Origin of the sequence: Pectobacterium carotovorum, from assembly GCA_016415585.1 — a bacterium.
GTDB lineage: Bacteria > Pseudomonadota > Gammaproteobacteria > Enterobacterales > Enterobacteriaceae > Pectobacterium > Pectobacterium carotovorum_K.
In genome coordinates this window covers 2,825,896-2,883,566 of the sequence record CP066552.1, presented here as the reverse complement: position 1 = coordinate 2,883,566, position 57,671 = coordinate 2,825,896, and the positions used below count along the sequence as shown (strand labels likewise).

At 50.4% G+C, this 57,671-nt stretch carries 58 protein-coding genes (2 of these 58 only partly in view); 34 read left to right on the top strand and 24 right to left on the bottom strand.

Going from position 1 to position 57,671, the window contains the following annotated elements:
* A protein-coding gene (locus JFY74_12715) for a (2Fe-2S)-binding protein (GenBank protein QQG26993.1) crosses the window boundary here: on the top strand, positions 1-179 show its final stretch. Its footprint begins 631 nt before the window's first position; 179 of the gene's 810 nt are visible here — the last part of the coding sequence; its start codon lies beyond the left edge, outside the window; it ends in the stop codon at positions 177-179.
* Here the strand turns inward: JFY74_12715 and JFY74_12710 are convergent.
* Positions 153-383 carry a hypothetical protein gene (locus JFY74_12710; protein ID QQG30539.1) on the bottom strand — a complete coding sequence of 77 codons (231 nt, stop codon included), beginning with the start codon at positions 381-383 and terminating at the stop codon, positions 153-155. The genes JFY74_12715 and JFY74_12710 overlap by 27 nt on opposite strands.
* Positions 384-692: 309 nt before the next feature.
* On the opposite strand from JFY74_12710, the gene rhlE reads away from it, so the two are divergent.
* Entirely contained in the window at positions 693-2,105 is a 1,413-nt protein-coding gene (rhlE, locus tag JFY74_12705) for an ATP-dependent RNA helicase RhlE (GenBank protein QQG26992.1), read from the top strand.
* 214 nt (positions 2,106-2,319) lie between these two features.
* On the opposite strand, the gene JFY74_12700 is transcribed toward rhlE, so the two are convergent.
* From JFY74_12700 to bioA, 6 genes are all read right to left on the bottom strand, one after another.
* Positions 2,320-4,017, bottom strand: a complete 1,698-nt coding sequence (locus JFY74_12700; GenBank protein QQG26991.1) for an NAD-dependent malic enzyme — start codon at positions 4,015-4,017, stop codon at positions 2,320-2,322.
* Positions 4,018-4,212: 195 nt separating this feature from the next.
* The gene (gene cdd, locus JFY74_12695; GenBank protein ID QQG26990.1) at positions 4,213-5,103 is read right to left on the bottom strand and encodes a cytidine deaminase; all 891 of its coding nucleotides are present in this window, start codon (positions 5,101-5,103) and stop codon (positions 4,213-4,215) included.
* Positions 5,104-5,346: 243 nt separating this feature from the next.
* The gene (locus JFY74_12690; GenBank protein QQG26989.1) at positions 5,347-6,666 is read right to left on the bottom strand and encodes a PD-(D/E)XK nuclease family protein; all 1,320 of its coding nucleotides are present in this window, start codon (positions 6,664-6,666) and stop codon (positions 5,347-5,349) included.
* Between the two features lie 32 nt (positions 6,667-6,698).
* Positions 6,699-7,397 carry a CidB/LrgB family autolysis modulator gene (locus JFY74_12685; GenBank protein ID QQG26988.1) on the bottom strand — a complete coding sequence of 233 codons (699 nt, stop codon included), beginning with the start codon at positions 7,395-7,397 and terminating at the stop codon, positions 6,699-6,701.
* Entirely contained in the window at positions 7,397-7,804 is a 408-nt protein-coding gene (locus JFY74_12680) for a CidA/LrgA family protein (protein ID QQG26987.1), read from the bottom strand. Before JFY74_12680 ends, JFY74_12685 begins: the two co-directional genes overlap by 1 nt.
* A gap of 186 nt (positions 7,805-7,990) precedes the next feature.
* Positions 7,991-9,295 carry an adenosylmethionine--8-amino-7-oxononanoate transaminase gene (gene bioA / locus JFY74_12675; protein QQG26986.1) on the bottom strand — a complete coding sequence of 435 codons (1,305 nt, stop codon included), beginning with the start codon at positions 9,293-9,295 and terminating at the stop codon, positions 7,991-7,993.
* A 95-nt stretch (positions 9,296-9,390) separates the two neighbouring features.
* Between bioA and bioB the strand changes: the two genes are divergently transcribed.
* Genes bioB through bioD form a run of 4 tightly spaced genes read left to right on the top strand, consistent with a single transcriptional unit; the run spans position 9,391 to position 13,037 of the window.
* Positions 9,391-10,428, top strand: a complete 1,038-nt coding sequence (gene bioB, locus JFY74_12670) for a biotin synthase BioB (protein QQG26985.1) — start codon at positions 9,391-9,393, stop codon at positions 10,426-10,428.
* 39 nt (positions 10,429-10,467) lie between these two features.
* Entirely contained in the window at positions 10,468-11,625 is a 1,158-nt protein-coding gene (bioF, locus tag JFY74_12665; GenBank protein QQG26984.1) for an 8-amino-7-oxononanoate synthase, read from the top strand.
* The gene (bioC, locus tag JFY74_12660; GenBank protein QQG26983.1) at positions 11,606-12,367 is read left to right on the top strand and encodes a malonyl-ACP O-methyltransferase BioC; all 762 of its coding nucleotides are present in this window, start codon (positions 11,606-11,608) and stop codon (positions 12,365-12,367) included. Before bioF ends, bioC begins: the two co-directional genes overlap by 20 nt.
* The gene (bioD, locus tag JFY74_12655) at positions 12,360-13,037 is read left to right on the top strand and encodes an ATP-dependent dethiobiotin synthetase BioD (GenBank protein QQG26982.1); all 678 of its coding nucleotides are present in this window, start codon (positions 12,360-12,362) and stop codon (positions 13,035-13,037) included. The genes bioC and bioD overlap by 8 nt, the downstream gene beginning before the upstream one ends.
* A gap of 277 nt (positions 13,038-13,314) precedes the next feature.
* Here the strand turns inward: bioD and JFY74_12650 are convergent, their stop codons facing one another.
* Positions 13,315-14,481: an MFS transporter gene (locus tag JFY74_12650; protein ID QQG26981.1), complete on the bottom strand. Its 1,167-nt coding sequence runs from the start codon at positions 14,479-14,481 to the stop codon at positions 13,315-13,317.
* An 18-nt stretch (positions 14,482-14,499) separates the two neighbouring features.
* Positions 14,500-15,384, bottom strand: coding sequence for a LysR family transcriptional regulator (locus tag JFY74_12645; protein ID QQG26980.1), 885 nt, complete (start codon positions 15,382-15,384; stop codon positions 14,500-14,502).
* Positions 15,385-15,635: 251 nt separating this feature from the next.
* Between JFY74_12645 and JFY74_12640 the strand changes: the two genes are divergently transcribed.
* Both JFY74_12640 and JFY74_12635 read left to right on the top strand, forming a co-directional pair.
* Positions 15,636-16,253, top strand: coding sequence for a LysE family translocator (locus JFY74_12640; protein QQG26979.1), 618 nt, complete (start codon positions 15,636-15,638; stop codon positions 16,251-16,253).
* Positions 16,254-16,376: 123 nt separating this feature from the next.
* On the top strand, positions 16,377-17,426 hold the full coding sequence (locus tag JFY74_12635; GenBank protein ID QQG26978.1) for an NAD(P)-dependent alcohol dehydrogenase: 1,050 nt from the start codon (positions 16,377-16,379) through the stop codon (positions 17,424-17,426).
* A gap of 853 nt (positions 17,427-18,279) precedes the next feature.
* On the opposite strand, the gene JFY74_12630 is transcribed toward JFY74_12635, so the two are convergent.
* Positions 18,280-18,534 (bottom strand): DNA-binding response regulator, encoded by a 255-nt coding sequence (locus tag JFY74_12630; GenBank protein ID QQG26977.1) that lies wholly within the window; start codon positions 18,532-18,534, stop codon positions 18,280-18,282.
* 503 nt (positions 18,535-19,037) lie between these two features.
* Here JFY74_12630 and JFY74_12625 point away from each other — a divergent pair.
* From JFY74_12625 to JFY74_12610, 4 genes are all read left to right on the top strand, one after another.
* Positions 19,038-19,460, top strand: coding sequence for an NUDIX hydrolase (locus JFY74_12625; GenBank protein ID QQG26976.1), 423 nt, complete (start codon positions 19,038-19,040; stop codon positions 19,458-19,460).
* Between the two features lie 87 nt (positions 19,461-19,547).
* Positions 19,548-20,072, top strand: coding sequence for an isochorismatase family protein (locus tag JFY74_12620; protein ID QQG30537.1), 525 nt, complete (start codon positions 19,548-19,550; stop codon positions 20,070-20,072).
* Positions 20,073-20,076: 4 nt separating this feature from the next.
* Positions 20,077-20,532 carry a GNAT family N-acetyltransferase gene (locus JFY74_12615; protein ID QQG26975.1) on the top strand — a complete coding sequence of 152 codons (456 nt, stop codon included), beginning with the start codon at positions 20,077-20,079 and terminating at the stop codon, positions 20,530-20,532.
* Positions 20,533-20,698: 166 nt separating this feature from the next.
* Entirely contained in the window at positions 20,699-21,127 is a 429-nt protein-coding gene (locus JFY74_12610) for a universal stress protein (protein ID QQG26974.1), read from the top strand.
* A 52-nt stretch (positions 21,128-21,179) separates the two neighbouring features.
* Here the strand turns inward: JFY74_12610 and JFY74_12605 are convergent, their stop codons facing one another.
* Entirely contained in the window at positions 21,180-21,686 is a 507-nt protein-coding gene (locus JFY74_12605; protein QQG26973.1) for a DUF523 domain-containing protein, read from the bottom strand.
* Positions 21,687-21,769: 83 nt separating this feature from the next.
* Positions 21,770-21,955: a GhoT/OrtT family toxin gene (locus JFY74_12600; GenBank protein ID QQG26972.1), complete on the bottom strand. Its 186-nt coding sequence runs from the start codon at positions 21,953-21,955 to the stop codon at positions 21,770-21,772.
* A gap of 152 nt (positions 21,956-22,107) precedes the next feature.
* Between JFY74_12600 and JFY74_12595 the strand changes: the two genes are divergently transcribed.
* The 3 genes from JFY74_12595 (at position 22,108) to JFY74_12585 (ending at position 25,351) form a co-directional block, all read left to right on the top strand.
* Positions 22,108-22,395: a hypothetical protein gene (locus JFY74_12595; protein ID QQG26971.1), complete on the top strand. Its 288-nt coding sequence runs from the start codon at positions 22,108-22,110 to the stop codon at positions 22,393-22,395.
* 157 nt (positions 22,396-22,552) lie between these two features.
* Positions 22,553-22,834, top strand: coding sequence for a hypothetical protein (locus tag JFY74_12590; GenBank protein ID QQG26970.1), 282 nt, complete (start codon positions 22,553-22,555; stop codon positions 22,832-22,834).
* An 852-nt stretch (positions 22,835-23,686) separates the two neighbouring features.
* Complete coding sequence (locus JFY74_12585) at positions 23,687-25,351, top strand: HAMP domain-containing protein (protein QQG26969.1); 1,665 nt, start codon at positions 23,687-23,689, stop codon at positions 25,349-25,351.
* A gap of 100 nt (positions 25,352-25,451) precedes the next feature.
* On the opposite strand, the gene JFY74_12580 is transcribed toward JFY74_12585, so the two are convergent.
* A complete protein-coding gene (locus JFY74_12580) occupies positions 25,452-26,975 on the bottom strand; it encodes a PepSY domain-containing protein (protein QQG26968.1) in 1,524 nt (507 codons plus the stop codon).
* Between the two features lie 101 nt (positions 26,976-27,076).
* Positions 27,077-27,526: a DUF2946 domain-containing protein gene (locus JFY74_12575; GenBank protein QQG26967.1), complete on the bottom strand. Its 450-nt coding sequence runs from the start codon at positions 27,524-27,526 to the stop codon at positions 27,077-27,079.
* A gap of 409 nt (positions 27,527-27,935) precedes the next feature.
* Here JFY74_12575 and JFY74_12570 point away from each other — a divergent pair, with 409 nt between their 5' ends.
* Both JFY74_12570 and mdoH read left to right on the top strand, forming a co-directional pair.
* Positions 27,936-29,471 carry a glucan biosynthesis protein G gene (locus tag JFY74_12570; GenBank protein QQG30536.1) on the top strand — a complete coding sequence of 512 codons (1,536 nt, stop codon included), beginning with the start codon at positions 27,936-27,938 and terminating at the stop codon, positions 29,469-29,471.
* Positions 29,464-32,028: a glucans biosynthesis glucosyltransferase MdoH gene (gene mdoH / locus JFY74_12565; GenBank protein QQG26966.1), complete on the top strand. Its 2,565-nt coding sequence runs from the start codon at positions 29,464-29,466 to the stop codon at positions 32,026-32,028. The genes JFY74_12570 and mdoH overlap by 8 nt, the downstream gene beginning before the upstream one ends.
* A gap of 137 nt (positions 32,029-32,165) precedes the next feature.
* On the opposite strand, the gene JFY74_12560 is transcribed toward mdoH, so the two are convergent.
* Both JFY74_12560 and JFY74_12555 read right to left on the bottom strand, forming a co-directional pair.
* Complete coding sequence (locus JFY74_12560) at positions 32,166-33,086, bottom strand: LpxL/LpxP family Kdo(2)-lipid IV(A) lauroyl/palmitoleoyl acyltransferasee (protein ID QQG26965.1); 921 nt, start codon at positions 33,084-33,086, stop codon at positions 32,166-32,168.
* A gap of 254 nt (positions 33,087-33,340) precedes the next feature.
* Positions 33,341-34,435 (bottom strand): NADH:flavin oxidoreductase/NADH oxidase, encoded by a 1,095-nt coding sequence (locus JFY74_12555; GenBank protein ID QQG26964.1) that lies wholly within the window; start codon positions 34,433-34,435, stop codon positions 33,341-33,343.
* A gap of 235 nt (positions 34,436-34,670) precedes the next feature.
* On the opposite strand from JFY74_12555, the gene JFY74_12550 reads away from it, so the two are divergent.
* Positions 34,671-35,738 (top strand): rhodanese-related sulfurtransferase, encoded by a 1,068-nt coding sequence (locus tag JFY74_12550; GenBank protein ID QQG26963.1) that lies wholly within the window; start codon positions 34,671-34,673, stop codon positions 35,736-35,738.
* A gap of 73 nt (positions 35,739-35,811) precedes the next feature.
* Here JFY74_12550 and JFY74_12545 read toward each other — a convergent pair whose 3' ends face one another.
* The 6 genes from JFY74_12545 to pyrC form a co-directional block, all read right to left on the bottom strand.
* Positions 35,812-36,387 carry a YceI family protein gene (locus tag JFY74_12545; GenBank protein QQG30535.1) on the bottom strand — a complete coding sequence of 192 codons (576 nt, stop codon included), beginning with the start codon at positions 36,385-36,387 and terminating at the stop codon, positions 35,812-35,814.
* A 29-nt stretch (positions 36,388-36,416) separates the two neighbouring features.
* The gene (locus tag JFY74_12540; GenBank protein ID QQG26962.1) at positions 36,417-36,971 is read right to left on the bottom strand and encodes a cytochrome b; all 555 of its coding nucleotides are present in this window, start codon (positions 36,969-36,971) and stop codon (positions 36,417-36,419) included.
* Between the two features lie 458 nt (positions 36,972-37,429).
* Complete coding sequence (bssS, locus tag JFY74_12535; GenBank protein ID QQG26961.1) at positions 37,430-37,684, bottom strand: biofilm formation regulator BssS; 255 nt, start codon at positions 37,682-37,684, stop codon at positions 37,430-37,432.
* A 241-nt stretch (positions 37,685-37,925) separates the two neighbouring features.
* Entirely contained in the window at positions 37,926-38,183 is a 258-nt protein-coding gene (locus tag JFY74_12530) for a hypothetical protein (protein QQG26960.1), read from the bottom strand.
* Between the two features lie 88 nt (positions 38,184-38,271).
* Positions 38,272-38,511 (bottom strand): DNA damage-inducible protein I, encoded by a 240-nt coding sequence (gene dinI, locus JFY74_12525; protein ID QQG26959.1) that lies wholly within the window; start codon positions 38,509-38,511, stop codon positions 38,272-38,274.
* A gap of 106 nt (positions 38,512-38,617) precedes the next feature.
* The gene (pyrC, locus tag JFY74_12520) at positions 38,618-39,661 is read right to left on the bottom strand and encodes a dihydroorotase (GenBank protein ID QQG26958.1); all 1,044 of its coding nucleotides are present in this window, start codon (positions 39,659-39,661) and stop codon (positions 38,618-38,620) included.
* Between the two features lie 184 nt (positions 39,662-39,845).
* Here pyrC and JFY74_12515 point away from each other — a divergent pair, with 184 nt between their 5' ends.
* Positions 39,846-40,133, top strand: a complete 288-nt coding sequence (locus JFY74_12515) for an antibiotic biosynthesis monooxygenase (protein QQG26957.1) — start codon at positions 39,846-39,848, stop codon at positions 40,131-40,133.
* A 62-nt stretch (positions 40,134-40,195) separates the two neighbouring features.
* Here JFY74_12515 and rne read toward each other — a convergent pair whose 3' ends face one another.
* Positions 40,196-43,525, bottom strand: coding sequence for a ribonuclease E (rne, locus tag JFY74_12510; protein QQG26956.1), 3,330 nt, complete (start codon positions 43,523-43,525; stop codon positions 40,196-40,198).
* Positions 43,526-44,116: 591 nt separating this feature from the next.
* Between rne and rluC the strand changes: the two genes are divergently transcribed.
* Positions 44,117-45,073 (top strand): 23S rRNA pseudouridine(955/2504/2580) synthase RluC, encoded by a 957-nt coding sequence (gene rluC / locus JFY74_12505; GenBank protein ID QQG26955.1) that lies wholly within the window; start codon positions 44,117-44,119, stop codon positions 45,071-45,073.
* A 79-nt stretch (positions 45,074-45,152) separates the two neighbouring features.
* Here rluC and maf read toward each other — a convergent pair whose 3' ends face one another.
* Complete coding sequence (gene maf, locus JFY74_12500; protein ID QQG26954.1) at positions 45,153-45,737, bottom strand: septum formation inhibitor Maf; 585 nt, start codon at positions 45,735-45,737, stop codon at positions 45,153-45,155.
* A gap of 140 nt (positions 45,738-45,877) precedes the next feature.
* Between maf and yceD the strand changes: the two genes are divergently transcribed.
* The 14 genes from yceD to ptsG form a co-directional block, all read left to right on the top strand.
* The gene (gene yceD / locus JFY74_12495; GenBank protein QQG26953.1) at positions 45,878-46,399 is read left to right on the top strand and encodes a 23S rRNA accumulation protein YceD; all 522 of its coding nucleotides are present in this window, start codon (positions 45,878-45,880) and stop codon (positions 46,397-46,399) included.
* A 16-nt stretch (positions 46,400-46,415) separates the two neighbouring features.
* A complete protein-coding gene (rpmF, locus tag JFY74_12490) occupies positions 46,416-46,586 on the top strand; it encodes a 50S ribosomal protein L32 (GenBank protein QQG26952.1) in 171 nt (56 codons plus the stop codon).
* A 29-nt stretch (positions 46,587-46,615) separates the two neighbouring features.
* A complete protein-coding gene (plsX, locus tag JFY74_12485) occupies positions 46,616-47,662 on the top strand; it encodes a phosphate acyltransferase PlsX (protein QQG26951.1) in 1,047 nt (348 codons plus the stop codon).
* A 6-nt stretch (positions 47,663-47,668) separates the two neighbouring features.
* Positions 47,669-48,622 (top strand): ketoacyl-ACP synthase III, encoded by a 954-nt coding sequence (locus tag JFY74_12480; protein QQG26950.1) that lies wholly within the window; start codon positions 47,669-47,671, stop codon positions 48,620-48,622.
* A gap of 17 nt (positions 48,623-48,639) precedes the next feature.
* Positions 48,640-49,569 (top strand): ACP S-malonyltransferase, encoded by a 930-nt coding sequence (gene fabD, locus JFY74_12475; GenBank protein ID QQG26949.1) that lies wholly within the window; start codon positions 48,640-48,642, stop codon positions 49,567-49,569.
* Positions 49,570-49,583: 14 nt separating this feature from the next.
* Positions 49,584-50,318 carry a 3-oxoacyl-ACP reductase FabG gene (fabG, locus tag JFY74_12470; protein QQG26948.1) on the top strand — a complete coding sequence of 245 codons (735 nt, stop codon included), beginning with the start codon at positions 49,584-49,586 and terminating at the stop codon, positions 50,316-50,318.
* Positions 50,319-50,472: 154 nt separating this feature from the next.
* Positions 50,473-50,709: an acyl carrier protein gene (acpP, locus tag JFY74_12465; protein ID QQG26947.1), complete on the top strand. Its 237-nt coding sequence runs from the start codon at positions 50,473-50,475 to the stop codon at positions 50,707-50,709.
* Between the two features lie 81 nt (positions 50,710-50,790).
* A complete protein-coding gene (fabF, locus tag JFY74_12460) occupies positions 50,791-52,032 on the top strand; it encodes a beta-ketoacyl-ACP synthase II (GenBank protein QQG26946.1) in 1,242 nt (413 codons plus the stop codon).
* Positions 52,033-52,160: 128 nt separating this feature from the next.
* Entirely contained in the window at positions 52,161-52,958 is a 798-nt protein-coding gene (gene pabC / locus JFY74_12455) for an aminodeoxychorismate lyase (protein ID QQG26945.1), read from the top strand.
* Between the two features lie 14 nt (positions 52,959-52,972).
* Positions 52,973-53,992, top strand: coding sequence for an endolytic transglycosylase MltG (mltG, locus tag JFY74_12450; GenBank protein QQG26944.1), 1,020 nt, complete (start codon positions 52,973-52,975; stop codon positions 53,990-53,992).
* A complete protein-coding gene (locus tag JFY74_12445) occupies positions 53,982-54,641 on the top strand; it encodes a dTMP kinase (protein QQG26943.1) in 660 nt (219 codons plus the stop codon). The genes mltG and JFY74_12445 overlap by 11 nt, the downstream gene beginning before the upstream one ends.
* On the top strand, positions 54,641-55,651 hold the full coding sequence (gene holB / locus JFY74_12440) for a DNA polymerase III subunit delta' (GenBank protein ID QQG26942.1): 1,011 nt from the start codon (positions 54,641-54,643) through the stop codon (positions 55,649-55,651). Before JFY74_12445 ends, holB begins: the two co-directional genes overlap by 1 nt.
* Before the next feature lie 19 nt (positions 55,652-55,670).
* Positions 55,671-56,468 carry a metal-dependent hydrolase gene (locus JFY74_12435; protein ID QQG26941.1) on the top strand — a complete coding sequence of 266 codons (798 nt, stop codon included), beginning with the start codon at positions 55,671-55,673 and terminating at the stop codon, positions 56,466-56,468.
* 313 nt (positions 56,469-56,781) lie between these two features.
* Positions 56,782-57,671: the 5' portion of a PTS glucose transporter subunit IIBC gene (gene ptsG / locus JFY74_12430; GenBank protein ID QQG26940.1), read on the top strand. The gene runs 544 nt beyond the window's last position; 890 of the gene's 1,434 nt are visible here — the first part of the coding sequence; its start codon is at positions 56,782-56,784; its stop codon lies beyond the right edge, outside the window.

Genomic DNA, 57,671 nt, shown 5'->3' with positions numbered 1-57,671 from the left:
GTGATGACAACCCGCTGAAACCGTTCTTTCGTGCGAAAACGCGGGTTTCCGTCGTGGGGCGTTCGGTGAGCTTTCGTGACGTGCGCTTTCGCCGTACCTGCTGTTTTTATTACAAGGCGTCGCAGCCGCAGGAATACTGCCAAAACTGCCCATTACTGCGCCCCACTAAAAAAACGTAGGGAACGTTTTTCAACGTCGCTTGCGACGGCCCATAGGGTGGCGGGCAGGAAGCTCGCCATAAAAAAACGTAGGGAACGTTTTTCAACGTCGCTCGCGACGGCCCACAGGGTGGCGGGCAGGAAGCTCGCCATAAAAAAACGTAGGGAACGTTTTTCAACGTCGCTTGCGACGGCCCATAGGGTGGCGGGCAGGAAGCTCGCCATAAAAAAACGTAGGGAACGTTTTTCAAAGTCGCTCGCGACGGCCCACAGGGTGGCGGGCAGGAAGCTCGCCATACAAAAACGGGCTGACGCAGATAAAAATCCCTTAGTGGTCAGAATCTCTGCTACAATCGTCGGCAGTCATGCACCGTAGTTGTGCTCGTTCACCGTGGTTGTGCGTATGTCATTGTTTTACGTAGATTGTTAAGTAAGTTGTTACGTTAATCGTGGCCCGCCAAACCCGTCTTATTGACCCTCTGAAAACTACACCGGCTGCTGTCCGGTCAGAGCGGATCTGGAGTTGTTCTTTTTATGTCATTTGATTCTCTCGGCCTGAGTGCCGATATTCTGCGCGCGATTGACGAGCAGGGTTATCGCGATCCTACTCCCGTTCAGCGTCAGGCGATTCCTGTCGTGCTGGAAGGGCGCGATTTAATGGCCAGCGCGCAAACTGGTACGGGCAAAACGGCGGGCTTTACGCTGCCGTTATTACAATTGCTGACCAGCCGTGAAGTGCAGCACAAAGGGAAAGGCCGCCGTCCGGTACGCGCGCTGATCCTGACACCAACCCGTGAACTGGCCGCGCAGATTGATGAAAATGTGAAGGCGTATAGCAAGTATCTGAACCTGCGTTCACTAGTCGTCTTCGGTGGGGTGAGCATTAACCCACAGATGATGAAACTGCGCGGTGGCGTAGATATTCTGGTGGCGACGCCGGGGCGTCTGCTCGATCTGGAGCATCAGCGTGCCGTTGACCTGTCACAGGTTGAAATTCTGGTGCTGGATGAAGCGGACCGTATGCTGGATATGGGCTTCATTCACGACATTCGCCGTGTGCTGGCGAAGCTGCCTGCTAAACGTCAAAACCTGCTGTTCTCCGCGACCTTCTCTGATGAGATCAAGGCGCTGGCGAACAAGCTGCTGACCAATCCAGCGTCGGTTGAAGTTGTGCGTCGTAATACGCCGTCTGAACTGGTTACGCAGCATGTGCATTTTGTTGATAAGCGCCGCAAACGTGAGCTGTTGTCGCAGTTGATTGGTGAAAATAACTGGCAGCAGGTGTTGGTCTTTACCCGCACCAAACACGGCGCTAACCACCTGGCCGAGCTGCTGGAAAAAGACGGCATTACTGCCGCCGCTATCCACGGTAACAAAAGTCAGGGGGCGCGTACTCGTGCGCTGGCGAACTTTAAAGACGGCAGCATTCGCGTGCTGGTCGCCACGGATATCGCCGCGCGTGGTCTGGATATCGACCAACTGCCGCACGTGGTGAACTATGAGCTGCCAAACGTGCCGGAAGATTACGTTCACCGTATTGGCCGTACCGGTCGTGCAGAAGCAACTGGCGAAGCGCTGTCGCTGGTCTGTGTGGATGAGCACAAACTGCTGCGTGACATCGAGCGTCTGTTGAAGCGTGAGATTCCACGTATCGCTATCGAAGGCTACGAGCCCGATCCGTCCATCAAGGCTGAGCCGATTGTGAATGGCCGTCAGGGCAACCGTGGCGGTGGCGGTGCGCGTAGCGGGGCACCTCGCGCGCAGTCTGGTACACCGCGTGGCCAGTCCGAGCGCAGCTCGGCTGATGGCAATCGTCAGCCGCGCAAAGCGGGCGGCAATAGCGATAGCCCGTGGGGTGGCAATAAAGGTAATAGTGGTAAGGGCAGTGGCGAAGGACAACGCCGCGCACCGCGACCGCAAAACCGCAGTAAGCCAGCGGACAAGTAAAATCGCCAGAGAGTCGATTGGCTCTCTCCCGGCGGTAGGCGTAGACAAAGTCCTGGTCGTTTGGTTGGGCTAAATAATGGGCTGAGCGCCATGCTCACAGAGCCACGCATAGCATCATGGATATCGCTATGCGTGGCTCTGTGAGGGAAATGTGAATGCGCTGCCTGTAACCATCTGAGCGCGACAAATGTCGCGCTTTTTAGTCGTGCAGCAGTTAGAACGAGGTACGTTTGTAGCTGCGGTACTGAGGCTGCCAGAAGTTATGGTCAATCGCCTTCTGCAGCGCATCGGCTGAGGTCACTACGGCTACGCCCTGCAGTTGTGCGGCTTTACCCACATCCAGTGCAATACGTTTGGACACCTGCTGGATATCAGACAGATCCGGTAGCAGAGCGCCTTCACCGTTATTCGCCAGCGGCGAGCAGTCAGCCAGAGCACGGCTGGCAGCCATCAACATACCATCAGTGATACGTTTGGCACCTGAGGCCAGTACACCTAACCCGATACCCGGGAAAATGTAGGAGTTGTTACACTGTGCGATAGGGAAGACTTTATCCTGATAGTTAACCGGAGAGAACGGGCTACCGGTTGCGACCAGCGCGGCGCCTTCTGTCCAGCGAATGATGTCTTCCGGACGTGCTTCTACGCGGGATGTCGGGTTAGACAGCGGCATTACGATCGGACGAGCGCAGTGCTTGTGCATTTCACGGATGATTTCTTCCGTGAACAGACCCGGCTGGCCGGATACACCGATCAGGATGGTCGGCTTGGCATTGCGTACCACTTCGAGTAGGGAAATCGCGTCACTGTTGCAATCCCAACCAGCCAGCAGCTCACTTTTCTGCACCAGTTTGCTCTGGAAATCAAGCAGATTTGGCAGTTTGTCCGTCAGCAGACCAAAGCGATCAACCATGAAGACGCGTGCACGTGCTTCTTCTTCGCTCAACCCTTCGGACTTCATCTGCGCGATGATTTGCTCAGCGATACCACAGCCTGCGGAGCCTGCGCCCAGGAAGGCAACAGTCTGATCGCGTAACTGCGTACCCGCAGCACGGCTGGCGGCAATCAGGCTGCCGATGGCAACGGCCGCGGTGCCTTGAATGTCATCGTTAAAGCTACAGATTTCATCACGATAGCGATTCAGCAGCGGGGTTGCGTTTTTCTGTGCGAAGTCTTCAAACTGCAACAGCACATTTGGCCAGCGGCGCTTAACGGCCTGGATGAATTCATCAACAAACTCATAGTATTCGTCATCAGTGATACGCGGATGACGCCAGCCCATGTACAGCGGGTCGTTTAGACGCTGTGGGTTGTTAGTGCCGACATCCAGAACCACTGGCAGGGTGTAGGCCGGGCTGATACCGCCACAGGCGGTGTACAGAGAAAGTTTACCGATTGGAATCCCCATACCGCCAATGCCCTGGTCGCCTAGACCCAGAATACGTTCACCATCAGTCACAACGATAACTTTCACGTTCTGCTTGGTGGCGTTTTGCAGCATATCGTCGATATGTGCGCGGTTAGGGTAGGAGATAAACAGGCCACGGGCGCGGCGATAGATATCAGAGAAGTGTTCGCAGGCTTCGCCAACGGTTGGGGTGTAGATAATTGGCATCATCTCACTGAGGTGACCATCCAACAGGCGGTAGAACAGTGTTTCGTTAGTATCTTGAATGTTGCGTAGGTAAACGTGTTTTTCAATATCGTGTTTGAATTCCTGATACTGGCGCCAAGCGCGTTCTGCCTGTTCTTCGATGGTTTCGACGGCTTCAGGCAACAGGCCATGCAGGTTAAAATTAGCGCGTTCTTCTTCGGTAAACGCACTGCCTTTATTCAGCAGGGGAAATTCAAGCAAGATTGGACCAGCGTAGGGAATATGGAGAGGACGTTTGCTTTCGTATTCTAATTCCATGGCTTTTTACTCTTCGGATAACAGAAAAAACTCAGGTGTTGTCGATAAAAACTGTTGCGGATCTTAAATTACCCAGAGAATATGTACAGAAATTGTTAATTAAAATACTTACAGATGGCTTGCATCTTAGTCAAAATGCAGGCTTTATCGATTCACCTCTCATTTTTCACGCTTCACTTTACTGAAATCCTGCGCTTATCCCTCAATAAAGTGGTGTTCAACGTCAGTGCAGCCCAGCTCGGCTAGCATAATTTGCGAGATTGCCCAGTGACTGATAACCGCATTGCGACGCTCAACGACAACGGCGTTCTTAATCGTGTCTGGCTCTTCGCCAGCAAGATTCATCATATTTAACGCGACTTGCAAGGGCGGCAGACTCGGGTTGAACGCCGCATTTTCGGCGTAACGTCCTGTATAGATGTTGCCATTTCGGGTTTCCAGTGCAATACCGCTGATGGCTTTGCTGTAGGGCGCATGGCTACGGTTGGCGGCATCCAGCGCCTGACGTGCAAGCGCGTTCACATTCTGCAATGTTGCACCGTGGTTGATGTCATCCATCAGCAAAGTATCAATTTGCAGATCGACGGGGCCGAAGGAATCCGGCAGATAGTGGCTAAGTACGGCAGGTTGACGACCCGGTAGCTGAATACGCAGCGATGCTGCATTGCGCAACTCGTTCATAAACTGGCGACAGTGGCCACATGGCGTGTAGTTCACGGTCACGGCATGTAACCCACGCTCATTACGCAGCCAGGCATGGCTGACGGCGCTTTGTTCGGCATGCACCGTTTGCTGAAGCTGAACGGCGCTGAACTCCATGTTGGCACCAAAGTAGACATTGCCGCTGAGTCCTTGCGCAATCGCGCCAACCTGAAAATTCGAGATAGGTGCTTGTGCGCAGGCGGCAGCCAAAGGCAATAGCGCAAAGGCCAGCGCATCAGCATCTAACTGGCTGGCTTCACAGACGGCATTCACGTCGTCAGCCGTTAGCATGGCGGCGAAGTCCGGTTTATCGATCAATGGGCCGAGTGCGGTTTGCAGACTGGCAGATAATTGCCGGAAGGCGTTTTCAAATCGTGGATGCATAGTGGCTTACTCTTTTTACCCGTCAATGACGTCATGTTAGGTAGCAGAGTAGCAATAAATTGTGATCAAAATCTCTTTGTTGAATGAAATGGCTGCAAATTAACTGCTAAATGCGAGATGTATCTCAATTTTTATTGCCTGATTTCTCTTTTCCCATAATTTAGATCAGGTAATAAAAAGGCGTACCACGAAGGTGTTGTTTGCCTTGCCGCATGCCTTTATGGTTGCCACCACAAGCTTAATTTAATTAAGAATGATCTTTTTTTCTCTCGCCTTCTCCAGCAGTTTTTCTGCATCCTGAAGCAGTTTTACCATGTCTTTGGCAATAGTTTGTATTGAGATACCTTCTTTCCTGGCCGCAATTTTCCAGCGTCGGCGTTGTTTCTTTGCCAGGTCGGGATAATGGGAAGTGGCTAGCTGCTGTAGCGCTGGAACGTTGCACAACTCCTTCGATATGCTGTCTTCGTAGTAAACTAGCAACATGGTAAACGATAACTTAGGCTCATTTTCCCAGACGATATTCACATAAAATGGCCAATAGCCATTATCTGGATGTCTCAGCGCGAGCATAGACGGCATCGTGATATTCAACCAGGTTCTGCCTATTTCCAGACAATCTTCCGTCAACAGCGGGAACGCTTTGCGCAGGGTAACCAGAATGCCGGAAATACCTTTAGCTTGAATAAGATGTTCACACAATTGATCGTTTTGCTGCATAAAGAGCAGGGTTTCACCATTTATTCCTTCCAAATGAGTAGGTTTCCAATCTGCCGGTTTTAATTTTTTGAGCTGAGATAGGCGATCGATCACCGATTCATGCTGTGCGGCTAGCTGAGCCGAGAGCTCAGAAATGTGTTCTTCATTTGGATCTTGCCACTGTGCCTGTTTCTGACAGTAGGCCATTAATAACTGTGCTGCGGCGTTGTTATTTTGTAATTGCAGACGAGCGCGTTGGGCGGCCTGTTCCAGCCATTGGTAGCTTAATAATGCCCACTTGTCTCCCAGCCCTGCCAGTTTTTTATTACTGTAGGTTTCCAGTTTTTTATCCATAACGATGTAGGCAAAATCATAGCCTTTAAACAAGGATTTACTCGAGAACACTTTATTTACAGCATCGTAATAATCGTCGAGTTGATGGCTGGATAGTGGTGCTCTCACTTTGTTTTCAATGGTAACGATGAGCTTATTTGTTGCATCAATTAAAAAAAGATCGAGCCGGCGTTTATCACCAAAGAAATCGTTAATACCAAACTCACGCGTTATAAACGCTGAACCGAAGCTCGTCGTCTGGATGCGACCTGGAGTCCACTTTCCAAAGAATTTCCTATTGGCGGATTGACCCGTCTCATTGCTTGCGTAATAGGCTGCGGTCAGAAAATCTTTGATCACGGCATCGCCTTGGCAGTGTCCTTCATTAGGATTAAGGCACCACGCGAGCATATCGGAATTTTGGTTTTCGTGCAGGTCGACAACATCGAGGATATTATCTGAAATACGCAATTTTTCTCGTAACTCTAGCAACTGCTCGTCCGTGAGAAAGTCGTAAAATTCCTGTGCATCCATATCTTATTTCTCCATTTTTATTTATTGAAAAATCAATAACCAACAACATTGAGTAATAGAGGGAAGACTAACGGCGCAATCAACGACGTGATGATCCCACAGATGACCAGCGCCAGTGAGCTGAATGCCCCTTCCTGATAATCGACTTCTGCGCAGCGTGCCGTACCGAGTGCGTGCGAGGCAGTCCCCATCGACAGCCCACGCGCGGCTTTGGTTTTGATGCCAACGCGGTTGAACAAACTGTGGCCTAAGACAGCACCGAGAATACCGACGAAAATCACGCAGACGGCGCTGATCGCCGGAATCCCGCCAATAGCGCTGGCAACGGCCATCGCTATTGGCGTGGTGACGGATTTAGGCAGCACCGAGGCGGCGATTTCCGGCGAAGCGCCCATCCACAGTGCCACCAGCGTGCCGGAGATAATGGCGGTCAGGCTACCGATGAAGCACACGCTGATAATGGACTTCCAGCGTGCGCGAATTTGGTGCAGCTGTTCATAAAGCGGAAATGCCAGCGCGACCACTGCGGGTTGCAGTAGATCGTTAAGGACTTTACTGCCTTGAAAATAGTGCTCGTAGGGGATCTTCAGCACTAACAGCAGCGGAATAATAATCGCCATTGACACCAGCAGCGGGTTCAATAGGGAGAGCTTGGTCAGCACAGCTAGTTTACGCGCGGCGAAAAAGACCATCAGGGTGAGAGGCAGCGACCACCACAAATAGCTGAGCATTATTCGTTATCCTTCGGCGACGTGCGGTCGCCAGCCATGGCTCGCTCACGTTGCATTATCTGGGTACTGAAACCTACAACCAACATCACAATAAAGGTACTGATTAGACAGGAAACCACGATGGGGCCAAACTGCTGGCTGACCAAATCGTAATAATTCATCACGCCGACGCCAATGGGGACGAACAGCAGCGCCATATGACGAATAAGGAGGTGGCAGCCTGGTTTCACCCACTGCGCAGGCAGGATTTGGGAGGTGAGAAGAGTGAACAGAACCAGCATACCGATGATACTGCCGGGGATAGTGAACGGAAGTAGCGCGGATACCGCATTGCCTGCCAGCAGGCAGAGATAAATCAATGCGAAAGCGCGTAAATACTGCCAGCAAACGATGAACGTATTACGCATGGGAATTTCCTGATTAGCAGAGGGGATTATCATAACGCTAAAGGAATTTACGTGCCACAGCTCACATTGCTAACGTTATACAGCAACACATGGCAGGGGGTATCAGGTGAATGGTTCAGATGCGATAGCGCACGTGTCGCACCCAAGCCTTTATTGATCCAAATACTTTATTGATCCGAATAGTAGTCAGTCAAATAGCTGTTCGTCACGAATCGCGGCACAGACGGCATCCGTCAACTGACGCAGTTCATCAGGCTGAATGACAAACGGCGGCATCAGATAAATGAGTCGGCCAAACGGTCGAATCCAGACGCCACGCTCGACGAAGAAACGCTGTAGCCGCGCCATATTGACCGGACGCTGCGTTTCTACCACGCCGATAGCACCCAGCACGCGAACGTTCGCCACCAGCGGAGAATCCGCACAGGGTTGCAGCGCGTCTCGCAACTGCCGCTCAATATTTTGCACTTGCTGCTGCCAGCGGTTCTCCGCCAACAGCGACAAACTGGCATTGGCCGCCGCGCAGGCGAGCGGATTGCCCATAAATGTGGGGCCGTGCATAAAACAACCTGCCGCACCGTTGCTGATGGTTTCAGCGACTATCCGAGTGGTCAGCGTGGCGGAGAGCGTCATATAGCCGCCGGTAAGCGCTTTCCCCAGACACATAATATCGGGTGAAATGCCTGCATGCTCGCAGGCAAACAGCTTGCCGGTGCGGCCAAATCCGGTGGCGATTTCATCGGCAATCAGCAAAATGCCCCATTGGTCACACAGTTCCCGTACCCGACGCAGGTAGGCCGGATGATAAAAGCGCATCCCGCCCGCGCCCTGCACGATGGGTTCCAGAATGACGGCCGCGATCTCATGAGCGTGCGCTGACAGCATCGCCTGTAGCGGCGCGATATCAGCTTCCTGCCAGTCGTCGGTAAAACCGCCTTCGTTGATCGCGGCGCATGGCGGCGCATCGACAAACAGGTGGGCAGGCAGGTAGCCCTGATACAGGCTATGCATCGAATTCTGCGGATCGCACACGGACATCGCACCGAAGGTGTCACCGTGATAGCCATGACGCAGGGTGAGAAAGCGCTGGCGGGCTTCACCCCGTGCTTGCCAATACTGCAGCGCCATTTTCATCGCCACTTCGACTGCCACCGAGCCGGAATCTGCCAGAAAAACGCATTCCAGCGTGTCCGGCGTGATGTCTACCAGTTGGCGACACAGTGCCACCGCTGCCGGATGGGTGATCCCGCCAAACATCACATGTGACATCTGGCTGAGCTGAGCCTGCACTGCCTGATTGATCGCCGGATGGTTGTAGCCGTGAATCGCCGCCCACCACGATGACATGCCGTCAATCAGGCGACGTCCGTCGTCCAACTGAAGCTCGACGCCGCTAGCTGCTATCACCGGATAGCAGGGCAGCGGTGCGGTCATTGAGGTGTAGGGATGCCAAATGTGGCGCTGGTCAAAAGCAATGTCTTCCGGGCTCATGATGATCTTTCGTAAACCAAAATGGATTCTATTTGGTTGACAGTATATCGGGTTAATTTACACTGGCGAAACGTTTTTAGTTTGGAGATGCCGAGATGGCTGACCGCATGTACTGGACGCTTGAGCAAGCGCAAGACTTATTTAATAAACCCTTTCTGGAACTGATGTTTGAAGCACAGCAGATCCACCGTCAGCATTTTGATCCCCGTCAGGTGCAGGTCAGTACGTTACTGTCGATAAAGACCGGTTCTTGCCCTGAGGACTGTAAATATTGCCCGCAGAGCTCCCGCTATCGTACTGGGATTGATACCGAGCGCCTGATGCAGGTTGAACAGGTGCTGGAATCGGCCCGTCAGGCGAAAGCCGCAGGATCGACGCGCTTTTGTATGGGCGCGGCGTGGAAAAACCCGCACGAGCGCGACATGCCGTATCTGGAACAGATGGTGCAAGGCGTTAAAGCGATGGGGATGGAAACCTGTATGACGCTGGGAACGCTGCACAACGATCAGGCCGAGCGTCTGGCCTCTGCTGGACTGGATTTCTATAACCATAACCTCGATACCTCGCCAGAATTTTACGGCAGCATCATTACTACCCGCACGTATCAAGAGCGTCTGGATACGCTGGATAAAGTGCGCGGCGCGGGCATTAAAGTCTGTTCCGGCGGTATCGTCGGGCTGGGGGAAACCGTGCGCGATCGCGCCGGGCTGCTGGTGCAACTGGCTAACCTGCCGACGCCGCCGGAAAGCGTGCCGATCAACATGCTGGTGAAGGTGAAAGGCACGCCGCTGGCGGATAACGATGATGTCGATCCGTTTGATTTCATTCGTACTATTGCCGTTGCGCGTATCATGATGCCGGCTTCCTATGTACGCCTGTCTGCCGGACGTGAGCAGATGAGCGAACAAACGCAAGCGATGTGCTTTATGGCGGGGGCTAACTCCATTTTCTACGGCTGCAAACTGCTCACGACGCCAAACCCGAAAGAAGACAAGGATCTGGCGCTGTTCCTCAAACTGGGTCTGAATCCACAGCAGACGGCGACCGAATACGGAGATAATCAACAGCAGCAGCGGTTGGCGGAACAGCTGGTTAATGCCGATAGCGAGCAGTTTTATAATGCCGCGGTATAACGTCCAGCCTGCAAACCGTCGGGCAAGGCGTGCTGAATCATGAGCTGGCAGCAACGTATTGACGCCGCGCTGGTACAGCGTCAGCGGGATGATGCCTACCGCGTACGGCGGGTGAATCAAGGCGGCAGCGGGCGCTGGCTGATGCAGGGCGATCACTGCTACCTGAATTTTTCCAGCAACGACTATCTGGGGTTGAGCCATCACCCTGAGATTGTACGCGCCTGGCAGCAGGGCGCTGAGCAATACGGTATTGGCAGCGGTGGTTCTGGGCATGTGACGGGCTATACCGATGCTCATGCCGCGCTGGAACGTCAGCTTGCCGACTGGTTGGGTTATCCGCGTGCGCTGCTGTTTATTTCAGGCTATGCCGCGAATCAGGCTGTGGTGGCCGCGTTGGCACAGTCAGAAGACCGTATCTTTGCCGATAAGCTCAGTCACGCTTCATTACTGGAAGCGGCTGCACAGTCACCCGCGACCCTGCGGCGCTTTAAACATAATCAGCCCGATAATCTGCAAACGCTGCTAGAGAAACCTGCGGACGGCCAGACGCTGGTGGTGACCGAAGGCGTTTTCAGCATGGATGGCGATACCGCGCCGTTATCAGCGCTACAGGCTCAGTGCCGAGCACACGATGCCTGGCTGATGGTAGACGATGCGCACGGGATTGGCGTGCTGGGTGATGAAGGTCGCGGGAGCTGTTGGCAGCAGGGCGTCAAACCCGAGTTGCTGATTGTCACGTTCGGCAAGGCATTTGGCGTGAGCGGCGCGGCGGTACTGTGCGCTGAACCGCTGGCAGAGTACTTCCTGCAATTCGCTCGTCATTTGATTTACAGCACCTCGATGCCAGCGGCACAGGCCTGTGCGCTGAGCGCGGCAGTCAACTGTGTCCGGCAGGGTGAGGCTCGGCGTGATGCGTTACAACGCAACATCGCCCAGTTCCGTGCGGGTTTTTCCAACTCCTCCTATCAACTGATGGATTCACAGAGCGCGATTCAGCCGCTAATTGTCGGTGAGAATGCGCGGGCAATGGCACTGATGAGCCATCTGCGTGAACAGGGCGTGTGGGTCAGTGCGATGCGTCCTCCGACCGTGCCTGTCGGTAGCGCGCGTCTGCGCATTACGCTGACGGCGGAACACCAGCCGGAAGATATCAATCGCTTGCTTACGGTATTACACCATGCTGACAGAAAACTATAACAAGCAGGCGATTGCGCAGGCGTTTGGGCGTGCAGCAGGGTGCTACGACCGCTTTGCCGAACTGCAACGCACCAGCGGAGAACGCCTGCTGGCGCTGATGCCATCTCGCTGCGGCCTACAGGTGCTGGATGCGGGGTGCGGAACCGGGCATTTTAGCCGTCACTGGCGTCAGGCTGGTAAGAATGTGACTGCGCTGGATTTGTCGGTGGACATGCTGGCGCATGCCCGTGAGCAGCATGTTGCCGATCGTTATCTGGAAGGCGATATCGAAAACCTGCCGCTGGCGGATTGCTGTGTGGATATCAGCTACAGCAATCTGGCGGTGCAGTGGTGCGATTCGTTACCGCGTGCACTGGCCGAGCTGTATCGGGTCACGCGGCCGGGGGGCGTTATTGCGTTTGCGACGCTGGCGGACGGTTCCTTAAGTGAATTGTCACAGGCGTGGCAGCGTCTGGACGGCACGCAGCGGACGAATCGCTTTCTGTCGTTCTCCGCTATCGAAGCAGCCTGTCAGCCTTATCGCCATCATGTGGTTCAAGAACGTGAGGTCTGCTTTTTCCCAGACGTATTGGCGTTGATGAAATCGCTGAAGGGGATTGGTGCGACCTGGTTGCACGACGGGCGTGCGCCGGGGTTATTGAGCCGGGCGCGTCTTGCGGCGCTGTCTGCCCATTATCCGAAAGAACAGGGCGGCTACCCGCTCAGCTATCAACTGGTTTATGGAGTGATTTATCGTGATTGAACGCTGGTTTGTGACGGGAACGGATACCGAAGTCGGGAAAACGGTCGCCAGTACGGCGCTACTTCAGGCTGCGAATCAGGCCGGATACCGCACCGCAGGCTATAAACCCGTGGCGTCCGGCTGTGAAATGACGGCTGATGGCATTCGCAACAGTGATGCGTTGGCACTTCAGGCCAATAGTAGCGTTCAACTTGATTATCAGGCGGTAAACCCGCTGGCGTTTATGGAACCGACCTCGCCACACATTATCAGTGCGGTGGAGCAGCGGCCTATTCATCTCTCTACGCTATCTACAGGTCTGCGAGCATTGGAAACGCAAGCGGATTGGCTGCTGGTCGAAGGCGCTGGCGGGTGGTTTACGCCGCTGTCGGAGCAGGAGACGTTTGCCGATTGGGTGGTTCAGGAACAGCTTCCTGTGATTTTGGTTGTTGGCATCAAACTGGGGTGTATTAACCACGCGATGCTTACCGCTCATGCCATTCAACACGCTGGCCTGCGGCTTGGCGGCTGGATTGCAAATGACATCATGCCAACGGGAAAATGGCATCAGCCGTATCTGCAAACGCTGCAACAGCGCCTGCCCGCGCCGATGCTGGGCGAAATTCCTTATGTAGCGGATATTCAGCAGCATCTGGGTCAATATATCAATATTAAATCATTAGTGAGATAATTAATTCCGCCATACCACTTTGCCTCAGTTTGCAGTTAGCTAGGAAGCGATGATGGGTTGTGACGCTAATGAGTAGAACATCTATTTTTTAATGAACGTACCGCTATGTTTTTTCTTCATCCTGTTTCAGGATACTCAACGCGACCCGATTGAACAGTATCATACAACTATGGAGGCATAGACCGATTCTTCCGTGTGTATGATTGACATAGCCATTCCTGCTTGAATGGCCTTCAATGTTCTGGGGTACTCAATAGGATGAGAAAGTGCCTGTTATTCACTCTTCACCCAGCGAACGCGATACGCGTTCTTTTCTTAATACGCCCTGTATACCGACAAACAGCACACCGGTTAGCAGCAAGGTGATGATGAGGCCGTCGTAACCGTAAAACGTGATGGCTGCACCAGAGAACAGCGGCCCGCTGATACTGCCCGCAGACCACACCAGCCCCAGAAGTGAATTCATCACAATTAGCCGCTGACCAGCAAATTTCTGACCCGCCCGCACCAGAGACAGCGTGTAAAGCCCGCCTGCCGCTGCGCCCAGTACGATACAGATGGGAACCAAAAGTGCAGGGGAGGAGAATGAGAAAGTGATCAATACCAGCATCACACAGAACAGGATGCCGCAGCTGATGTGGGTTTTGATGATGCCGCATTTGTCTGCCAGCCAGCCAATCGGCGTCTGAAATACGGCATCGCCCAGAAAAATGAGTGTGACCAGTAATATCGCGGATTTTTCGTCTAAGCCCTGTTCCATGCCGTAAAGCGGAAAGAGCGCAAGTATGCTGGCATCGAAGAAGGAGAAGCAGAGCACGCCAGAGGCGATTGCTGGGAGAAAAGGGATAAGATCTCGATAAGACGTCGAGGACTGTTCATCCGATCGAACCATACTGGCGCAGTTCCTCAACATGAATGCACACGCAGCGGATATGCCACAAATCAGCCATAGTGCATAGATTTGAATATGCTCCCCAGCAGCAATAAGCAACGGCCCTATCAACTGACATCCTGTGAAAACGGAAGCATACAGCCCTGTCAGTGTCGCTTTGTGTTTGTCTGAAGCCCGGCTGGTAACCCAGGTTTCTCCGAGCACCACCAAAATCCCCGAGGCCAGCCCAGTTAACAGACGGGGGAAAATGAGCGAGACAGGGTGTGACAGCAGGAGTGAGGCAACGGTTGAGGCCGCCAGAATAATCAGGCTGCCGGATAACAGATAGCTAGCGTGCAGGTGGCGGCTGAGCCACGGTGTAACGAATGAGGATAGCATCATCCCCGCCGCTGGAAGGGCCGCCAGAATACCGAGCGTCGCCGTGCTGTGTCCGTGCTCTGCCAGTTTCAGGCTGATCAGCGGTAGCGTGTACCCTGTCACCAACCCCACGAGTGAGGCGGCGATAATCATGTTCAGTGTCGTGAAATTGGATTCACGGGCATGTGCTGTCATTGTACTTCCTGTGCGGGTTTAACAAGCATTCTCGACCCCGGAAAGGCCGGTGGAAACTTCCTGCATTAGCCAGGTATGAAATCGTACATACTTTTCATTTTGCTCAAGGGGGATGGGCGATAACAGATAATACGCAGACCCATCCCGCGCAAATCCATACGGTGCATGCAGTTGCCCGTTTGCCATCTCGTCTTGCACCATCAGGAAAGACGCCATTGCTATGCCTAATCCCGAGACGGCGGCCTGAATACACAGATAAAAGTGCTCATAGTCCGCTCTGGTGCTGCCTTTGAGTGACACATGCATCTGCCGTTGCCAGGTTGCCCACGCTTTCGGTCGCGTTCCGGTATAGAGCAAATGCATCCCTTCCAGACTGTTTGTGCGCTCGGTTTTGTCACGGCTTACTGGCCCCATCCATTCGTCACACACCTTTACCGCATGCGTTTGCGGCTCCCAATGAAAATCGTCACGCCGTAGCGCGAGGTCAACGCCGCTACGCACAAAATCAATCGGCCCGCCCGCAGCCACCAGATGAAGTTTGATATCGGGATGCGCCTGATTAAAAGCCGGTAGCCGTGGAATCAGCCATTTCATGGCAATCGTAGGCTCGCATGACAGCGTCAGCACGTCATCCTGTGCACTTTGCTGTAGCCGATAAACTGCGCCTTCAAGCTGTTCAAAAACGGACTGCGTGACCGTATGCAAAGAACGGCCCGCAGCGTTTAAAAAGATCGCTCGGTTGCGTCGTTCAAATAGCTCAACCCCCAGCGCATCTTCCAGCAATCTGATCTGCCTGCTGACGGCACCATGCGTGACATGCAGGGACTCGGCGGCTTTAACAAAGCTGCCGGTTTGTGCGGCTGCTTCAAAGAAGCGAAAAGAGGCTAACGAAGGAATTTTCATATACACGATGAAATTTGACGGATTTATACCAAGATAAATCGCTTTTTTGCCACATGCAAACGCTGAATAATCACACTTTCCTCAGGTGGGAAAAAGCCTAATAGCCTAAATAATGAGGAAATATCGTGAGGAACGCACCTTTGCTAGTCGTATTGCGTCAGTAATTTTTGCATTCCTCTTTTAGTCTGTCTGTTACCCATCTGTGCAAAATCATCGTGAAAATGATGGCTTGCCGAACAAGGAAAACGTTAATGAATGAGTTAATTGCTGTCGCGACGATCACTATTTTGGCGGTGATCAGTCCGGGGCCTGATTTTGCTATGGTGACCCGCAACAGCTATGCCTTTGGTTCGCGCGCCGGTTTACTCAGCGCGTTTGGCATTGCCTGCGGCGTCCAGATCCATGTGATGTATACCGTTTTTGGCATCGCGGTATTCATTGTTAACTCTCCTATGATATTTATGGCGATGAAGATTCTGGGAGCGTCATATCTGATTTATCTGGGGTATAAGTCATTAACCAATAAGATAAAAATAAAATTAGAAGAGGCGTCCGGTAATGCGCCGTCATCGCTTGCCGCGTTTCGCATGGGCTTTCTCACCAATGCACTTAACCCAAAAACCATGCTGTTTGTCGTCGCTACCTATACTCAGGTCGTACAGCCCGGTAGCCCAATGAGCCATAATTTTGGCTATGGGTTATTCATGTCGGTGGCGCACTGGGTCTGGTTCAGTATTGTTGCGCTGTTTTTTGCTGCTCCGGCCATGCGTCGCCGACTGATCGATCGTCAACATTGGGTCGATAAAGGTATCGGTGTTGCCCTGATTGCGTTAGGCGCGTCTCTGGCATTGACCAAAATTACCCTCTGATGAGGTGAGACTCATTGGAACAGGCAAGAAAACCATCGGAATGCTATACCTATCTGCTGAGGGATTTAGGAAAATAGTCGATTTCTTAACATGATCGGTTTTTCAACAGAAAAGGAAATAGCCATGCTTGTAAATGCGTATGGGGCCCATGCGGGCGACAAACCTCTTGAGCCGTTGCAGATAGTTCGTCGTGCGCCGGGAGCCCACGATGTCCAAATTGAGATTGCGTACTGTGGTATCTGCCACTCGGACCTGCATCAGGTGCGTGCTGAATGGGTAGGAACGCAGTTTCCCTGCGTGCCCGGCCATGAAATCGTCGGGCGGGTATCCGCGGTAGGAGCACATGTCTCCGCCTTTAAGCCAGGCGATCTGGTGGGTATCGGCTGCATTGTGGACAGTTGTCGGCACTGTGAAGAGTGCGACGATGGTTTAGAGAACTACTGTGACGGTATGGTTCTCACCTATAACGGCCCGACGTCGGATGAGCCCGGCTGGACGCTTGGCGGCTACTCCCAGCAGATCGTCGTGCATGAGCGCTATGTGCTGCGCGTCCGTCATTCCGAGGCGGAACTGGCTGCGGTCGCACCTCTGCTGTGCGCGGGGATTACCACCTATTCACCGCTGCGCCATTGGAATGCTGGGCCGGGTAAGAAAGTCGGCGTTGTGGGTATCGGCGGGCTTGGTCACATGGGGATCAAACTGGCGCATGCCATGGGCGCTTATGTTGTGGCGTTCACCACGTCTGAATCCAAACGTGAAGATGCCAAGGCGCTGGGGGCAAACGACGTTGTGGTGTCTCGTAACGCAGAAGAAATGGCAGCGCACGCGGGCAGCTTCGATTTAATCCTGAATACCGTTGCTGCGCCGCACGATCTGGATGCATTTCTGGTTCTGCTGAAGCGCGATGGCGCGCTAACGCTGGTCGGTGCGCCTGCATCACCTCATCCTTCTCCCAACGTGTTTAACCTGATCATGAAACGCCGTACGGTGGCGGGATCGATGATTGGTGGCATTCCTGAAACGCAGGAAATGCTGGATTTCTGTGCCGAGCACGGAATTGTTTCCGATATTGAGCTTATCCGCGCCGATGAAATCAATAAGGCCTACGAGCGGATGCTCAAAGGCGATGTGAAATACCGCTTCGTCATTGATAACGCCACGCTGAACGCCTGATTGGCCTGTGTCCCACAGCACGGATTTCCCTGTGCTGTGGGGCTATCTATTTTGCGTTCACTTAATCCACGAGCGAAAATTGTGGTATCGCAGTTCGGTCAGGTTCCACATTGATAATGTACTAAATACCGGGTTATTTGATTTTGATCATGCGGCTTTTCCAGATGAAACCGTTGATGCTGAAATCTGGCTGTCATAGCAAAAGAAATGCACTGAAAACCTTGATACACCTGATGTGCTGGAAGCCATGATGCAGGTTACTGAATCATGGTCTTCCCGCGAAAAAAGGCTTTCCCTGACAGCCGTCTGGAACCGTATCACCCTTTGTGAGGAAGAAGCACTGAACAGAATCGTTTTAAGCCGGCAACCACGCCTTCATTACATTACTGTACTACTGTCGTTTGTGTGGTGAACCCAATCCCGAAAAGTGGAGGAAAACCCTTCCGGGCGTGACAATTTGCACGGAATGCCAAACCATACTTGATCGCCGTCCCGTTTTCGTTTTTGTTATCCAATCCGATGAGACGCTTTGTCTTGTGGTGCTGATGCGAGCGTTGTCGTTGTTCACGGCAGTATTTGCGCTGGGCATGTTTGAGCGAGAACCAAAGATATGCTCTGAATTTCCCCCATCCATATTCATTTAGAAATAAATACTAACGGTTGGTAAAAAAAATATATATTACGCAACGCGTTATTAATAAACCTATCGTCATTACTCGGAAGTAATAAACACCTACATTATTTATCGATGATATATTCATAGGCGGCTGCATATACGTTAAATAAAATATTCACGTGGGAGCGCGCGAACTTCACTTCACCGAAAGGATGTGGTTGATGTATTGACAGCATATTAAACTAGGAAGTCATCCTGTGTTTTATAAACAACCAGTTCCAGCAATGCACGGTATTTTTCCTGAAAAGCAGCATTGGCTCCGGTATCAATTTTGTGGATTAATTTAGCGATGATAGCCTTGTTGCTGACGGAATGACCGGATTGAATAATTTCGTCCACAATGTTGCCAAGTATTTCCATATTGCTGACCTGAGAATCAAGATAGAGACCATCAGATGTAGGGAACTCGTTTGGGGACACCTCTGGGCGCATTGCTTCTCCTCCCTTTCATGCTTTGGACATGGGCTTGCACGTATACTACCAGACAGCGCTAATACATTATCCGCCAGATATGAGAATCGGCTAGTTAACTTTAGCGCATCATACGCATAAAACCAGTCGATGAGATAAATAAACACCGCGTTACTCAACGGTTCATTAGGGGATGAAAGGATGACGGCGATCAATGGTCAGGTGAATAAATATGAATTTTTCGTTCCTCACCAATAATATGTCTGAAATAATTATACGACATGGAGTGACATCAATAAGTTAAACATGACGAAATGAAAGGAGGCAGGAAAACATCTTAACTTAACATAAAGACTATTAATGCATTTTGATTAAGCCCTATAGGATTTTGATCTGTACAAGATGGTGACATTTTTCTGGGGTACGTGACGCTTATCAACAAATGTCTTCTTATCAAAAATTCCTATTTATCAAAAATACCCTATTTATCAAAAATAGTGCCGTAGTTTACCTGGAGCGTTGGCATGCAAAAGATCAGAGCAAAAGCAGTTTGTCTTTTCCGCAACAATGGCAAGATTCTGTTAGCAGAAGGGTATGACCCTATAAAAGATGAACATTATGTACTGCCGCTCGGTGGTGGCATCGATTTTGGCGAATTGTCACAGGCGGCGGCAGAGAGGGAGGTCCTGGAAGAAATCAGCGTAGCGGCTAGGGACTTCTCGCTGTTGGGCGTTTCAGAGAATATTTTTTCCTACAACGGCAAACCGGGGCATGAGATTGTTTTTGTCTATGAAGCACGCTTTCAGGATGAGTCGCTTTATCAGCAAGATGTCATTCATGGTATGGAGACAAACGGTGTGCCAATTATTACCCGTTGGTTTGATATTGATTTGCTGCGCTCAGGGGAAATCAAGTTTTATCCTCATGGTATAGTGGACATGCTCTAATCAGGGTCAGTGTGGCTGGGTGATGACAGATTGTTATGTCCGTGGTGATAATGACTGCCGATCTTAAGTGTAAAAATGAGGAAAAAAATGCAGGTTTTGATGGTCATCGATATGCAAAATGCGGTGTTTACAACACCAAGAGCGCGACAAGCACAGACAGTTGCATTGGTAAACCAGCTTTCAGGCGCAGCAGATCGGACTATTTTCATTCAGCACGAAGAGGACGGCATGCTGTCAGGCAGCGAGGGATGGCAGTTATTACCTGAGCTGAACCGCCCAGAGGGCAGTTTGTCTATTACCAAAACGGCGTGCGATGCGTTTTACCGCACGCCGTTAGCTGATGTGTTGGCGGAACTGGGCGTTAACCACCTGACTATTTGCGGATGTGCGACAGATTATTGCGTTGATGCAACCATCAAAAATGCGGCCAGCCGAGGCTATGCGTTGGCGATTGCTGCCGATGCACATACGACGGCCAATCGCGGTGAACTTAAAGCAGAACAGTTAATCACACATTACAATGACGTGTGGCGGAATTTTATTATTCCGGACAACACGATTACGGTAGAAACAACAGAACACATCATTGCTTCATGGAAGGCAGGTCGCTAGCCCTATGTTGAAGATTATTTCTGTCAGAAATCGGCCCGAATACAAAGAACGGGCTGTTCATTATTTTCAACGCCATTGGGCGTCAGATGACACATTGGTGCTTTATGAAGACTGTATCAACCACTGCATTGATGCCGAAAACTCATTGCCTGATTGGTATTTGCTGGAAGAAGATGGGCATATTATTGGTGGCGCAGGGTTAATCACTAATGATTTTATCAGCCGTATGGATCTTTATCCTTGGCTGTGTGCGCTTTACATTGAAGAGAGTCATCGTGGCAACGGTTATGCGGGACAGATTATTGAACATCTCGCTGAGGAAACTCGCCGAATGGGGTTTTCTAAGCTGCATCTATGCACCGAGCTGGCCGGCTTTTATGAACGATATGGATTCCACTTTACGGGAATAGGGCATCACCCTTGGGGTGAGTCGTCGCGTATCTATTCACGGTCGCTTTAAAGGAAAATTGCGGTGAGTTAACGGCGCGCTTTATGCGCATATCTGGTCAAAAAAATCCAGGAAACATGCGTAAAAGTGAACGTGATCATAGTCTGCTGACGATGGGCAGACTACGCTTCTTACAGACTGACAGGTAATCAGTTATCCACGACGGGGAGAGGTGATTATGTACACAAGCATCCTGGTGCCAGTAGATATAGAAGAAGATGAACTCACCACACACGCGCTTACGCATGCAGTCAGGTTGGCTAAAATGTCGGGTGCCGCAATACACCTCTTTCATTCCCTCCCTGATGCGTCGGCATTTTTATCCGCTTATTCTTTTGGCATAAAAGAGTTTGAGAATGAGGCGGTGGTGAAAGCGAATGACAAGCTGAAGTTACTGATGAAAACGATCGATCTTCCTGCATCGCGTTTGTCATGCAGCGTCAGCTTTGGCTCGGCCAGAGATGAGGTGCTCGCATTGGCGGAAGAGATTAATGCAGATTTAATCGTCATTGGTTCGCGGCGACCGAATGTGAAAACCTATCTGCTTGGCTCAAATGCTGCTGCCATTGTTCGCCATGCAAAAATGTCAGTACTTGTTGTCCGTTAGTTTTTTGCATAACGCAACTGCCATGTTTAGATGTCAATGATGGCCGTTGCGGTTATGCGTCAACGTGACGATCGCAATATTCAACGCGTTCGATTAATTGCTCGATCTCGCGATCGGAAAACACGTCGATACCGTGGTGGCGCAGCAATTCTGCGGTGACGCCACTGCCTGCCGTTTGTGAACCATCAAATCGTCCGCTGTATATGATGCGATTGCCGCAGGATGGGCTTCCTTCCGTCAGGAGAGCGAAGCGGCAGTTATGCTCTTGTGCCATTTGCAGTGTTAGCCAGGCGCCCAGGATATAACGCTCGGTTACATCGCCACCGGCTGCTTCGACAACTTTGGCACCAGCCTTGATGACCGAATTACCACCTGAGGCCGGAATAATCTCCGCTGAAGGTCTGGGCGTTGAGAAACCCGCAGCGAGCTCTGGGCAAAACGTAATCAGCCTTTCCTGTTGTCGCCACTGGGCAAGGTACTCGCCGACAGATTTCTTTTCCGTACCGTTATAGCGAACAGGAAAGCCAGAGAGGCAGGCGCTGATCAGAATGTTACGCATTGTGGGATATTCCCTCTAAAAGGCGAGCATAGGCGTTGCGGCATTGAGTCATCATGTGCGTTGTGTGGAAGATAAACGCCGCTTCAAAAAATCGAGAACAGCAGAACCACGGGAAAGCTCAATGGCCAGGTCAGACCTATCATTAACGATGCCAAAAACCGGATGAGCAGAGATTTATCTTTACTTAACAAGAAAGTAACGATCAGGGAAACGGCAAAACCGATCGTGTAGGTAAGTATAATGAGTTCCCATAGGGAGTGATGTGGCACGTTTATTTCCTTTTATCCTCGAAGCGCCTGCATTTTATGTTGTTAATATTTTATGATCAATTTTTTAACCCATAGTGGGAAGCATTGTCCTGCGGTACTTAATTTGTTTGGCACTACAGTTATTAGCCTCTGGCTAAAATGAGACCATCGGTATGAAAATAATGCTATCGGTTGCGATGGGATGTGCAGTGATCCTGCTTTCTGTTTCTACACTCAGTATGGCGAAAAATTCTCGGATTTCTGATGAGCAGATCAAAGAAAAGATCATTCAGGAATCAATTTATTCTTATTCCGATAACTGCCCTTGTCCTTATAATTCAGTACGTAATGGCAGTAAGTGTGGTAAGCGTAGCGCATGGAGGGATTCGCCTATTTGTTACAAAGACGATGTGACCAGAAAAATGATTGATGGCTGGAGAATGAAAAATGGGAATGCATAACATTCAGTAGAGAAATAAAATAGCGAAGTAATAATTTTTTTGCTAATAAATTAATTAAACTATTTTTGTGACATAAATATTAAATTTTTATTTCAGTATGGACATTGTTAGCTGGCTGTCATAGCTTACTATTTTACCCCATGAGAAAGGTAATAAAATGAGTGAGATATCTAGCCTGTCCCTGAAGATTTCCTCAGAGCTGAAAGAAAAAATCAAAGCCGCTGCATTGGAAAACGAAGTATCTATTAGTGCAGAAGTTAGTGCTCGATTACTGAGAAGCTTTGATGAAAGCCACCAGAACTCTGAGTTGTCTCCTGAATCGGTCGATAGCCAGGGTACAGAGGAAGTTGGTGCAGAAGTACCCTTGACGCAGAAAGAACTCAAGAAACTCCGAGAATTACTGAAAGGTAAATCTAAAGCGACTTCCAAGAAAAAGTAATGCTGGAATGTGATTCTGATCTCTGATTGATTTAAAGAATAGAGAACAAAATTAAATCACCCAGACACCTTGATAAAAAGGTGTCTGGGTGAGTCTTTTTTGCTCCCCCTGATGTTCGTATAGCACGTGGATATCACCGAAAAGCACATTATCCCACGCCATTTTCTTCATTTTTCATATATCTCTATTCCCTGCATGTGGTTGAATATAAATTCAAACAGTGTTTATTTAAATGTATAACAAATTGTTATTATTTATTTTTGAGTTTATTGTCATATCCTAAATACAATATTCATTTTTCTAAAGTCTATATATCTTATAAATAGATAGATTTTAAAAAAATGATCGATTTAATAGATATTAATGCCATAAGTTAGAAAATATAAAGATTATCTACAAAAGGCCGATACCCCCTTCGGCGTAAGGAAGAGGTGTTCTGGTTTTTATTCACCCTTGTCGCTGCTATTTAACCACTAATTTTAGTGACGGTAATGTTTCTGGGCTTTAGGGAACATGGGAATGTAAGAAGCCAGTCATGGTACGAGAACGTGCGGTGAAAGATGAGGTGTAAAGGATGACGCTTTTTCCACCGCCAGTATGTGCAGATGCCTTGCACCCATCGCCGTATCTGGCTAGACCAATTCGACCGCGCTGTGATGGATGTGGTTTGATGGACCATGTCTATCAATATATTGTTTATGTTTCTCACCAGGGCATATAAATAATCTGTCCAGAGATGTGTGTTTTTTGTTATGAAAAAGAGTATTGGAGCTATCTGTATTTATTAAATAAATATTAATTTTTAATTATATATTTTTATACAGATAGAGAAAATTAATTAAGGAGATGTTAATGAGTTTGTCCAACTGGCGTATAGGATATCGATTAGGGGCGGGATTTTCTTTCCTGGTATTAATGCTTTTGGTAATTGGCAGTGTTGCAATTTCAAAGCTAAGTGACTTTCACGAAAAAGTGGATGAAATTGTTTCGCAAAATTACCCACTCACCGTCAAAAGTAACAAGCTCATTGATGAGCTGAATAATTACCTCAATAATCAGCAGCTGTTGCTACTACTTAAATCAGAAAGTGAAATTAACAAACAGTTGGCGCTGAACAAAGAGCGTTCAGGAACGATATCTGAACTCATGGAGTACCTGAACCAATCAGTAAGCGACGATAAGTCCGTTGCGATACTGCGTGATATTGGCGACATTCGCCGCGATTTCCTTGGCTCCGCAAATAAACTCTCTTCATTGATCTCGGCAGGAAACACCGACTCTGCTGCGGAAGAATACTTCAACGTAACGCGTGTTACTCAGGCGAAATACATCAGCAAGGTTCATGAGTTCATCAATATACAGGATGCCAAAATGGCATCCTCAGCGCGAGAGGTGGGTGATAGTTATAAAAACGCGCTGATGGTCCTTGCTACGATCATTATCATCAGTGCGCTGGCTGGATTAATTATTGCTTCATTGATTACCCGCAGCGTAACTCAGCCGATACAGGAAGCTCTGGGCGTTGCCGAAAATGTCGCGAAAGGCGATCTGACCTCTGAAATTTATACCGAGCGTAAAGATGAAACCGGTCAGCTGTTATCCGCCTTGAATAATATGAACGGCAGCTTAAGGCAGATTGTCAGCCAGGTGCGCGATGGTGCAGAAACGATCTCCAGTGCCGCATCGCAAATTGCGGCAGGGAACCAGGATTTATCTGCCCGAACGGAAGAACAGGCAAGTTCGCTGGAAGAAACGGCGTCATCAATGGAACAATTGACGTCGACAATAAGAAATACTGCCGATAACACGACGCAGGCGACAGACCTTGCTGCCAGCGCGTCGGCAACGGTGAAGAAAAGCGGTACCATGATGGAAACGGTAACGCAGGAAATGCGCGGTATCCGTGATTCATCACAGCGTATGGCAGAAATTATCGGCGTGATTGATGGCATTGCATTCCAAACTAATATTCTGGCGCTGAATGCTGCCGTTGAAGCGGCGCGAGCGGGTGAACAAGGGAGAGGGTTTGCCGTTGTTGCCAGTGAGGTACGCGCGTTGGCTCAGCGAAGCGCGACGGCGGCAAAAGAAATCAAAGAACTTATCGATGATTCGTTCAAGAAAGTGCAGGACGGCATGGGGCTGGTAGAAGAGACTGGCGTCACGATGAACTCACTGGTGACGAATGTGCAGGGCGTAACGGGAATCATCAGCGAAATTGCGCAGGCAAGCCGCGAGCAGAGCGATGGAATCAACCAGATCAACCTAGCCGTGGGTCAGATTGATACCACAACCCAGCAAAACGCCGCGCTGGTTGAAGAATCCGCCGCTGCGGCTCTCTCTTTGCAGGAGCAAGCCGATAGCCTTGCACGTACGGTCAGCGTATTTAATCTAGGTTCATCCTACAAAAGTGCTGTGTTAAATAGAAAAGCAGCAGCGCCTGCGCTGGCTGCACCTAAAAATAACCGTGCCGAAAAAACGTCTGCTAAAGGCGAACTGGCGGATTGGACCACGTTCTAACGCCTTATTATTCATAATATAGCGTTAATTGACCGCCATTGTGTTGCTGCACAATGGCGGTTTTTTTATGGTTATGGCAGGTGATGGTTACCGTGCAAAATTAGCGTTTAACGATGCTCTGTTTTGGATGGTTCATATGCCACCGAACAACGTCAATGAACAGGAAGACGATCAGGCTGATTCCCATAACGGGCAAACTCACTGCCAGCAGTAGCGTAATGAACGCAATGAGTACACGATGAGAGACAGGAACCAGCAGCAATGCTGCCGTCAGCGTGTTAACCGGGTTTGCGTCATGACGAGATTTTGGACGGCGTATCCACCACATCCGATAGCCCCACACGATCATTGCACAGAGCCCAAGCCCAAACGCCGCGAGGATGAGCTGGTTTGGCAATCCGAATAACACGCCCATGTGCGCATCCACGCCCCAACGAGTGAGCTTGGCGGCCAGCGGGAAGGTGTTGAAATTGGTTTTGTCTACAATCTCCAGCGTATCAGGATTGACCGACACGGCATCAACCTGCGTTGGCCAGGCGCGGTCGATCTCACTGACGGTCCAGGCGCGATGCGGTTGAGTGGCGGGGCGAATTTCGATTTTATTGGCATCAATCCCGGCATGACGTGCGGCAGCCAGTACCTCGTCAAATAACGTGGGTGAAGAGGCATCGACATTTCCCATCGGCATTGACGCATGGTGCTCTGCGTGCTCATCCGTGGCCATCGTCATATCGTGACCGTGCATCATGTCGTGATGAGACAGGGGGGCAGGCAACTGAGTTTTCACCGATGGGGTTTGCCATCCTAGCGCGGTGCGGGCGACAGAAATGTTGCTTCCCGCCCATTGCGACCAGGTTAACCCCGTTACGGAGAAAAAGAGCAAGCCAAGCACAAGGCTGAGCCCCATCATTGCGTGCCAATGACGCAGGCGCTGCACCTTCGCTGTTGTCGTCCGGCTATTTTTCAATTTCCGCCGCTTGGTTGCTGACGACATATGTCGGGTTGACCACCAGATGACAATACCGCCTAGCGCCGCGACCCACAGCCAGGACGCAGCCAGCTCGCTGTAATTACGCCCGACATCGCCTAGCAGCAACCCACGGTGCAGGTAATCAAGCCAGGTACGAAATGGCAGAATCCCGCTGGTGCCGTAAACAATCTCACTGCCGCGATTTTCCAGCGATATGGGATCAATGAAAACGGCGCGGCTTTCCGATGGTCCTAATTCCGGCAAGGTAAACATGACGCGGGTAGTTTCACCTGCCGCAGGGGCAGGGCGTATCGCCAGTAATTTTGCATCCTGGTGGCGAGTGAGTCCTGCCTGTGCTGCACGAATTTGCTCAGCCAGCGAATGCGGTGTACCCAGGCTTTCGGTAAAGAGCTGGTGCGAATACAGTCGGTTTTCAATCTGCGGCGTCAGGACATATAACGTTCCTGTCAGAGCAGCGACAAAAATAAAAGGACCAACGAAAATACCAATATAGAAATGAAGCCGGATGAATAGAGCGACGATCGCGGCACGTGGCGATACTTTATCTATCGCCTGTTGATCCGACGTGTTTTCTCCAGTTTGGCGCACGGCGGTGGCAGCAGCAGTTGCTGACGCCTGATTAGGGTGTGACATAGAACCCTCTGAAATCATTTGGCAAAAAATGATCAAACGCCACACCTGAAAGGGTATAGCGCGATGCGTTATAAATGCACATGAGCATGATGGGGCATGATTCAGAAGGGCGGAGCGCGTACTACAGGAGAAGCATAACGTTCAGGAAGGACAGTGCGTGAGATAAAGTGAATAACCAGCGCTTCCGATAAAGACGCGGTCAGTATGGGATTGAGAGATCCTGTTGCGAACAACGCTGGCGTATACGAAAAGAGTACGCAGTAACCGCAAGCAGCATGATCCATCATCATGGACGGTGATGAGGGAGAATGGTGTGATGCCATCACACCATGCTCGGGCATCGTGTGACCAGTATGATTATGATGATGGTCAGCTATACTGCCGCTGTTACTGGATGACGCTGTGCTATATGAGATTGTATTATGCGCAATTGCACTAGGCTCATGAAGCACCAGTGTTTGTGAAATCACTGGTGCGATGAATATGGTCAAAATAGCGAAGATGCCAACCCAGGCTGGGAAACTTCGTCGTCGTAATGCGGACAAAAGCATAGCAGTCTTAATTCAACAATACCGAGTTCAGCCAAGGAGTGTACTTTACTTGTCCCTGCCTTGTTACACAAATGTTTATACCAGCCATGCTTTAAGCGCTATGTGAGTCGATGTCGCCATCTGTCAGGTTTTTTATCGGCGGATAATCGGAAATGGCGTGGGCGTAAACGGAATAATCCTACGCCTATGCAGGTCGATATTCGTTATAGTCCGTGGCTGTTTTCCATTTTTACAACCCGGTTTATCATGCTTTAGCGTTCTCGTTGTTTAAACGCTGACCTATTATGATGAACAATATATTTATCAAGTTGTAGGAAAGCTAACTTATCCATTAATATGGATTTTAGTTGATTGAAGCACACCAACAGGGGGAGCTGTGCTGGATAATAAATTTGGGTTTAAACAGCGGATTGCTAGCCTTCGCTGGCTGTCCGCCGCCATTATGCTGTCTGTAAGCGCAGTGCCTGCTTGGGCATTTTCTATTGATGATGTGGCACAGCAGGCTGAAAAGCTGGCACAAAAGGGTTTTGAAGCGCCGAAAAGTAATCTTCCTGCGCAATTTCGTGATATGAAATTTGCGGACTACCAGCAGATTCGTTTCAATAACGATAAATCATACTGGAATAATGTACAGACGCCTTTCAAGCTCCAGTTTTACCATCAGGGGATGTATTTCGATACCCCAGTAAAAATTAATGAAGTCACGGCGACAACGGTTGATGAGATTAAATACTCTCCTGAGTATTTTGATTTTGGTTCCGTTAATCACGATCCTGAAACGGTTAAAAATCTTGGCTTTGCTGGTTTTAAAGTGCTCTATCCGATCAATAAAGCAGATAAGAACGATGAAATCGTCAGCATGCTGGGTGCCAGTTATTTCCGTGTGGTAGGTAAAGGCCAGATTTATGGCTTGTCCGCCCGTGGTCTGGCTATCGATACGGCTTTGCCTTCTGGGGAAGAGTTCCCGCGTTTCCGTGAGTTCTGGATTGAACGTCCAAAAGCGAATGATAAACATCTGGTTATTTATGCACTGCTGGATTCGCCGCGTGCCGCAGGGGCTTACCGTTTTACCGTTTATCCGGGTCGTGACAGCGTCGTCGATGTTCAGGCTAAAGTCTTCCTGCGTGATAAAGTGGGCAAGCTGGGTATCGCTCCGCTGACCAGTATGTATCTGTTTGGGCCGAACCAGCCGTCTCCGACGCTGAACTACCGTCCAGCGCTGAACGACTCTAACGGTTTGTCAATTCATGCCGGTAATGGTGAATGGATTTGGCGTCCGCTGAATAATCCTAAGCACCTGTCTGTGAGTACGTATGCGGTAGAGAACCCGAAAGGGTTTGGTCTGTTGCAACGTGGTCGTGATTTTGCTGCCTATGAAGATCTTGACGATCGTTACGATCTGCGCCCAAGCGGCTGGGTTGAACCTAAAGGCGAGTGGGGCAAAGGAAAAGTTGAGCTGGTTGAAATCCCTACCGCGGACGAAACCAACGACAACATCGTTGCCTTCTGGACGCCTGATGTCTTGCCAGAAACGGGCAAACCGCTGGATATTAAATATCGTCTGCACTTTACGCGCGACGAAGATCAACTGCATTCCCCGAACATTGCCTATGTTCAACAGACTCGCCGTTCTGCTGGTGATGTTAAACAATCTAACCTGATCCGCCAGCCTGACGGTACGATCGCCTACATTGTGGACTTTGTTGGACCGAATCTAAAAGAGCTGGATGAGAGCACTCCGGTAGCTTCTCAGGTCAGTATTGGCGACAATGGTGAGATTGTAGAAAATAATGTTCGCTATAACCCGGTCACTCATGGCTGGCGTCTGACGCTGCGTTTGCGTGTAAAAGATGCGAAACAGCCGACTGAAATGAGAGCTGCGTTGGTTAATGGCGAGACGACATTGACTGAAACCTGGAGCAATCAGCTGCCTGCTAATGAATAAGTCAACTTCCTCTCTCGATTATATTGAGAAACTTCCTCTGCCTGCCGAGCAGGCAGAGGTTCTTCGCGAAAAATTACCGCAAGCGGCCTGGAACGATCAGGCCGTTTTGCATCATGCCTTGTCTGAAGGTAAACAGTCTGAAGGTAACCAGGTTAATGTTCAGGCAGAAGGCGATGTTGCACTGCATTCCGTGCAGGCTCGTCTTGAAATGACCTGGGCTGATGGTCTGGACAACGGTAAACAGCTCGGCACAGACAGAGAAGGGCGGACGGCATTAAAAGCGATGCCTGTCATTACCCGTGCTTCTATGTTCCCTGACGTCTGGCGGACAAACCCACTGCTCCGCTGGTGGGAAAGTCTGTTGGGTCGTACTGTGCCGCCTCGCCCTCATTACAGCCCAGAAGAGAAAATTTCCGAAAACCGCTGGCGTTTGGTAGGGACGATCCGTCGCTATATTCTGCTGGCGTTGACGTTGTTCCAAACGGCGATCGCAACCTGGTACATGAAAACCATCCTGCCTTATCAGGGCTGGGCGCTCATCGATCCGTTTGAAATGGCGGGGCAGCCCTGGACGCGTTCGCTGATGCAACTGCTTCCTTATGTACTGCAAAGCGGCATACTGGTTCTGTTCGCGGTACTGTTCTGCTGGGTGTCGGCCGGGTTCTGGACCGCCTTAATGGGGTTCCTGCAACTGCTGATTGGTCGAGATAAATACAGTATCTCTTCCACGACGGTGGGTAACGAGGCGCTGAACCCTGAGCATCGCACGGCGTTAATCATGCCGATTTGTAACGAAGACGTAGAACGCGTGTTTGCGGGATTGCGTGCGACGTATGAATCGGTTGAAGCGACGGGCAACCTTGAGCATTTTGATATTTACGTCCTGAGCGACAGTAACGACCCCGATATTTGCGTGGCAGAGCAAAAAGCCTGGATGGAGCTGTGCCGTGATGTTGGTGGAGCAGGGCGTATCTTCTATCGCCGTCGCCGTCGTCGTGTCAAACGTAAGAGCGGAAATATCGATGATTTCTGCCGCCGCTGGGGTAATCAGTATAGCTATATGGTGATTCTGGATGCCGATAGCGTGATGAGCGGTGAATGTCTGACGTCTCTGGTCAGACTGATGGAAGCGAATCCGAACGCCGGTATCATCCAGTCCTCGCCGAAAGCCTCTGGCATGGATACGCTGTACGCACGTTGCCAGCAGTTTGCAACGCGTGTCTATGGGCCGCTGTTCACCGCCGGCCTGCATTTTTGGCAACTGGGTGAGTCGCATTACTGGGGCCATAACGCGATTATCCGCGTTAAACCGTTCATCGAGCACTGTGCTCTGGCACCGCTGCCGGGTGAAGGCTCGTTCGCAGGCGCTATTCTTTCTCACGACTTCGTTGAAGCGGCGCTGATGCGTCGTGCGGGATGGGGCGTGTGGATCGCATACGATCTGCCTGGAAGCTATGAAGAGCTGCCGCCTAACCTGTTGGATGAACTGAAACGTGACCGCCGCTGGTGCCATGGTAACCTGATGAATTTCCGGTTGTTCCTGGTTAAAGGCATGCATCCGGTTCACCGTGCCGTGTTCCTTACTGGTGTGATGTCTTATCTGTCTGCACCGCTGTGGTTTATGTTCTTGGTGCTCTCTACAGCCTTACAGGTTGTGCATACACTGATGGAACCACAGTACTTCTTGCAGCCTCGACAGCTGTTCCCCGTTTGGCCACAGTGGCGGCCTGAACTGGCTATCGCACTCTTTTCAACGACATTAGTCTTGCTGTTCTTACCAAAACTGTTGAGCGTGATTCTGGTGTGGGCGAAAGGGGCAAAAGAGTACGGCGGTGCTGTCCGAGTATTCCTTTCTCTGCTGCTGGAAATGCTATTCTCGGTTCTGCTGGCACCGGTTCGTATGCTGTTCCATACGGTGTTTGTAGTCAGTGCGTTTCTCGGCTGGTCGGTGCAGTGGAATTCTCCACAGCGTGACGATGATGCGACGCCGTGGAGCGAAGCATTTGTGCGCCACGGTTCCCAGCTGATTCTCGGACTGGTCTGGGCGATTGGCATGGCATGGTTGGATCTGCGCTTCTTGTGGTGGCTGTCACCGATTGTCTTCTCACTGATTCTGTCGCCATTCGTGTCGGTTTATTCGAGCCGTGCGGTCTTGGGGCTGAGCTGTAAGCGTGCGAAGCTGTTGATGATTCCGGAAGAGTTTAATCCGCCACGCGAACTGGTCGCTACGGATGAATATTGCCGATTGAACCACCAACGTAGACTCGATAACGGGTTTATACAGGCTGTCTTTGATCCGTCAGTTAACGCCCTTGCCAGTGCAATGGCAACGGCGCGTCATCGCTTTAGCCAGGCAATTGAAGACGTACGTGAGCAGAATGTGCGTGATGCTTTGAATCGCAAGCCGGAAGAGGTGAGCAATAATCAGCGTCTGGCATTGCTTAGCGATCCTGTTACGATCTCGCGCTTGCACTACCATGTGTGGCAAAAACCAGAAGCGTATACTGCGTGGGTTGAGTCTTACCAAAAACTTCCCGCACTTCATATCAAAAGCTAACTGCTTGTAGTGTAGAAAATTAGTGGTGTGAAAGATAAAGCAACGGCAATCCATCGCCGTTGCTTTTTTTCGTCTGTCATAACGTGTAGCCGTTCTTGGAATGAGCAACCGGAACGGTGAATGCTGAAATATGATAGTTAATAAAGTGACGGTTCGCCTTCCGGGCGCGTTTTAAAACGGCGATGTAGCCACATGTATTGATCCAGTGCGAGCAGAATGTTCTGTTCAACAACGTTGTTCATCCAGGCGGCAGTCGCAGTTTCATTATCTACAGGTGCACCCTGTTCAGCAGGCTGAATCAGTAATTCATAACCTTTTCCTTCGGGCAGTCGGCGTGGCACAAATGGGACGATTGCCGGAAGCGCCGTTTTTATCAGCATATAGCTCCCGCGGGTGGTTGCCGCGGTGTCTACGGCAAACAACGGGGCGAATACGCTACTGCGCGGGCCATAATCGTGATCTGGGGCATACCAGATTATGTCCCCCTGTTTGAGGGCGCGTATCATGCCCTTAAGATCTTTCCGGTCCAGCATGGATTTATTGGAGCGCAGCCTTCCCCACGTCTGTAACCAGTCAATCAGCTTGTTATCATTCGGACGATACACGCCGATTCCCGGATTGTGCATACCAAAAACTCGCGCACCGAGTTCCAACGTTAAAAAATGCAGTCCGATCAGCAATACGCCTTGCTCCCGCTCGTTCTCAGGATGTATGTGCTCAAGGCCTGTAACCGTAAACCAGCGTTCGAGACGCCAATTCGGCCAAAACCAGGCCATACCCGTTTCAACTACGCCCATGCCGACCGATTCAAAATTCTTCCTGACTAATGCATCCCGCTCAGCCTGTGGCATGTCGGGGAAACACAGTTCAAGGTTGCGAGCGGCAATCTTGACGCGCTTTGGTAGCAGGCGCATGGCCAGATAGCCGAGCGTGGTACCGATACGATAAATAACGGGGTAGGGCAGCAAAACGATCAGGTAAAGGATACCGATGCCCAACCAGGTGAGCCAGTAGCGCGGATGTAGCAATGAACGATTAAAAGAAGGGATTTGTGTCATGGCCTCAGTATCAATATTTTGGTGCTGGTCGGCACGCGAACCGTTAAAAAGAATCGAGTTAATGATTAACTGCAAGATAGATTATTGCGGTGCTTTGCCAATAAAACAAACTATTGCCGTCTTATTGACTGATTTTTATACAAAAACAAGCAATAATCGTACCATCTCCAGAGAATGATTTTTGACTTTTGGTGGCATAGGGCGTGGTGAAATGGGGAAGAGGCGACCCTGAAAGGATCGCCTGATGCACATGGTTATTGTTTGAAAATGCCTCGGGCGTAGTGTGGTTCGCTACGCCAGTACTGTGCAGGGGCGGATACCTGTGCGCCGAGTCTGGCGGCCGCATGCCACGGCCAGCGAGGATCGAAGAGTATCGCGCGAGCCAGCCCGATAGCATCTGCCTCACCGGTTGCAACGATCGCTTCAGCCTGTTCCGGTTCGGTGATCAATCCAACGGCGATGGTCGTAATACCAACTTCTTGTTTAATCCTCTGCGCATAGGGAACCTGATAATTAGGCGCAGGATGAATCTGCTGTAATGGTGATAGTCCACCACTGGATACATGGATGAAATCGCAGCCCAATTCGTGCAGTGCTTTACTGAGCTGTACGGACTGTTCCAGATCCCAGCTGCCTTCCACACCATCTGTCGCAGAAATGCGCACACCAACGGCTTTATGTTCAGGGAAAACGTCGCGTATCGCGCGGTAAATTTCAACGACCAGACGCATCCGATTTTGAAGCGAACCGCCATAGCCATCCGTGCGCTGATTTGTCAGCGGCGAAAGGAACTGGTGCAGTAAATAGCCGTGAGCAGCGTGAATCTCTATCAGATCAAAGCCCAGACGATCCGCACGTTTAGCTGAGTCAACGAACGCGTTAATTAGCGCACGGATTTGCGGTTCTGACATGGCCTGTGGTGTTGCATCACTGGCGTTGTAAGGGACAGCCGATGGCGCGATAGTCTGCCATCCTCCCTGTTCTGGATGCAGAAATGCCCGTCCGCTCCACGGAACGCCCGTTGAGGCTTTGCGACCCGCGTGCCCCAGCTGTATGCCGAGGGGCATGCCAGAATAGGTTTTGACAGACTGAATCACGCCAGCAAGAGCCTGCTCTGTCGCGTCATCCCATAAACCAAGGTCGTGCGGGGAGATCCGACCTTCTGGCGAAACCGCGGTAGCTTCGATAATGAGCAATCCAGCGCCAGAATGTGACAAGTTACCTAAATGCATCGTATGCCAGGCTGTCGCCTTGCCGTCCTCAGCTGAATACTGACACATGGGGGCAATGATGATTCGGTTGGGCAGTTCGAGTTTACCAAGCGATACGGGGGAGAAAAGCTGACTCATAATGACAGATCCTTCGATGATGATACTTCATGAAAGCAAAAATGAATCCCAGAGGTCATGGGATTACGGTAAGGTCATAGGTTTACGGTAGATCACTCTTTCTCGTTGCGCTATTCATTTCATGCCCTGACAGCCTCAGCGCTATCAGGTATGATGCCGGGCGATTCGATGTATCGAGCGATAGCTTGATATTGAACGTCACACGCTAACCTCAATGAAAACAGGAACGTACACCATGCCAGTGTTACATAACCGAATTTCTAATGAGGAACTGAAGGCGCGTATGCTTGCGGAAACCGAGCCGCGTACCACAGTTTCCTTCTATAAATATTTTACGATTGACGATCCAAAAGCCTTTCGCGATTGTCTGTATATTCAGCTTGAGCAATATAAGGTCTTCGGGCGTATTTATATTGCCACTGAAGGGATTAACGCCCAAATCAGCGTACCCAATAATCAGTTCGATGCCTTTAAAGCTGCATTGTTCAGTGCGCATCCGGCACTCGATCAGATTCGCTTAAACATCGCTTTGGAAGATGACGGGAAATCGTTCTGGGTGTTGCGTATGAAAGTACGCGAACGGATTGTTGCCGATGGCATTGACGATCCTACTTTTAACCCGGCGAATGTCGGGCAATATCTGAAAGCCGATCAGGTCAATGCGATGGCTGACGATCCTGATACTGTATTTGTTGATATGCGTAATCATTACGAATACGAAGTCGGGCATTTCGAGAATGCGCTGGAAGTCCCATCGGATACCTTTCGCGAGCAGCTACCGATGGCGGTTGAAATGCTGGACGAGGTGCGTGATAAAAATATTGTCATGTACTGCACGGGCGGTATCCGTTGCGAGAAGGCCAGCGCTTACATGCTGCATCACGGCTTTAAGAACGTGTATCACGTCGAGGGCGGCATTATCGAGTATACGCGTCAGGCTAAAGCTCAGGGTTTACCGCTGAAGTTTATCGGCAAGAATTTCGTGTTTGATGAACGGATGGGAGAGCGTATCTCTGATGACGTTATCGCGCATTGCCATCAGTGCGGAGCGTCGTGTGATAGTCACACTAACTGCCGTAATGAAGGGTGCCATCTTCTGTTTATCCAATGTCCGAACTGTGCCGCAAAGTACGAAGGCTGTTGCAGTACGCAGTGTCAGGATGAAACGAAGTTGCCACTCGAAGAGCAAAGGGCGATACGCAGCGGGCGTGAAAATGGGATGAAGATCTTCAATAAATCCAAAGGATTGTTGCAGTCAACATTGCACATTCCTGCACCCGTAGCGAAAGATAAGGCTGAATAGCGAACGGCTCATCATGCAATAAAAAGCCCTTTCCAATGGAAAGGGCTGTGTCGTGTTGATACGTGGTGCTGCCTTATTTCTGGCGAACGCCTTCAACAGCAATAATCAGTTCTACATCCTGTGAAGCTGGACCCAAATCCGTCGTGATGTTGAAGTCTTTCAGCTTGATAGTGCCTTCGGCTTGAAAACCTGCACGATAGTTACCCCACGGGTCATCACCCTGACCGATGAGTTTGGCATCCAGCTTAACGGGCTTGGTAACGCCATTTAAGGTCAGGTTGCCGGTAATATCGTAATCTTCACCGTCTTTCTTCACTTCAGTGGACGTAAACGTTGCCTGCGGATGCTTGGTAACGTTTAAAAATTCTGCACTGCGAAGGTGCTTGTCACGTTCTGCGTGGTTAGTGTCAACGCTGTTGGTGTTGATAGTGACATTCACTTTATCTGCTGATGGGTTTTTCTCATCAAAGGTAAAGGCACCATCGAAGTCGTTAAAGCTGCCGTAAAGCCAGCTGTAACCGAGGTGTTTAATGCGGAATTCGATAAACGCGTGCTGGCCTTCTTTATCGAACTTGTATTCTGCCGCCAGTGCAGAACCGGCAGAGGCAAGCATGGATACAGCGGTCAGGCTCAGTAGTGTTTTCTTCAGCATTGGTATTTCTCCATAAATCCAGAAAGTTAAGGAACGTTGCGACCCAACATCCGTTTCAACGTGTTATCACCATCGATAAAGTGGTGTTTTAATGCGGCTAAACCGTGCAGTGCTGATAAGGCAACCACCGCCCATGCAAGATAAAGATGCACGTCGCCTGCTATATCGGCCTGATCCGTCAAGCCGCTGACAATGGCCGGAACAGAAAACCAGCCAAAAACTGAGATAGAATGCCCTTCGGCAGTGGAAATGAGATATCCACTAATGAGAATGGCGAAAAGAATGACATAAAGCGCAATATGAGCCAGCGTCGCGCTGACGCGGGTTAATGTGGAATAGCTTTTCAACGGCGGAGGCGGTGGGGAGATAAAACGCCACACCACGCGAAAGATTAAGATGGCAAAGAACAACACGCCAATGGCTTTGTGAATCTCTGGAGCACGGTGATACCAAATATTGTAGTACCCTAATGTGACCATCCACAGTCCTAAAGCGAACATGCCATAAACGGTTAACGCTGCAATCCAGTGCAAAAGAATGCTGATATGGCCATAACGAGAAGAGGTATTACGCCAAAGCATGGTGATAACTCCTTATCAGATCGGTAACGCAGTCAATTCGGCGAAATTTAACAGGAAGAAACATAAAATCAATATAAACTTTCAAATTGCAACATTATCATAAACATGAGCAATTTTTTTGAATTTAAATTCATAATTTATTCAGTTTGGTTATGGAAGTTCTTTACTAGAAATAGATATTTCTAATGCCTGGTTTCAGGCGAAGGATGAATAAAGACGACGGTGAAATAAATTAATGGCACTGGAAAGGGGCTCTATTAGTTGAATAATGATGTAGCGGGTGATTATTAGTATAAGAGTCGGTGGGGGTATAAGAACAGATAGGTTCAACTTAATTGATTGATGGATATAAAAAGAAATGAGAATAGCCCTAAAATAACAACACCGCCTATTGGCGGTGTTGTTATTTTAGGAAAATCAATGGGTATTGAATATAATATTAATAACGTTATCAATTACTAATGTTTTCGATAATCACTGGCGTCACAGTCTGTAGATTCGATTTTTGCAATACCTGCTTCAAGTATGTGTATCAGTTGCCTTGCAACATCGGTCGTTAGCCAAAGCGTCCGGTCTACATGTGCTTCATCTGGTGCTTGGTCCGAGGTGGATAAGTAGTGCAAACGGATCATCATGGCGTCATAACTGTCAACGGTGCTGATGTCCCAACCTACAAGAGGATGTGTCTGAATAACTTCATTTTTTCTATCCATAAATACCCCTTATTGACTAGTTACTAACATGAGTGACTAACGAGGCTTCTGGTGGCTCATTATTTTTAAATGAACATTATCAGTATACTGCTGCTTATTTAATTTATGGGAAATATTTTCAATTTTTCGTAAAAAAGATTACACAGACAGGTGTGGCTAAGGGATAGGCGATGCGTTAGATGAAATATCGGGATGAACAGATTTTCATCCCGAAGGTGTTGTTAACAGCGGCGAAAGAGCATTATTCCACACCAAATCCTGCATTTTTCTCCAATGCGGCAGCAAGTCGAGCAAGGTATTTCTTCATCGCAGGATCCCGGTTCTCATTTTGAGATTCGAGTGCCAGATTGTGAATCATCAGTTTGTTTGCTTTTTCATCAAGGCAGAATGCCAGGGACGAAAAGGCAAGTTCCAGAGCGTCTATTTTGCGTTGTTGTTCGCCAATCAGCTCCAGCAGTTCCCCGAATGTCATTGCCTCTTCTGGTTTTTCTACCGTCATAACAGATACCCTCGGTCATAGCACATGGCGAATTGCCGCTTTAAACTGCCATTACAGCCTATATCTTCGTTATTTTTCAAGCTTTAGATTACTCTGCGGTAAACCAGTCGTCGGCGCTTTCCCATGTTTCCTGCAAGATTTCAGAGATACGATCTTTGTCCTCTTTGCCTGCCCCCATGACTGTCAGGTTATTTGCGGATGCATAACGAACTTGAATGGGAGTGTCGGGATAAATTTTGTGAATACGCTTTTCCAGCTCATGCCTGAGTGCGTCGACTGCGCCGGCGGGTAAAGGCGTTGTCTTTGCAAGAGTGATTTCTACGCGCATGCTGACCTCCAAATTTTAAACTGTTTATTTATACAGTTATTGTGAGTGGAGAACAAGACACGCAATAAAATTTAGCCCATCGGCATAATGCGGATGGGCTTGTCGATTAACGGACTGACCAGTTGAGGCTTTGGCCAGCCAGGAAGGGGATTAGCGATTCGTCGCCGAGAGCGATTTCTTCGGGGAACGTGACGGTTTCACGATGAAGCTCAATCCAGCTGTCGTTTACCGGCAGGCCATAAAAACGTGGGCCGTTCAGGGAGCAGAATGCTTCGAGTTTATCCAGCGCGTTCATTTCTTCAAAAACGGTGGCGTAGGTACTTAATGCCGACTGAGCATTGAACACACCGGCACAGCCGCAGCTGGACTCTTTTCTGTGTTTTGCATGGGGCGCGGAGTCAGTGCCGAGGAAAAGTCGGTCACAGCCGCCAGCGACCGCTTCACGTAGCGCCTGCTGATGCGTATTGCGTTTTAAGATGGGTAGGCAATATAGGTGGGGACGAACGCCACCAACCAGCATATGATTGCGGTTAAACATCAGATGCTGCGGTGTAATGGTTGCGGCGAGATAATCGTTACCTTCAACAACATACTGCGCGGCTTCTTTCGTCGTAATGTGCTCAAGGACGACCTTCAACTTAGGGAACTGTTTGCGTAATGGTTCCAGCACGGTTTCGATGAAGCGCGCTTCCCGATCGAAAATATCAACGGCAGAGTCGGTAACTTCACCGTGGATGAGTAACGGCATGCCAATTTTCTGCATTTGTTCCAGAATGCCAGAAATATTGGCGACACTGGTGACCCCATGGCTGGAGTTCGTTGTCGCATTGGCTGGATAGAGTTTGGCCGCAGTAAAGACGCCTTGCTCAAAGCCACTCACGATTTCATTAGCATCAAGCGCATCGGTCAGGTAGCACGTCATCAGCGGATGAAAGTTATCACCCTGCGGGACTGCGGCCAAAATACGCTGACGATACGCGATAGCGCTGGCTACGCTGGTAATAGGCGGCGTCAAGTTAGGCATAACAATCGCACGGCCGAAGAAACGGCTGGTATAGGGGAGAACGGTTTCCAGCATCTGATCGTCACGCAGGTGAATGTGCCAATCGTCAGGGCGACGGATTTTAAGAATAGTGGGCTGTGCGGTCATGGAATTGCGCTCCGGCGGTCAGTAGAAAAACATCGTCTTTCGGTTGGTTTTGGGACTGATACGGCGGGGGATAAGGATAAGCGTAAAGCTATTTGAATGCATCCGTTTGTTGATGAATGCTTGAAATTAACCGTGGATTGGCATTTGATAGCATTATCTTTTCATTGATAAATAAGGGATGTATATGGAAATTCGTATTGTGGCCACTATTCAGGCAAAAGCAGAGTTCATTGCAGATGTTACTGCGACGCTAAAACGTTTGGTATCGCCAAGCCGACAGGAAGCAGGCAATGTGCAGTATGATCTGCATGAAGTTGTGGATAAACTAGGTTTGTTTGTGTTCTTCGAGCGTTGGAAGAATCAAGATGCAGTGGCATCACATGGGCAGAGTGAGCACTTTAAACGCTTCTTGGTGGAACTGGATGGTAAAACAGACAGTGTAGATATTAAGACGTTGAATTTTTTAGGCTAACGACAGTTTCTGAATAAAAAAACACCCGCCAATTGGCGGGTGTTTGTCTATAAAAAACAGGATTACTCGCTGACTGGCGTAGGCTTGGTTGCTGGCGCAGTTGATTGGTTAACTGCGGCATGACCACCTGCTGAGCCTTTTCCTGAGAACGGATAGGCTGGGCGTACCCAATCACTGTGTAGAGCAGGCTCCACGTGGTATGCCGGTGCCGGTGCTTTAGTCATTGGCGCCGTTGCATGGAGCTTATAGCGAGGCAGTTCAACAACACCAACAGCCGCTGGTTTTGCCACGCTCATTGCGGGCTCTTCCACAACCTGCTGTGTTCTGGTGGTGGCTACTGGCTCATCCTGAACGCTTTGTGGCTGACGGACTTCCTGTGCTGCGGCAATCTCTGGGGTAGAAACCGGTTCTGCCACATCGGCTGTTTCGGTCACATCAGCAATGTTATCTGCTGGCTGCTCTTCGGCAACAACCTCAGTCGCAATCTCTGCAGAAACTGTATTTTCAGTAACGACAGCTTCAGTGGTCTGCGCATCTTCAGTGGCCTGAGTTGCAACAGTATCATCAGCCCCAATGGCTTTTGCTTCTTCTACCACACTCACGGCAACCGCAGCGATAGCATCATCAATAGCCGTGTTTTCGGTGATTGGCTCAACGGCCGTGTCTTCGTCCGCAGCACTTACTTCAACATTTGCTACATTACTATCCTGAATGACGTCTGCGGATTGTGCAGTTGCTGTTACAACAGCGTCAACCTGAACGGCGGCTTCAGTAGTCGCAACGTTTTCAATCGTGTTGGATTCAGTCGCATCGGCTTGTGCACTCACTGCGGCTTCGACAACGGCAGGTAACAATGGTGTTTCGATTGCTGCCACGTTCTCGTCTTGCAGTTGGCTTTCAGTTTGCTGTGACTGTGCAACAGGGTAGCTAACCCACACTTTTCCTGATGCCATCTCCGGTGATGCGGCGGCAAACTCCAACTGCATCGGTGACTGAGATGGATAACGCTCATCACGATAGCGGCGGCGGCGCTGACCGCTGACGCGCAGGTGACGTGGCGAACGACGTGAACGACGCGGCATACCGCCATTTTCGGCATTGGCACGATTAACATCGTTTTGCTCGTTATCGACCTCGCTATTGTCCACCGTAACGTCGTTTAGCTTAACGTAAGATTGAACCAGCTCAGGTGCTTCCGCAACCAGTGCCGTGTTATCAGAGAGAGTATCCTGCTGAGTTTCAGACTGGACACGTACTTTCTGTGTCAACTGACGGCGTTGGCGACGCTGCATCACTTGAGTCGGTTTGTCCTCAACTGCATTGTCATCGGAATCATCAATAACTGGCTGTGCTTTTGTCTCTGCTGGAGCCTGACGACGATCATCTTGACGACGACGCTGACGTTCAGCACGTGGTTCACGGCGCGGTTGTTCTTCCGAACCGGCTTTCTCCACATTATCCGCAGAGCGGGTTTCAACAATCGCTTCGTCGTTTTGTCGCTTATTTCGGCGCTGATCATCACGATTGTCACGAGAGCCACGGTCACGGCGATTATTACCCTGACGGCGTGAGTTCCGGCGTTCAGGGCGCTGACCTTCAGTGGATTTCTCTTCTTCGGCCTTCTTATCGTCAACGCTATCCGCTGCTTTTGCCGCAGGCTCGGAAGCAAAGACGCTTTTTAAGGCGCTGAACAAACGGCTAACGAGGCCTGGCTGAGCGACTTCCGCAGGTTTCGCCGCAGCAGGCGCTGCTTTGGCAATCGATGGTGCGGTGTCCTCTGGCATTTCAGCCATGCTAAACGTTGCTAAAGCGGGTTGCTCAGGCTGTTTACGCTCGATCGTTTGTTCGTCTTGCAGCTGCTGTATTTCCGTTTCCAAACGCTGAGGCAGCAAATAGCTGAGCGTCGGTTTCTCTTCGCCTTTACGGACGCGAACAACGGAGTAGTGCGGTGTCTGCATACCGTCGTGTGGCACGATGATCGCGCGCACGCCGCCTTGACGTTTCTCAATGGCGTTAACGGCGTCACGCTTCTCGTTCAGCAGATAAGATGCAATCTGAACCGGAACAATCGCGTGGACTTCTTTGGTATTTTCTTTCAGCGCTTCTTCTTCAATCAGACGAAGAATAGACAGTGAAAGTGATTCATTGTCACGAATCGTGCCTGTGCCGCTACAGCGTGGGCAGACGTGGTGGCTGGATTCACCCAGTGAAGGGCTCAGACGCTGGCGCGACATCTCCAGCAGACCGAAGCGGGAAATTCGACCGATCTGAATACGTGCACGATCCTGACGCACGGAGTCACGTAGGCGGTTTTCAACTTCACGCTGGTGGCGAACCGGAGTCATATCGATGAAGTCGATAACGATCAGGCCACCGAGGTCACGCAAGCGCAATTGGCGGGCAATTTCGTCTGCGGCTTCAAGGTTAGTATTAAACGCCGTTTCTTCAATGTCACCACCGCGTGTGGCTCGAGCGGAGTTGATATCAATGGCCGTCAGTGCTTCGGTAGTATCGATAACGACAGAGCCGCCGGACGGCAGGCGAACTTCACGCTGGAAAGCTGACTCGATCTGCGATTCGATCTGATAGTGGCTGAAAAGCGGAATTTCACCACTGTACAATTTGATTTTACTGCTGAAGTCAGGGCGACCCAGCGCAGAAATATGTTCTTTCGCCAGATCGAGAATTTTTGGGTTGTCGATCAGGATTTCGCCAATGTCTGGGCGCAGATAGTCACGGAAAGCGCGGACGATCACGTTACTTTCCTGATGGATCAGGAACGGTGCAGGGCGGCCTTCGGCGGCTTTTTTGATCGCGTTCCAGTGTTTCAGACGGAAAGCCAAATCCCATTGCAGCGCTTCAGCGGATTTGCCCACGCCTGCGGTACGAACAATGAGCCCCATGCCATCAGGTAGTTGCAGCGATCCCAAGGCTTCTTTGAGCTCAGTGCGATCGTCACCTTCGATGCGGCGTGAAATTCCGCCTGCACGTGGGTTATTTGGCATTAAGACCAGATAGCTACCCGCCAGGCTGATAAACGTGGTCAGTGCAGCGCCTTTGTTGCCACGCTCTTCTTTGTCTACCTGAACTATAACTTCCTGACCTTCACGTAACACATCTTTGATGTTAGGGCGGCCATGGGAAGCATAGTTGCTGGGGAAGTATTCGCGGGCGATTTCTTTAAGAGGGAGGAAACCATGCCTTTCTGCGCCGTAATCAACAAAAGCCGCTTCAAGACTGGGTTCGATTCGAGTGATTTTACCTTTGTAGATATTTGCTTTCTTCTGCTCATGACCCGGGCTTTCGATATCCAAATCATACAGCCGTTGACCATCAACCAAGGCAACACGCAACTCTTCTTGCTGAGTTGCGTTAATTAACATTCTTTTCATCTTCAACTTACTCGTTATTTTTACTTGCATTATTGATAGAGCTGCGGACAAAAGAACCGCATGACCGGAGTGAACCGATGGTCCCGTGGCTTATCGCAGGGACGTCAACCTCCCGGTTGTCGTCTGCATAGAGACGCATGTTTCGGTAGCCTGTGTTTCCTGATGGAAAACAGTGCATTTACTGAGGGAACAGCTTCTGAGAATAATGTCGCCAGATCTGATTCCACTTGCCGGCCAAGCTGCAATCCGCAGCCCGCTAACTGCTTGATTTTGCATTACGTCTTACGCCATTGCTGCGTGTGTGCGTCATCAGGCAAATTTAATAATTCGCAATTTCCCCGTGTTTTATCGGAAATCCGCGTGGGAAACGCAAAAGCATTATTCCACTGCTGATACCGTTATAGCAAGGTGACTTTGCCTGTCTGTAAAAGATACTTCTGTTGCAATCACAAAAACGGACAGGGTTTGATGCTACAGCGCAATTCACCCATTGATACCGACAGTGCAACAATATCTTTATAAGTCAGACACACAGTTAAGCACAGAAAAAGAAGTGGCGCTATCGGGTTGCTCTATTTAGAATCGCGCATCATGAAAACAGATAATCCTTCAGTACAATTTGTGACGATCTCCGCAGATGAAGCGGGGCAGCGCATCGATAATTTTTTGCATACCCACTTAAAGGGTGTGCCTAAAAGTATGGTTTACCGTATCTTGCGAAAAGGTGAGGTAAGGATAAATAAGAAACGGGTCAAACCTGAGTATAAATTGCTCGATGGTGATGTCATTCGTATTCCGCCTGTTCGACAGGCAGAACGTGATGAAACCCCTGTTTCTGCCAGTCTTGGTAAAGTGGCAGCGTTGGCCGAGTGCATTATTTATGAAGATGACTACCTGCTGGTGCTGAATAAGCCTTCAGGCACCGCGGTGCATGGTGGCAGTGGCTTAAGCTTCGGCGTGATTGAAGGGCTACGCGCTTTACGCCCAGAGGCGCGTTTTCTGGAGTTGGTTCACCGTCTCGATCGCGATACTTCAGGCGTTTTGCTGGTTGCCAAAAAACGTTCGGCCTTGCGTTCTCTCCATGAACAACTGCGGCTGAAAGGCATGCAAAAAGATTACCTCGCGCTGGTTCGCGGCCAGTGGCAGTCTCACTGCAAGGTCGTTCAGGCACCGCTGTTGAAAAATATCCTGCAAAGCGGTGAACGTATCGTTCGGGTAAACAGCGACGGTAAACCGTCAGAAACGCGCTTTAAAATAGAAGAGCGTTTTGAACACGCGACGCTGGTGCGGGCGAGCCCTGTTACTGGGCGTACGCATCAAATTCGTGTACACGCCCAACATGCTGGGCATCCGATAGCGTTCGATGACCGTTATGGCGATCGCGAATTCGATCAGCAACTGGCGGACACGGGCTTAAAACGTCTGTTCCTGCATGCACAGGCGCTACGTTTTGAACATCCGAACACGGGTGAGACACTGAGAGTCGAAGCGCCATTGGATAGCGGACTGCGTCGCTGTCTGCAGGTGCTGCGCAAGACAAAAGCATAACCACGTATACCTCTACATGCTTTTGTCTGTCGGGATAGCTGCTTCATCGGGCTATCCCGATTTATTTTACATCGTCAATTTACACCGTCAGCGGATTTACGCCTTCCTTTTGTAGCATCTGCGTTAGCGCGATCAGGGGTAATCCAATGAGCGTATTAGGATCGCGCCCGGATAGTCGTTCAAAGAGGGTAATGCCCAATCCTTCGCTTTTAAAGCTGCCCGCGCAGTTCCACGGCTGTTCTTTCTCCAAATAGCCGTCAATTTCCGCTTCCGTTAGCGTACGGAAATGCACGTCAAATGGCTCTGCGAGGCTCTGCATTTCCTGGGTTGCACTATTGAAGAGCGCTAAACCCGTAAAGAAGGAAACACACTTTCCGCTGGCCTGCTGCAACTGCCGTGTTGCATTACCCTTGTTATGTGGTTTTCCTGTTATGGCGTTCCCCAGCACGCAAACCTGATCGGAACCGATAATCAGGCTATTGGGGTAGTGCGCGGCCAGCGCTTTCGCTTTGCTTTCAGCAAGGCGGGTCACAAGCTCGACGGCGTTTTCGCCGGGGCGAGGGGTTTCATCGATGTCTGGCGATGCGCAAACAAAAGGGATCGCGAGCTTTTCCAATAAGGCTCGACGGTAAGGTGAGGTTGAGGCGAGAACAATCTGCTGCATAATTTTTTGATAAACCGTAGCGTAATGATGAAAGGCATTTTAAACTGTGCGCCGCTCTGGAAGCGAATATTGGTGAAAGGTGGTGCATCACTGCCTTTTTCTTTGACTCTATGTCGTTACGACGTTAATATGCGCGCCCTATGCAAAAGGTAAAATTACCCTTAACCCTTGATGCGGTCCGCACTGCTCAGAAGCGTTTAGATTACGTTGGTATCTATTCAGCTGAACAAGTAGAGCGTGTTGCCGAATCAGTGGTGAGTGTGGATAGTGATGTTCAGGCCTCTTTATCTTTTAATATTGATAATCAGCGTCTGGCGGTGATTGACGGTAACGCTGACGTTATGGTCACACTGATGTGTCAGCGTTGCGGAAAGCCGTTTGAACATCAAGTCCATGCGACATTCTGTTTTAGCCCGGTCGTCAATGATGAGCAGGCCGAAGCGTTACCGGAAGCGTATGAGCCGATCGGCGTTGATGAATTTGGCGAAGTCGATCTGCTGGCAATGATTGAAGATGAAATTATTCTGATGTTGCCTATCGCCCCGGTGCATGATTCTGAACACTGTGAAGTGTCCGAAGCGGATATGGTATTTGGTCAACTGCCTGCAGAGGCGGAAAAACCAAATCCGTTTGCCGTATTAGCCAGTTTAAAGCGTAAGTAATTAAGGAGTAAGGTCCATGGCCGTACAACAAAACAAACCTAGCCGTTCCAAACGTGGTATGCGTCGTTCACATGATGCGCTGACTACCGCTTCTGTATCCGTAGATAAAGTTTCTGGCGAAACTCACCTGCGTCACCACATCACTGCGGATGGTTACTACCGCGGTCGCAAGGTCATTGCTAAGTAATTCTTGCGAATTATTTGCAAGGCAATACCTTGACACGCCTAACACTGGCGTTAGATGCGATGGGCGGGGATTTTGGTCCCTGCGTAACAGTGCCTGCTGCATTGCAGGCACTGGCTTCTAATCCAGCTCTCAATTTGTTATTAGTCGGCGATCCTGCTGCGATTACTCCATTACTTGCCAAAGTCGATTCTGATTTACTTTCCCGCTTAGAAGTTGTTCCGGCGGAGTCGGTTATTGCTAGTGATGCGAGGCCGTCGCAGGCTATTCGTGCGAGCCGTGGTACCTCAATGCGCATAGCGCTTGAGTTGATTAAAGACGGTCGAGCACAGGCCTGTGTAAGTGCTGGCAACACGGGTGCGCTCATGGGGCTTGCCAAGCTCCTGATTAAGCCACTGGAAGGCATTGAGCGACCCGCGTTGGTGTCAGTATTACCTCACCAGCAACATGGAAAAACAGTCGTGTTGGATCTGGGGGCGAATGTTGACTGTGACAGCACGATGTTGGTTCAGTTTGCCGTGATGGGCTCAGTGATGGCAGAAGAAGTGCTGGGGCTGACAAATCCTCGGGTCGCGTTGTTGAATATCGGTGAAGAAGAAAGCAAAGGGCTGAGCACTATCCGTGAAGCAGCGGCACAGTTAAAAGAGGCACCATCAATAAATTACATCGGTTATCTGGAAGGCAACGATCTGCTGACTGGAAAAACGGATGTGATGGTCTGTGACGGCTTTGTGGGGAATGTCACACTGAAAACGGTGGAAGGCGTGGTAAGGATGTTCCTGTCACTGCTGAAATCTCCAGCTTCAGGCCCGGGACAAAAACAAAAGCGATCCTGGTGGTTGAAATGGCTAGGGCGTTTGTTACAAAAACGCTTATCGAAGCGTTTCGGTCATTTGAATCCCGATCAATATAATGGCGCATGCCTGCTAGGATTACGGGGAACTGTAATCAAAAGCCATGGTGCAGCAAACCAGAGAGCGTTTGCGGTTGCTATTGAACAGGCAATGCAGACGGTACGGCGGCAGCTTCCCGAGCGGATTGCCGCTCGTCTAGAAGCGGTATTACCCAAGAGTGACTAAGCGTACATGTATACAAAAATAATCGGAACGGGCAGCTACCTGCCTGAAGAAATCAGGACGAACGCTGATTTAGAAAAGATGGTGGAAACGACGGACGAATGGATCGTCACACGTACTGGAATCCGTGAGCGCCGTATTGCCGCGCCGGATGAAAACGTAGCGACCATGGGATATCGGGCCGCGCAGAAAGCACTGGAAATGGCGAATGTCGATCCTTCTGAAGTCGGTCTTCTGATTGTTGCTACAACATCATCAAGCCATGCTTTCCCTAGCTCTGCCTGCCAGGTTCAGCAACTGCTAGGGATCAAAGATACGATTGCCTTCGATCTGGCTGCTGCATGTGCAGGTTTTACCTACGCGCTGAGCGTTGCCGATCAATATGTTAAAAGTGGTGCGGTGAAATACGCGCTGGTGATCGGCTCTGATACGTTGTCTCGTACATTAGATCCTGAAGATCGCGGCACGCTGATTCTGTTCGGTGATGGTGCGGGTGCCGTGCTGTTAACGCCGTCAGAACAACCGGGTATTCTTTCTACCCACCTGCATGCCGATGGTCGTTATGGCGAGCTGCTGACGTTGCCACATCAGGATCGTAATCATACGGATACGCCTGCTTACCTGACGATGGCGGGTAATGAAGTCTTTAAAGTGGCAGTGACTGAACTGGCACATATCGTTGAAGAAACGCTGCAAGCGGCTCAACTGGATAAAAGTGAATTAGACTGGCTGGTGCCTCATCAGGCTAACCTGCGCATCATCAGCGCCACGGCGAAAAAGCTAGGTATGGGGATGGACAAGGTGGTTGTGACGCTGGATCGTCATGGTAATACCTCCGCAGCCTCTGTGCCTTCAGCGCTTGATGAAGCGGTACGCGATGGGCGTATTAAACCAGGGCAACTGGTGCTGCTTGAAGCCTTCGGTGGCGGCTTTACCTGGGGTTCCGCGCTGGTTCGTTTTTAATTAAACAGGATTGTGATATGACGCAATTTGCAATGGTGTTTCCCGGTCAGGGATCGCAGACGGTAGGGATGTTAGCTGAACTTGCAGCAGAATACCCGATCGTCACCGAAACGTTTGCTCAGGCTTCTGAAGTGTTAGGTTATGATTTGTGGCAGCTTACCCAGCAAGGGCCGGCTGAAGAGTTGAATAAAACCTGGCAGACTCAGCCTGCGTTACTGACCGCTTCTGTTGCTATCTGGCGTGTCTGGCAGCAGCAGGGAGGCAAAACGCCTGCTCTGATGTCTGGTCATAGCCTCGGTGAATATTCTGCACTGGTTTGCGCGGGTGTGCTGGATTTCCAACAGGCCGTCCGTCTGGTTGAACTGCGTGGGAAACTGATGCAGGAAGCCGTGCCAGAAGGCACGGGTGCGATGTATGCCATTATCGGGCTTGATAACGAGGCCATTGCCAAGGCGTGTGAAGAATCTGCGCAGGGGCAAGTGGTGTCTCCGGTAAACTTCAATTCACCGGGTCAGGTGGTGATTGCGGGCAATAAAGATGCCGTTGAGCGTGCTGGTGCTGCGTGTAAAGCGGCGGGTGCGAAGCGTGCGCTGCCGCTGCCTGTCAGTGTACCGTCACACTGTGCATTGATGGAACCAGCAGCGAAGAAACTTGCTGTTGCGCTTGAGTCTGTGACGTTTAATTCTCCGGTCATTCCCGTTGTCAATAATGTTGATGCACGCATCGAAACCACGCCGGAAGCCATTCGCGATGCGCTGGTGCGCCAGCTTCATTGCCCAGTGCGCTGGACTGACTGTGTTGAATTTATGGCTTCTCAGGGCATTGAGTCGCTGTTAGAAGTCGGACCGGGTAAAGTATTGACTGGCTTAACCAAACGAATCGTCGATACCCTGACAGCAGCTGCGGTGAACGATCCTGCTTCTCTATCAGCGGCGATTGAGAAATAAGAACGGAGAAGACAATGAGTTTTGAGGGGAAAATTGCACTGGTTACTGGTGCAAGCCGTGGTATTGGGCGTGCCATCGCCGAGACGTTGGTTGCCCGCGGGGCAAAAGTCATTGGTACCGCAACCAGCGAAAAAGGTGCTGAAGCAATTAGCGGCTGGCTGGGTGAGAACGGTAAAGGTTATATGCTGAATGTTGCCGATGCAGCATCAGTAGAAAGCGTATTAGCAGAAATTCGCGCAGAATTTGGGGAAGTTGATATTCTTATCAATAATGCGGGTATCACCCGTGATAACCTGCTGATGCGTATGAAAGATGATGAATGGCACGATATCCTGGATACCAATTTAACGTCGGTATTCCGCATGTCTAAAGCAGTGATGCGTGCCATGATGAAGAAACGTTTTGGCCGGATCATTACCATCGGTTCCGTTGTGGGAACGATGGGCAATGCAGGACAAGCTAACTACGCGGCAGCGAAGGCGGGACTGATTGGATTCAGTAAATCCCTCGCGCGTGAAGTGGCTTCTCGTGGTATTACGGTCAACGTTGTCGCGCCTGGTTTTATCGAAACAGATATGACTCAGGCATTGACAGAAGAACAGCGAGCAGGCATTTTGACGTCGGTTCCAGCTAACCGACTCGGTGATGCTAAAGAAATCGCCAGTGCTGTTGTATTTTTAGCCTCTGATGAAGCTGCTTACATTACTGGCGAAACATTGCATGTCAATGGCGGCATGTATATGATCTAAAAAGCTCGAAAACTATTTGCATTATTTGCGGTGATAACCGCAAAATAGCACAAAATCGTGGTTCGACCAGCCGAGATTTTGTTGCATCTTTTCAAACATTTTATACACTACGAAAACCATCGCGAAAGCGAGTTTTGATAGGAAATTTAAGAGTATGAGCACTATCGAAGAACGCGTTAAGAAAATCATCGTTGAACAGCTTGGTGTTAAGCAGGAAGAAGTCGTAAACAATGCTTCTTTCGTTGACGACCTCGGCGCTGATTCTCTTGACACTGTTGAGCTGGTAATGGCTCTGGAAGAAGAATTTGATACTGAGATTCCAGACGAAGAAGCTGAAAAAATCACGACTGTTCAAGCAGCCATTGATTTCATTCAGGCTAACCAGCAGTAAGCGAACATATCTAGGCGGTCATTCGACCGCCTAAGTTTTTTTGTCCCGCAGTGTCTTTTTTTCCCTCCCTGGAGGACAAGCGTGTCTAAGCGTCGAGTAGTTGTGACCGGACTGGGCATGTTATCTCCTGTCGGCAATACAGTTGAGTCTACCTGGAATGCTCTTCTTGCCGGTCAGAGTGGTATCAGCCTGATCGACCATTTCGATACTAGTGCCTACGCAACGCGTTTTGCTGGCTTAGTAAAGGATTTTAATTCTGAGGAATTCATTTCGCGTAAAGAAGCTCGCAAAATGGATGCCTTTATTCAATACGGTGTTGCTGCTGGCGTTCAGGCCATGCAGGATTCCGGTTTGGAAGTAACGGAAGAAAACGCCCCGCGTATCGGTGCGGCGATTGGTTCCGGCATCGGCGGTCTGGGTCTTATTGAAGAGAACCACACTGCGCTGGTGAACGGTGGCCCGCGTAAAATCAGTCCGTTCTTCGTGCCGTCAACCATCGTCAATATGGTGGCTGGGCATCTTACTATTATGTACGGACTGCGTGGCCCGAGCATCTCTATCGCTACGGCCTGTACGTCTGGCGTGCACAATATTGGTCAGGCAGCTCGCATCATTGCTTACAACGATGCGGATGTGATGTTGGCTGGCGGTGCAGAAAAAGCCAGTACGCCATTAGGCGTCGGTGGATTCGGTGCTGCTCGTGCGTTGTCTACGCGCAACGACGATCCTCAGGCAGCAAGCCGTCCGTGGGATAAAGACCGTGATGGTTTTGTGCTGGGTGACGGTGCTGGCCTCATGGTGCTGGAAGAGTATGAACACGCGAAAAAGCGCGGTGCGAAAATCTATGCAGAAATTGTTGGATTTGGCATGAGCAGCGATGCGTATCATATGACGTCTCCACCGGAGAATGGTTCTGGTGCTGCGCTGGCGATGGAAAATGCGCTGCGTGATGCTGGTGTGTCAACGAGCCAGATTGGCTATATCAACGCGCACGGCACCTCTACGCCAGCGGGCGATAAAGCCGAAACGCAGGCAGTGAAATCCGTATTTGGTGCGGACGCCAGCAGTGTGCTGGTGAGTTCGACAAAATCCATGACGGGTCACTTGCTCGGTGCAGCAGGCGCAGTTGAATCGATCTTCAGTATTCTTGCTCTACGCGATCAGGCTGTTCCGCCAACGCTCAATCTGGACAATCCAGATGAAGGCTGCGATCTGGACTTCGTGCCTCATGAGGCGCGTCAGGTCAGCAACCTGGAGTACGTACTCTGCAACTCTTTCGGCTTCGGTGGAACCAACGGTTCTTTGATCTTCCGTAAAGTTTGATTGCGATTGCGTCTTAAAAAAACCCGGTTTCCGGGTTTTTTTTTGCCTGCATAAAATCAGACACGCTTGCTTGTCTGCAACGCCGCTTTACTGGCAAGCTGACGATGATGAATGATGCGGAGCTTATTATGCTGTGGATTAATGGTCAGTTACAGGAACAGCTCTCGGTACTCGATCGGGGTACACAGTATGGTGATGGCTGTTTTACGACAGCCAGAGTATGCGATGGCGAAATTGTCTGGCTTGATCGACATATCGTGCGTCTGCAACAGGCCGCGACGCGCTTATTGTTTCCGACGCTTGATTGGGAAAGTCTGATCGCTGAAATGAAACAGGCAGCAGTGGGGCGGGCGGACGGCGTAGTGAAAGTGATGCTCACGCGGGGTGTCGGCGGGCGTGGCTATAGCGCCCAAGGCTGTGTGCAGCCAACCCGAGTCGTCATGCAGATAAGCTATCCTGCGCACTATGCCGGCTGGCGTGAGCAGGGCATTAACCTGAATCTCAGCCCTGTGGCGCTAGCTAAAAATCCGCTGTTGGCGGGAATAAAACATCTGAATAGGCTCGAACAGGTGTTGATTCGCGCGCATCTTGACCAGACCTCAGCCGATGAGACCCTCGTGCTTGACACCTCTGGTGCGCTAGTGGAATGCTGTGCCGCGAATTTATTCTGGCGTAAAGGGCACCGGGTCTATACGCCGGATTTATCCCAGTCAGGCGTGGATGGCATTGCCCGGCAGCATATCATCGCCTTGCTGGCTGGTTCTGACTTCGATCTACAGATTGTCAGCGAACCCGTCGCCGCATTGGCCGATGCGGACGAAGTGCTGATTTGTAACGCATTAATGCCGATAGTTCCCGTGAATCAGGCACATGTCTGGCGTTACCACTCCCGAGATCTTTATCAATTCCTGAGTTCTGACTGCTAGTAGATGGTTGATTTATGAAGAAAAAGAAAATTGGTTTGCTGATTATCACTGCTGTTGTGCTGATATTACTGGTTGCGTGGCAGAAAATGCAGCGTTTTGCTGATTCTCCATTGGCTATCGAAAAGGAAACTATCTTTACGCTTCCGGCTGGTACGGGAAGAGAAGGGCTGGAAACGCTGCTTCTCGATCAGAAAATTATTACTGATGGCGCGTTTTTTCCGTGGTTACTGCGTATCGAGCCTGAGTTGGCGAAATTCAAGGCGGGTACGTATCGCTTTACAGCGGGAATGACCGTACGTGAGATGCTGGCGCTGCTGTCCAGCGGAAAAGAAGCGCAATTCTCCATCCGTTTTGTCGAAGGCTCACGTTTGAAAGAGTGGTTGGTCACGCTGCAACAAGCACCTTATATTAAGCATTCACTGGCCGATAAAACCGAACAGGATGTTGCCACCCAGTTGGAAATCAAAGATAAAACGAACCCGGAAGGCTGGTTTTATCCTGATACCTATTCATACACGGCGGGTACGAGCGATATCGCCCTGTTGCAGCGCGCGCATCAGCGCATGAAAAAAACGGTGGATGAGGTATGGAAAGGGCGTGAGGAAGGATTACCGTATAAGACACCAGACGAATTACTGACGATGGCGTCAATCATTGAAAAAGAAACGGCGATCAATGAAGAACGCACGCAGGTTGCTTCCGTCTTTATCAATCGCTTACGTCTGGGCATGCGCTTGCAGACTGACCCCACAGTGATTTATGGCATGGGCGACGACTATAAAGGCGTGATAACCCGTAAAGCATTAGACACGCCGACGCCTTACAATACGTATGTCATCTCCGGCTTACCGCCTACGCCAATTGCGATGCCGGGGAAAGCTTCATTGGATGCGGCTGCGCATCCAGCCAAAACGTCGTACCTGTATTTTGTGGCGGATGGAAAAGGCGGACACAGTTTTACCACTAACCTTGCAGACCATAATCGTGCTGTGAGGGTATACCGCTCAGCGTTAAAGGAACGGGATGAACAGTAAATTTATCGTCATTGAAGGATTGGAAGGCGCGGGAAAGACTACCGCGCGCAATATCGTCGTGGAAACGCTGCGCTCACATGGTGTGAAAGATGTGGTGTTCACACGAGAGCCCGGTGGCACGCCGCTGGCGGAGAAGTTGCGAGAACTCATTAAGCAGGGTATGGCTGATGAGAAGGTCACTGACAAAGCGGAAGCCCTGATGTTATACGCGGCCAGGGTGCAACTGGTGGATAACGTCATTAAACCTGCGCTGGCGAATGGACACTGGGTCATTGGCGATCGGCACGATCTTTCTTCACAGGCTTATCAGGGCGGTGGACGTGGGATCGATCAGCAACTGCTGCGTTCACTGCGTGATACCGTGCTGGGCGATTTTTGTCCCGACCTGACGCTCTATCTTGATTTACCACCGGCGATCGGTTTGCAGCGTGCGCGTCAACGCGGCGAACTGGATAGAATCGAGCAGGAGTCGCTGGCTTTCTTTGATCGCACCCGTTCCCGCTATCAGGAACTGGCTGCGGAGGATGACAGCATCCTGACGATCGACGCCTCACAATCTATTGATGCCGTCAGTGCGGATATTCAGGCCGCGTTACAGCAGTGGTTGCAACAACAAGGTTTGCAGCCTATCGCGCAGGGGCAGCACTGATGGATTGGTATCCGTGGCTGAATGCATCCTACCGACAGCTCATTGGTCAATACCAGGCGGGCAGAGGACACCATGCCGTGTTGCTGCATGCGCTGCCGGGTATGGGCGATGAGTCGCTGATTTATGCGCTGAGCCGCTGGCTGATCTGCCAGCGGCCCGATGGAATGAAAAGCTGCGGCCACTGTCATTCATGCAATCTGATGACCGCGGGAACGCACCCAGACTGGCATGTGCTAAGTCCGGAAAAAGGCAAGCACAGTCTGGGCGTTGATCCGGTGCGTGACGTTGTGGAAAAAGTGTATCAACACTCCCGGCAGGGCGGAGCAAAAGTGATCTGGCTGGCTTCTGCTGAGCAACTGACAGAAGCCGCTGCGAACGCACTGCTGAAAACGATGGAAGAACCACCGCAGAATACCTTCTTTTTATTTGGCTGCCGTGAACCCGCTCGGCTATTGGCAACGTTACGCAGCCGTTGCCTGTATCACTATCTGGATGTCCCTGGCGAGACGCAGAGCGTGCTGTGGCTGAATGCTCGCCATCACCATGACAGCAAGGCATTGCGCACGGCATTGAGATTGCAATCGGGTGCGCCGCTAGCCGCCGAGGCGTTATTGCAGCCAGAGCGGTGGAAACAGCGTAGCGCGCTGTGTCAGGCGTTTTCTGCCGCGCTGACTTCGCGAGATCAGCTCTCGTTGATACCACAGCTAAATCATGACGATGTGGATGTTCGTATTCACTGGTTGGCCACGCTACTGCTGGATGCCATGAAATGGCAGCAGGGGGCAAGCGAGCATTGGGTGAATCAGGATCAGATCGAACTGGTTGAGCGTCTGGCGCGCGAACCTTCCGCACATTTGCAGTATGAACTGCAACAGTGGTTGGCTTGTCGGCAAAAATTGCTGACCGTCACGGGTGTGAACCGTGAACTGCTGCTGACGGAACGTCTGCTTGATGGGGAGCGCACGCTTGCTTCATCGGTTAAGCGCGACAGCCATCCTTTTTCTGCTTAATTACTATCGAGTAAATATCATGTTGTTAGTGGATTCCCACTGTCATCTTGACGGTTTGGATTATGAGTCATTGCATAAAGATGTCTCCGACGTGCTGGAGAAAGCGAAACGTCGCGATGTCGGCTTCCTTCTGGCGGTGGCGACAACGCTGCCCGGCTATCGTGCCATGGTGGAGTTAATTGGTGAGCGCGATAACGTGGCCTTTTCCTGCGGCGTTCATCCGCTGAATCAGGAAGCCCCTTATGATTATGCCGAGCTGCGTGAGCTAGCCAGCGCCAGCCGTGTGGTGGCAATGGGGGAAACGGGTCTGGATTATTTCTATCAGCAGGAGACGAAAGCCCAGCAGCAGGAGTCGTTTCGCGAACACATTCGTATTGGCAATGATCTGAACAAGCCTGTCATCGTGCATACGCGTGCTGCCCGTGAAGATACGCTGGCAATTCTGCGTGACGAGCAGGCGGAGAAATGCAGCGGCGTTCTGCACTGCTTTACGGAAGATTTGATCACGGCAAAAGCGCTGCTGGATATGGGGTTCTATATCTCGTTTTCTGGGATCGTGACGTTCCGTAATGCAGAAGAGTTGCGTGACGTCGCGCGTTACGTACCGCTGGATCGGATGCTGATTGAGACGGATTCCCCTTGGCTTGCGCCAGTTCCGTTCCGGGGCCAGGAAAACCAGCCTGCGTATGTACGCGATGTCGCAGAATATCTCGCTGTACTGAAAGGCACATCGCTGGAAACCCTCGCTGCCACCACGACAGAAAACTTCTCCCGCCTGTTTCACATCGACCCAGCTCGGTTGACCGCCGCGCAATAGTGGCTGAGAATAGCCGAGTTTTTTTTATCCGTGTAATTAATAGCGCTTCATAATCCCCTTGATTAGGTTTTTTCTCTTCAGGGGGACGTGTTTTTTCGCGATATATCACAGAAAAGCGCAATATCTGTTCGATCTCAGCCTGTTGGCTTGTGGAAACGTGATAGCAATCAAACATTGTGAACGCTATTTATTTTACTCTGCGTAAAAATTAAAGGGGGCTAAGACACCCCAACTCGCAAAGGCCATCCTCCCCGTCTTTGCTTATATGAAGTATCAGAAGTAAAAGCACTATTACTCAGGAGCACACTCAATTATGTTCAAGAATGCATTCGCAAACCTGCAAAAAGTAGGTAAGTCGCTAATGCTGCCCGTATCCGTACTCCCTATCGCAGGTATCCTGCTGGGTGTCGGTTCGGCCAATTTTAGCTGGTTGCCTGAAATTGTCTCCAGCGTCATGGCTCAGGCTGGTGACTCGGTGTTTGCCAACATGCCGTTGATTTTTGCTATTGGTGTTGCCCTGGGCTTCACTAATAACGACGGTGTTTCCGCACTGGCGGCGGTGGTGGCTTATGGCATCATGGTTAAGACCATGGCTGCGATTGCGCCGCTGGTTCTTAATCTACCGGCTGCCGAGATCACGGCGAAGCACCTGGCGGATACGGGTGTTCTGGGCGGGATCATTGCCGGTGCGATTGCCGCGTATATGTTTAACCGTTTCTACCGCATTCAGTTGCCTGAGTATCTGGGCTTCTTTGCCGGTAAACGTTTTGTGCCGATTATTTCCGGCCTGACGGCAATCATTGTCGGTACGCTGTTGTCCTTCATCTGGCCACCGGTTGGTAGCGCGATCCAGGTATTCTCTCACTGGGCAGCGAATGAGAACCCGATGCTGGCATTCGGTATCTATGGGGTCGTTGAACGTTCTCTGGTACCGTTTGGTCTGCACCATATCTGGAACGTACCTTTCCAAATGCAGGTTGGTGAGTTCACCAATGCGGCGGGTCAGGTTTTCCACGGCGATATCCCTCGTTACATTGCAGGTGACCCGACTGCGGGCAAACTGTCCGGTGGTTTCCTGTTTAAAATGTACGGCTTGCCAGCTGCGGCTATTGCTATCTGGCATTCAGCTAAGCCAGAAAACCGCGCAAAAGTGGGCGGCATCATGATCTCTGCGGCACTGACCTCGTTCCTGACGGGGATCAC

Excerpts from the sequence above, each read along its gene's own strand:
- JFY74_12710 (QQG30539.1), bottom strand. The coding sequence starts at position 383 with ATGGCGAGCTTCCTGCCCGCCACCCTATGGGCCGTCGCAAGCGACGTT.
- rhlE (QQG26992.1), top strand. The coding sequence starts at position 693 with ATGTCATTTGATTCTCTCGGCCTGAGTGCCGATATTCTGCGCGCGATT.
- JFY74_12700 (QQG26991.1), bottom strand. The coding sequence starts at position 4,017 with ATGGAATTAGAATACGAAAGCAAACGTCCTCTCCATATTCCCTACGCT.
- cdd (QQG26990.1), bottom strand. The coding sequence starts at position 5,103 with ATGCATCCACGATTTGAAAACGCCTTCCGGCAATTATCTGCCAGTCTG.
- JFY74_12690 (QQG26989.1), bottom strand. The coding sequence starts at position 6,666 with ATGGATGCACAGGAATTTTACGACTTTCTCACGGACGAGCAGTTGCTA.
- JFY74_12685 (QQG26988.1), bottom strand. The coding sequence starts at position 7,397 with ATGCTCAGCTATTTGTGGTGGTCGCTGCCTCTCACCCTGATGGTCTTT.
- JFY74_12680 (QQG26987.1), bottom strand. The coding sequence starts at position 7,804 with ATGCGTAATACGTTCATCGTTTGCTGGCAGTATTTACGCGCTTTCGCA.
- bioA (QQG26986.1), bottom strand. The coding sequence starts at position 9,295 with ATGAGCCCGGAAGACATTGCTTTTGACCAGCGCCACATTTGGCATCCC.
- bioB (QQG26985.1), top strand. The coding sequence starts at position 9,391 with ATGGCTGACCGCATGTACTGGACGCTTGAGCAAGCGCAAGACTTATTT.
- bioF (QQG26984.1), top strand. The coding sequence starts at position 10,468 with ATGAGCTGGCAGCAACGTATTGACGCCGCGCTGGTACAGCGTCAGCGG.
- bioC (QQG26983.1), top strand. The coding sequence starts at position 11,606 with ATGCTGACAGAAAACTATAACAAGCAGGCGATTGCGCAGGCGTTTGGG.
- JFY74_12650 (QQG26981.1), bottom strand. The coding sequence starts at position 14,481 with ATGACAGCACATGCCCGTGAATCCAATTTCACGACACTGAACATGATT.
- JFY74_12645 (QQG26980.1), bottom strand. The coding sequence starts at position 15,384 with ATGAAAATTCCTTCGTTAGCCTCTTTTCGCTTCTTTGAAGCAGCCGCA.
- JFY74_12640 (QQG26979.1), top strand. The coding sequence starts at position 15,636 with ATGAATGAGTTAATTGCTGTCGCGACGATCACTATTTTGGCGGTGATC.
- JFY74_12635 (QQG26978.1), top strand. The coding sequence starts at position 16,377 with ATGCTTGTAAATGCGTATGGGGCCCATGCGGGCGACAAACCTCTTGAG.
- JFY74_12630 (QQG26977.1), bottom strand. The coding sequence starts at position 18,534 with ATGCGCCCAGAGGTGTCCCCAAACGAGTTCCCTACATCTGATGGTCTC.
- JFY74_12625 (QQG26976.1), top strand. The coding sequence starts at position 19,038 with ATGCAAAAGATCAGAGCAAAAGCAGTTTGTCTTTTCCGCAACAATGGC.
- JFY74_12620 (QQG30537.1), top strand. The coding sequence starts at position 19,548 with ATGCAGGTTTTGATGGTCATCGATATGCAAAATGCGGTGTTTACAACA.
- JFY74_12615 (QQG26975.1), top strand. The coding sequence starts at position 20,077 with ATGTTGAAGATTATTTCTGTCAGAAATCGGCCCGAATACAAAGAACGG.
- JFY74_12610 (QQG26974.1), top strand. The coding sequence starts at position 20,699 with ATGTACACAAGCATCCTGGTGCCAGTAGATATAGAAGAAGATGAACTC.
- JFY74_12605 (QQG26973.1), bottom strand. The coding sequence starts at position 21,686 with ATGCGTAACATTCTGATCAGCGCCTGCCTCTCTGGCTTTCCTGTTCGC.
- JFY74_12595 (QQG26971.1), top strand. The coding sequence starts at position 22,108 with ATGAAAATAATGCTATCGGTTGCGATGGGATGTGCAGTGATCCTGCTT.
- JFY74_12590 (QQG26970.1), top strand. The coding sequence starts at position 22,553 with ATGAGTGAGATATCTAGCCTGTCCCTGAAGATTTCCTCAGAGCTGAAA.
- JFY74_12585 (QQG26969.1), top strand. The coding sequence starts at position 23,687 with ATGAGTTTGTCCAACTGGCGTATAGGATATCGATTAGGGGCGGGATTT.
- JFY74_12580 (QQG26968.1), bottom strand. The coding sequence starts at position 26,975 with ATGTCACACCCTAATCAGGCGTCAGCAACTGCTGCTGCCACCGCCGTG.
- JFY74_12575 (QQG26967.1), bottom strand. The coding sequence starts at position 27,526 with ATGCTTTTGTCCGCATTACGACGACGAAGTTTCCCAGCCTGGGTTGGC.
- mdoH (QQG26966.1), top strand. The coding sequence starts at position 29,464 with ATGAATAAGTCAACTTCCTCTCTCGATTATATTGAGAAACTTCCTCTG.
- JFY74_12560 (QQG26965.1), bottom strand. The coding sequence starts at position 33,086 with ATGACACAAATCCCTTCTTTTAATCGTTCATTGCTACATCCGCGCTAC.
- JFY74_12555 (QQG26964.1), bottom strand. The coding sequence starts at position 34,435 with ATGAGTCAGCTTTTCTCCCCCGTATCGCTTGGTAAACTCGAACTGCCC.
- JFY74_12550 (QQG26963.1), top strand. The coding sequence starts at position 34,671 with ATGCCAGTGTTACATAACCGAATTTCTAATGAGGAACTGAAGGCGCGT.
- JFY74_12540 (QQG26962.1), bottom strand. The coding sequence starts at position 36,971 with ATGCTTTGGCGTAATACCTCTTCTCGTTATGGCCATATCAGCATTCTT.
- bssS (QQG26961.1), bottom strand. The coding sequence starts at position 37,684 with ATGGATAGAAAAAATGAAGTTATTCAGACACATCCTCTTGTAGGTTGG.
- JFY74_12530 (QQG26960.1), bottom strand. The coding sequence starts at position 38,183 with ATGACGGTAGAAAAACCAGAAGAGGCAATGACATTCGGGGAACTGCTG.
- dinI (QQG26959.1), bottom strand. The coding sequence starts at position 38,511 with ATGCGCGTAGAAATCACTCTTGCAAAGACAACGCCTTTACCCGCCGGC.
- pyrC (QQG26958.1), bottom strand. The coding sequence starts at position 39,661 with ATGACCGCACAGCCCACTATTCTTAAAATCCGTCGCCCTGACGATTGG.
- JFY74_12515 (QQG26957.1), top strand. The coding sequence starts at position 39,846 with ATGGAAATTCGTATTGTGGCCACTATTCAGGCAAAAGCAGAGTTCATT.
- rne (QQG26956.1), bottom strand. The coding sequence starts at position 43,525 with ATGAAAAGAATGTTAATTAACGCAACTCAGCAAGAAGAGTTGCGTGTT.
- rluC (QQG26955.1), top strand. The coding sequence starts at position 44,117 with ATGAAAACAGATAATCCTTCAGTACAATTTGTGACGATCTCCGCAGAT.
- maf (QQG26954.1), bottom strand. The coding sequence starts at position 45,737 with ATGCAGCAGATTGTTCTCGCCTCAACCTCACCTTACCGTCGAGCCTTA.
- yceD (QQG26953.1), top strand. The coding sequence starts at position 45,878 with ATGCAAAAGGTAAAATTACCCTTAACCCTTGATGCGGTCCGCACTGCT.
- rpmF (QQG26952.1), top strand. The coding sequence starts at position 46,416 with ATGGCCGTACAACAAAACAAACCTAGCCGTTCCAAACGTGGTATGCGT.
- JFY74_12480 (QQG26950.1), top strand. The coding sequence starts at position 47,669 with ATGTATACAAAAATAATCGGAACGGGCAGCTACCTGCCTGAAGAAATC.
- fabD (QQG26949.1), top strand. The coding sequence starts at position 48,640 with ATGACGCAATTTGCAATGGTGTTTCCCGGTCAGGGATCGCAGACGGTA.
- fabG (QQG26948.1), top strand. The coding sequence starts at position 49,584 with ATGAGTTTTGAGGGGAAAATTGCACTGGTTACTGGTGCAAGCCGTGGT.
- acpP (QQG26947.1), top strand. The coding sequence starts at position 50,473 with ATGAGCACTATCGAAGAACGCGTTAAGAAAATCATCGTTGAACAGCTT.
- pabC (QQG26945.1), top strand. The coding sequence starts at position 52,161 with ATGCTGTGGATTAATGGTCAGTTACAGGAACAGCTCTCGGTACTCGAT.
- mltG (QQG26944.1), top strand. The coding sequence starts at position 52,973 with ATGAAGAAAAAGAAAATTGGTTTGCTGATTATCACTGCTGTTGTGCTG.
- JFY74_12445 (QQG26943.1), top strand. The coding sequence starts at position 53,982 with ATGAACAGTAAATTTATCGTCATTGAAGGATTGGAAGGCGCGGGAAAG.
- holB (QQG26942.1), top strand. The coding sequence starts at position 54,641 with ATGGATTGGTATCCGTGGCTGAATGCATCCTACCGACAGCTCATTGGT.
- JFY74_12435 (QQG26941.1), top strand. The coding sequence starts at position 55,671 with ATGTTGTTAGTGGATTCCCACTGTCATCTTGACGGTTTGGATTATGAG.